The sequence below is a fragment of the Mycobacterium sp. IDUB_3 genome (assembly GCF_055419585.1).
In genome coordinates, this window is the sequence record NZ_JBVAXZ010000001.1 from 682,654 (window position 1) to 737,792 (window position 55,139).

Here is a 55,139-nt window from a genome sequence, read left to right on the forward strand (position 1 = left end):
TGGGGTTCGAAGCGCACCGGCACTTCTTACATGACGTGGGTGCATTCCAGCTGGGCCTGGGCCTCATCCTGCTTCTCGCACTGATTTGGTCCGACGCGTTGGCTACCGCGCTCGCCGGATTCATCGTGGCGAACACCGTGCACACGGTCAATCACGTTGTAGACCTCGACGTGGGTGGTTCTGCCGCGCAAGCGTGGGCCCTCGGTGCCGTGTCTGTGGCGTTGGTCCTGGCGTTCGTGTTGCGGCTGCGTCAACTCGGCCATGTGCTGGGAACCGTTGGCACGGCAGCCGATTCGGCATTAGCGCCGTTCGTGCGGCAGAAGACCGTCTCGCTCACCACCTTTCGAAAGAACGGCGACCCAGGGTCTAGTCCGGTCAGCATCGTGGTGGACGGCGACCGCGCCTACTTTCGGAGTTTTGAACGGGCGGTCAAAGTGCGCCGGATTCGGCGCAACCCGAAGGTCGAATTCGCGGCGGCAACGGCATCCGGCAAACTGACGGGCCCAGCGCAGTGTGGCACCGTACGTCTGTTGGATGGAGCCGAATACTCAAAAGCAGGGCGTCTGCTGCGGCAAAAGTATCCGATCCTGCACGGCTTGTTGGTGCCGCTGGCGCACCGGCTCATGCGGTCCAAGTATGGCCGCACCGTACACGTCGAGTTGACGCCGGCATCCGAGTTCGCCCGCTAGCAGACGACGTCGGGCCTGTGCCGACTAAAGGTGACTTGCAGCGAAATCCGCGCCCTGGCCCACCATTCCGTTGGCCCCGTACATGGTGTGCGCGATGCCGGGCGGCCCAGGAGGCGCGCCATTGCAAACGGTGTCGTCCGGGGCGCACAACTGGATGGTCTTGGGGGCGTACAGGGGGCCAATCGTGATGGGCGGCGCGCCCGCACCACTCAGGAACTCTTTGGACGGAGTTCCGAACAGGACCACCGCGGCAACATGATTAGCCACCGCCGGCGGCATCGGCTGGGGTACGTAGGACACAAATTCCTGCGGGACTTCCTTTGGCACGGATGCCGAGGTGACGAATCCGGCCACGGCGGCGCCCTGCGAGTACCCGCCAAGCACTACTCGGGTGTTCGGACAATTCGACGCCGTGGACTCGATATGAGTGCCGGCGTCCCTGATCCCGTCCACGACGGTTCTGGCGAATGCGATGCCGCCGTTGAAGTCGCTGCTCGCCTCGTAATTGACCGGATAGACCCCGACCGACTTGCCACCCACCCGGGACCCGAGCGCATCGACGAACGCCTGCCCAATTCCGCCGACACCAGGCGGCTCGCCGGTACCTCGGGCAAACACGACTTCAACGTTGGGACAGGGCTCGGCGGAGGCCGCCGGGGTGGGTGCGCAGATCGTCCCCGCCCAGGCTGCTATTGCCGCAGTAGCGAGGTAACAAATGGTTCGTAGCGAGCTCATGACTGCGAATGCCCAGACACCATGGCGTCGAAACAGGTATCCGTCAGGACCATCGTGACGCGCATCCGTCCCGCCCCCCGAGTTGCACTGACCACGGCCGAAGGGGGTCCACAGCAGTCGAGGAGAGCGAGGGCGATTAATTCCGACATCGCTTCCAGTCTGTATCCCCGATACGGCATCAACCGCACTCGAGGAGAGCACCGATGACTGCTACCTATACCTTCGACGTGTTTTCCAGCCTCGACGGCTTCGGCGGCGTCAGCGGCGGTGATTGGGGCGGTTACTGGGGCAAGCAAGGCCCAGAACTGCTCGACCGCCGCCTCGCGTTGTATGGCGAGAAGCAGCGAATCATCATGGGCGCCAACACATATCGGCTATTCGCACAGATGCTGGCCGAGAGCATCGAGGATTCCGACGTGCGCGACCCGTGGGTCACCCGGATGAGACACCTCCCGACGACGGTGGTGTCAACCACCCTGGAGGAACCTCTCGACTGGCCTGACGCGACCGTCGTGCGCGGCGACGCCGTCGACGTCGTTGCCAGGCTCAGGGAGGAGTCCGAGGTCCCGTTGCGCTCGCACGGCAGCCTGTCGATGAACCGAGCGCTGATGGCCGCCAGCCTGGTCGACCGGGTCCAGGTGACGCTCTTCCCTGTGATCACAGGCCAGACTGGCGATGCCAGAATCTTCCAGGGTGCGGCCGACTTCGACCTCGAGCTGATCGACAGCCGAACGCTGGACGGCAATATCCAAGAGCTCGTCTACCGGCCCACCCTGCATGTCTGACCCCCAACCGCGCCGCCTCGGGCGCCTTTGGTGGACGACCGTTGAACCTTTAAACGCCGAGGATCGTGTTGACGGTTGTGGTCGCTTGTCTTCGCGGTTCTGACTTTCGCGCGCCTTGGCCCGACGACGACCTCGCATTCCTGCGCTGACATGTGAACACGTCTCTGCCCGCGGTGGCGTTGCCTGCCCGGGCAGACGGATGAGGGGACTTCGGCAAATGCTCAGTGTTGCCATCCGAGACGAGCTGGCCGCCGAGCTCGCCGAGGCCGAACGCAGGCGCGAGCCTATCGCTCCGTTGATCGCCGCCTATCCGGACATCGACGTCGTCGACGCCTACGAGATCCAGCTGATCAACATCCGGAATCGGGTGGCCGAAGGTGCGCGGGTGGTGGGCCATAAGGTGGGACTGTCGTCGTTGGCGATGCAGCAGATGATGGCGGTCGACGAGCCGGACTACGGCCACTTGCTCGACGAGATGCAGGTGTTCGAGGGTGTCCCGGTCGATGCGGGGCGCTACCTGTACCCGCGGGTCGAGGTTGAGGTGGGGTTCATCCTGTCCGAGGACCTGCCTGGCGCCGGTTGCACTGAGGACGACGTCCTGGCGGCCACCGAGGCGTTGGCCCCGTCGATCGAGTTGATTGACACGCGCATCACCGACTGGAAGATCGCGCTGTGCGACACCATCGCCGATAACGCCTCGTCGGCGGGCTTCGTGCTGGGGGAGGCGCGGGTGTCGCCGCATGATCTGGACGCCAAGGCGATCGATGCGATGTTGACGCGCAACGGCAAGGTGGTCGCCGAGGGCCGCGGTGACGCGGTGCTGGGCAACCCCGTCACGGCCGTGGCCTGGTTGGCCCGCAAGGTCGAAAGTTTCGGCGTGCGACTGCGAAGAGGGGACATCGTCCTGCCCGGATCGTGCACGCGCGCGATTGATGCGCGCCCCGGCGACGAGTTCGTCGCCGACTTCTCGGGCCTCGGTTCGGTCCAGCTGTCGTTCGAATAGGTCGCCACCGTGTTTGCAATGCGCGGCGGGCACTCGTTGACTCCCAAGCGAAAGCGGGAGCGAGAAGCAGTGGATCGAGGCCAACATTTCAGGACGATGTCAGTTGGGCAAAGGAACTGCAGCTTACCCGTGTGCGACGGCCGACATCCGCCTGTTTCGCTTTAGTGTCGGCTGCTATGGCCCGACAGAAAATTCGCGTGAAGCGCTGCCGCACAGCGCTTCACGTAACCGTGTCGGCACTGATGGTTGCCATCCTCGGACTCGCCATCAGCCCCACAGCCCATGCGGCCGCGGCCACAGCGACGTTGTCGGTGGCACATACGTGGCAGACGGGTTTCATCGCCAACTTCACCGTTACCAACTCGAGCATGGCGCCGCTATCCGATTGGAAGCTTGAATTTGACATGCCTGCGGGTCAATCCGTTTTGCACCCGTGGAACAGCACCGTCACCCAATCTGGCACGCACTTTGTTCTGACGCCCGCGAATTGGAATCGCGTCATAGCACCCGGTGGTTCGGCCACAGGAGGTTTCAGAGGCGTGCTGAGCGGTACCTACTCGCCACCGGCGAATTGTGTGCTCAACGGGCAATATCCCTGCACCTAGCGGCGATTGCAAACTGCGGCTCGACTGCGTACCACCGTGTGTGATGAGCGGTGGGCTCTCCAATACCCGGTGCACGCGCCACCGGCCAGCGCCTACGGCGCTGTGGCCGCAGCAGTGGGATAGTTAGTGTTCACATCGATTGGTGGAAAGGTGAAGGCTCACCGTGGCGGTTGGGATCGTGCCTACTGCGGTTAGGAGTGCAGGGTGGATGGCAGATCCGACGACGACTCGTTAAGCGGGACCGTCCGGCCCGGGGACGCTGAGCTTCGTGACGCCGCCTCCGGCGCCGATGAAACCAGCGGGGATTCGCTGCTTGCCGGTGTAGGCGGGTTGTGCAGGACCGCAGCCAGATTGACCGGCGTGGATGGAGCGGCGGTGGCGGTGATGACCGCGTCGCCGTCGCGAGAGTTGGTGTATGCCACCGACGCGCTGGCTCAACAGATCGACGAATTGCAATTCATCATCGGTGAAGGGCCTTGCTTGGACTCCTATACGCAGAACCGTCCCCAACTCTGTGGAGAGTTAGGCGCCAGCGCGGTGGCGGGTCAGTGGCCCGGGTTCGCCGCCGACGTCGTTCGGCTGGGGGTGGCAGCGGTGTTCGTGTTCCCTCTGCCTGGACCACAGCACCCCTTGGGTGTATTGGAGCTGTATCGGCGCACCGCAGGCGAGCTCGGCGCGGGTGAACAGGCGTCGGCGCTAGCGATTTCAAGTTGATGCGACGCGCGCTTTCGAACTACTCACCCGCGTATCCCAGGACACCAATACCCCCGGTGCGGACCATTGCCCAAGAAATCATCGACCGCAGGCTCGCCTGAACCCACGCGTTGACCCAAGGACCCCAACACCGCCGCGGCGAGGATCGACAACCGGGAGTACACGTAGCCTGGGTACCAGGTCGACTTGGCGCCCGGGCGTGAAGAAGATCTAGGCCCCGCCGGTTCAGCTTTGCAGCCAGTGGGGCCGACTCATGCGCTGGGGGCATGTCCGCGCCGGAGGAGAATGCTTGAACGACAGCAGTTTACCGTTTCGATGCGATTTAATCTGCATGGACGGATCTATGAAATACGTTGGGGCACAGCGGTACTGCTATCCTTCGTGAGCGTTTTACGTCCGCGGACGGCTGGGTTGTCTCGCCACGTGGGATTTCCGCAGTAATTGGGCTCCGTCGCCGAAGGTGAGCGGCGCGCCTCCTGCCCGGTCGGAGTTGGTAAATGCGCCCTGTAACAGGGATGCCTACAGGGGAGTGGTGGATTTCGTCGAGCACCGGTGATCCTTAGTCGGGTGCACTGGCCCGCCGTCTATGGCCGCGGCGTAAGTTCGTTCGGAGTCGCGGCCGGGCGAGGGGGTCAGCCAGCTGCAACTTGACCCACACCACAGGAAGACGCGAGAGGAAGCCCATGAGAACGATCGCATCCCGCCACGCCACCGTCGTCGGTCTGGCCGCCGTCGCGCTGATCACTGTGGGCTGCAGCAATGCCAAGAGCGTCGACGCCTCGGCACCGCCCCAGGCGGGGGTGAACGCCACCTCTACGTCTAAAACCCCGGCGCAGCCCACCGAGGTGAAGATTGTCGGCGAGCGCGACGTCGAGGTGACTCTGACCGGCCCGATCGCTGCCAAGTACTCATCGGCAACCGAGGATCAGAAGAAGGCTCTCGGCAAGCCGCTGACGGGTGACCGCAACGCGGGGACACGGGAGAGTGGCTTGGTATTCCAGCAGTTCCAGGGCGGCGTGATCACCGCCAAGAACAACGAGGCCGGCACGCCCGCCTACATCACACTGGGCAAGATACGCGAGGCCTGGAATGTCCCGCGCGACCCGGACGGCGCGCCTGCGATCACCGGCACTAACGGTTCGGCAGGTCCGCTGGGCTTTCCAACCAGCGACCAGAACGCCGTCGGCGATCTGCTGGTGTCGAACTTCGAGCACGGCACGATCGGGTACAACCCGAAGACCGGCCAGGTCGAGGTGACGGTGAACGGCAAGGTCGTACCACCCGGGCTGTAGCCGAACAACGTTCGTCAAAATGCAAATATCGTGGATTTGATGCGCGATGCGATCACGCAGGTAATTCAATACGCAGTACTTTGCTGGTAACGCTGCTATTCGGTTGCCGCATATTCTCACATCGCTTGACGCGCCCCGAGTACTTGGCTATCGCGGTCCAAACGGCCGACCTAGTTGTTCGTCGGTGGTGGTTGGGGTTGAAACGGTTCGTACCACCACCAGTCGGCCCGCTCTCCGGTCGGTCCGATACAGGGTGCGACTGCAGGAGGAGGGCTCTTTGGCACACGAGCCAGCGATCCTGGGTGGAGTTCGTGCCCGGCGCTGTCGGTCACGACGAGGTGGCCGGCTGGTCCGGTGATGGTTATGGCGCCTCGATGATGCTGACGATGGTGATAGGGGCACACCAGCACGAGATTGTCCAGATCGGTAGTCCCGCCGTCTTCCCAGTGCCGGATGTGATGTGCGTGCAGACCGCGGGTGGCTCCGCAACCGGGAACAGCGCACGTGGGATGCCGATGCTCGAGCGCGCGGCGGAGCCGCCGGCTGATCATGCGGGTCGACCGGCCGGAGCCGATCACGTCGCCGCCACGTTCGAACCACACTTCACAGGTGGCGTCGCACGTCAGGTACCGCCGTTCGGAGGCCGTGAGCAGCGGGCCCAAATGTAGGGAGGCGACCCGCTCCTTGATATCCAGATGCACTACCACCGTGGTTCGATGCCCATGAGGTCGACGTTCCACTTCCGCATCCCATCCGGCCTCGACCAGCCGTCGGAACGCATCGATGTGTGTCGGGATTGGGGGTTGTGGACCTGACGCCTCCCTACTGATGTCGCAGTTGCCTTTCCACTCCGTGATCAGCGCATCATGGTGAGACTGCAGCGCCGCGTCGAACTTCGCCGAGTCGTGGTGCGGGAGTGTGATTCTCCAGCAGGCGAACTCCGCGTTGGCGGTCTTGGTGATCGTTGGCTGCGGTTCGGGCCGCGGACCGGGTTCGGGCCGCGGCTCCAACTTGACCGCGGTGCGCAGTTGGCTGACCGTGGCACTGCCGGCCAGCTCCGCATAGTGCTCGTCGGATCCAGCGCCCGCTCGCTGCGCGATCACGCCAATCTGGTCCAGCGAGAATCGGCCCTCCCGCATGCCCTGGGCGCAGCGGGGAAACGAGTCGAGCCGGCGCGCCACGGTTGCGATCGTGTCGGCGTTGCTCGGTGAACAGCCGGTCTTCCAGGCCACCAGCGCCGCAACAGACCGCGCCCCCGTGGCACCGCAGAGCTCGTCGCGATCCAGTTCGGCGACGATCTCGACAATGCGTCCATCGATCGCGTTGCGCTGACCGGTCAACTCGGCCAGTTCGTCGAAGAGCACCTCAAGACGTTCCTGAGGGCACACTTCGACGCGGGCTGCAGTCGCGGTCGGGGACATGACACCAGCATTGCAGCGGGGTACGACAAATCGCGGCATGTCCCTGCGGCGAGCGGCCGGCCTTACTGGCTGGGCGAGTAGCTAGCTTTTCCAGACGACCTTGTCCGTACCTCCGGCGTCCCGGTAGACGACGCTATCGGGGTTCGTACCGTTGCGGACGTCGAAGTAAAGGCGCCCCGTAACAGGGTTGCCTAAGGGGAGTGGCCCCTCAGGAAGGCCGTCGGTCTGGTTGCCCTTCATCACCGCGAACGTCGAGCTGTTGACGGCCCGCGCGTTGAAGTCGGCGATGTTCGGAGTCGCGTTACCGCTCACACCTTTGGCCGTGACGTCGGAGTACCAAATGCCGTCGTTGTGGCCGCTGGGTTGCAGGTTGCTCACCGTGTAGTCGATGGTGCCGCCATTACTGGAAATCTCGGCCATCTGGCCGAATTGCAGCACCTGCGGATCGGCGAATGCCGGGGTCGCCGCGAAAAGTCCGACCGCCGCCAATGCAGCTGTTGCTGTCGTTATTTTCGATGAGATGTGTGAGAACGCCACGTCGGGCTCCCTTCGTGATGTGCCGGCTATCCAGGAGCGGCAGCTGAATTGAGTTCTATCCAAAGCTCGGAATTTCAAACCTGATGTTTGCTGAATAGCGCCTGCCGGATCCTGCGCACTGGTACTCAGGTGCCCTGGCTCGCCTTCTGTAACCGCGCGAAAGGAAGCCCATGAGAACGATCGCGTACCGCCGCGCAGCAGTCGTCTGCCTTGGCCGCCGTCGCGCCGGGACACGGGACAGCGGTCTGGTGTTCCAGCAGTTCCAGGGCGGCGTAATCACCGCTAAGAACGATCCAGGCCGGCACACCCGCAATATCACCACGGGCAAGATCCTGGAGGCCTGGATACCCCGCGCGACCCGGGCGGCACACCTTCGGTTAGCTCGTACCGCGGAGGCCGTAGCCCGAAACCGGCGTCCATGGGCACGAAAAATATTGCACCGCAACGTGTTTGATGTCGGTGCTAACCGACTTATTCCACGATCGCTCGCGCTGCGCACGCTGCGATGAGCATGACCGGCGCGTTGGTATGCCGGAAGTGGCAGCAACACCTATCGCACATCGCCGCTTGGACGACCCGCGTGGAGGTTCCACTGGCCGCAGTCGGGGGCCAGGACGTCGTTGACATCCACTTCGAGTCCGCCGACCTTCGGCCCGGGATTGGACGCGGTGCTCACGACGCGCTGGTAGAGAACAGCGGCGGGGTGAACCTGACTGCCGGACCAGGCTCTGGTTTGCCAGAGCCACCGGCGGCCAGGTGTGCTTGACGATCCGACGACGCCATCGGCCGCGGCCCACTGGCACACCCTGACGCCTCCGTAGACGCCAGTGCGCGCAACCCCAAGAACCGAGTTGATTCCGCGAAACCACGGCAACGCGGTGTGATTCCAGGTGTCGCGATTGATGTCCTCGTCGATGGTGAAGAAAATCGGCGCACTCTGGCCGCCGCCTGCCGCGGTGTGCAAACCCCAGGCGGTGCGCGCATCTGCGACGCCGCCCGTGTAGCCCCGCGTGAAGTCTGACGGTACCGACCCACCCGGCTTGCCGTATTGATAGTTACTGACGATCGCCAAGCCCGCGGCTATCAGTGAGTCCGCGTAGGACCGAGTGATCGGCTTGGCGCCAAACGACGAGCCGGGACGTGACAACGAGACGTAGTTGACCACCCCGCGATAGCCGGCAGCTCGGATTTGCTCGGCCGGGATCTGGCGCGCGGCGAAATCGATCAATTGGGGAGGAGCGGCGGCGGCCGCCGTCGGCATGCCGCAGGCTACTGATGCGGCGCCCAGACCGGCCAACGCGGTGGCGTAACGCAGCGCGTCGCGCCGGGAAACGACACGCGGTCGCGCCTTACTGGCGGCCCGGGGCAAATTGTGCATCGCGTGATGTTAACGATGTGACTGTTGTTACCGATAGACCTGCCCAAACCGAAACGCGGTTGCGTTCCCAAATGGATACCGAGCGGTGACCGTTCAGCAATGACCACGAATCCGCATGCGAAACAACCCGCCGCGCAAGCAGATTGATGCCTCGCTGTTAACCGGCTTATCCCACGATCGCCCGCGCTGCGCGCTCGGCGACGAGCATCGTCGGCGCGTTGGTGTTGCCGGAAGTGATGGTGGGCATAGCCGAAGCATCGGCGACTCGAAGGCCGGCGACACGATATACGCGGCAGTCGGTGTCGAGCACCGTGGCGGCCGAGCGCGGCCGACCATGTACATCAAAGGTTCCCATCGCGCAGGTGCCCACGGGGTGGAAAATGGTCGTACCGAGTTCACTAGCCGCCTTCTGCAGCTCTTCGTCGCTCAACAATTGCGGGCCGGGAAGCAACTCTTGCGGGCGGTAGCGGGCGAGAGCTGGCGCCGCCATGATCTGCCGGGTCATCCGGAGGCCAATCACGGCGGTTCGACGATCGGCGTCAGTCGACAGGTAATTGCAGGAAATCTTCGGGTGGGTCAGTGGATCTGCGTCGGCCATGCGCACATGGCCACGCGAACTGGGTCGCAGATTGCAGACCGAGGGAGTGATCGCTCCGAAGGGGTGCAGGGGTTCGCTGAACTTCGGCAAAGACAAGGGCTGGACGTGCCACTCCATATCGGGACTGCTTAGCGCGGGGTCGCTCTTCGCGAAGGCCCCCAGGGTGGAAGGCGGCATGGTCATGGGCCCCGATCGCAACAGCAGGTACTGAAGTCCCATGCCCGCGCGGGTGATCCAATTCCGGTACAGCGTGTTGACCGTAGGGGCGCCACGGATCCGGTAGACCGTTCGAAGCTGCAGGTGGTCCTGGAGGTTTTCGCCCACTCCTGGCAGATCGACGATCACCGGCACTTGATGCTGGGCGAGCAGGCCGGCCGGGCCCAGACCGGAGACTTGCATCAGGTGCGGCGAGCCGATAGCTCCGGCGCTCAGGATCACCTCGCGGCGGGCTTGGACGTCGATGATTTGGTCACCTTTGAGCAGCCGCAAGCCGGTGACGCGGTGCTGCGCCGTGGTCCAGGCACCGCGACGCTGATCGTCGTGGACCTGGCCGTCCATCAGAAGCCGCAAGGCTTGCGTATGTGTGTAGACGGTGAGATTGGGTCGGTGGGCGATGGGATGCAGGAAAGCATCAGCCATCGACCAGCGACGGCCGCGCCGTTGGTTGACATGAAAGTACGCACTGCCGGCGTTGTCGCCGCGGTTGAACTCCTCGATGGGGGCGATGCCCACCTGCGCGGCGGCGGCCTGCCAGGCGTTCAAGATCTTCCAGCTCACGCGCGGCCGCTCGACGCGGATCTCACCGCCGGCGCCGTGCCAGTCGTCGGCGCCGTCGAAGTAGTCTTCCAACTCTTTGTAGATCGCCAGTGTCTCGCCTGGCGAGTCCGGGCCGCCCCAAAGCCATCGGTCGTCGCCGGTAGCCTGCGCCCACAGGTCGTAGTCGCTGGCCTGTCCGCGCATGTGGATCATCGCGTTAATCGACGAGCAGCCGCCGATGACGCGGCCCCGCGCGTAGAGAATGCTGCGGCCGGCCAGACCTGGGTCGGCCTCGGTGGTGAAACCCCAATCGGTACGGGGGTTGGCCATTGTGTACAGATAGCCAACCGGCACCTTGATCCAGAACCAGTCATCTCTACCGCCGGCCTCAATGAGGAGCACACGGCGATCGGGGTTGGCGCTGAGCCGATTAGCGAGCAGGCAGCCTGCGCTGCCTGCTCCCACAATGATGAAGTCGAATTCGGCGACCGTGCTCATTCGGTATCGGTCCTCCAAGCGTCGGATGCGCGTCCTAGTGTGCGCGACGACGGCCTCATCTCGTCAGGGAACGATTGGCCCCGAACAAGATACAGACCGTGACCAAGCACAACGCTTTAGCCTTGGCATCTGAAACTGTTGGTCGCGATGAATTTCGCCCTCCGGTGCAGTCTGATCTTCATGGGCAAACTCATCTATGGCTTCAACGTGTCGGTGGACGGGTACATCGCCGACGCACAAGGCAGCATCGACTGGAGCGATCCGAGCGAAGAGCTGCACCAGTACTGGAACGACTTCGAGCGGGAGACCGCCCTGTCGTTCTACGGTCGTCGGCTCTACGAACTGATGTCCGCGTACTGGCCGACCGCCGACAAGGCCCCGGACGCCACCCCTCTGATCGTCGACTTCGCCCACATCTGGCGCGACATGCCCAAGGTGGTGTTCTCGCGCACCCTCGAGTCCGTCGACTGGAACTCCCGCCTGGAACGCGGCGACCCGGTCGAGGTGGTAACGAAGCTGAAAGCCGAAACCGACGGAAGGCTGGAGGTGGGCGGCGCGACGCTGGCCGCACCGATCGTGCAGGCCGGACTGGTGGACGAGTACCGGATCGTGGTCGCGCCCACCGTCGTGGGCGGCGGCACCCCGTTCTTCCCCACACTGCCGTCATGGACCTCGCTGCGCCTGTTGGAGAACCGTACCTTCCCGGGCGGCACGGTCCTGCTGAGGTACGAGGCCATACACGACTGATCGAATACCCGGCCAGACGAGCTGCGGACACTCTACGCGAGTCCAAATGCGCTGGCGTGCAATCGAAAACGGAATAGTCTACCGGTGTTCCTCCATATCTGACTCGTGCATGCCTCGCGCATCGCAGCGGGGGAGGTCTTCCGTCACGATGTCAGCGTCACTGCAAGCCGCGCAGTGCGGGAGCACAACTATGTGCTGCGACCGTTAAGGATCGTTACCGCAATCGTGATCTCGCACTCGTATCGTCGGATATACGAGAAAGCCGAAGCTTTCGACCGTCGAGTAACGCCAATCGGCGTCCGCAAGCCCGGGGGGCTGATATGACGACCGCAATCGCCGCGCACAACCCAGTCAAGGAAGACACAGCTGACGGGCATGACGATCTCCTTTTGGCGGTCGCAAAAGTGAACGCAATTGGCTGCCTAGGGGACACCGTTCGCGTCGAATCGAAGCCGCGCCCCAGACTCACGGAAGAAGAGATCGTGCGCGCGGCGATCACGGTGATTTTGGTATCCCTTGTGACGGTGATTGGCATCGCCGCGGGCGCAATCTTGACAATGGGTTAGCCCGACGCAGCTTCGCGCCACAGTGGTAGCCGCTCAGTCGGGGCTAGCGTGGATCCGGCTGAAAGCCGCGGTCGAACGAAACAGGTTTGTGCGGTGTGGCGCCCTGGACGCACACTCGCGGCCGGTTCGATAGGCCCGAAACCGCCGCGGGGGATCCTGGCCGGATGTACACTTTTCGGTTATGACCAGGGGAAAAAGAGTCTTGCTTGTAGTGCTGCTCGCCTTCGCCGTCTCAACCACGTCGGTGAGCTGCCTTCCCTACTGCCCCATGAAGGGCGGCCCGGCAGTCACCTGCTAATCGGGTGCGGCCCCGGATGGGGTGCACCTCGTAGCTGGCGTTCGGCACCGCAGCCTAGTGGGCAGCCGACGATCGTATCGGCGAATTTTGGCTGGGTTCACTCGTTTTCGGTCTTAAGCCATTGAACTCGTGACCGCGTTGTTCAGCACAACATAATCGACGTCGGCAACTGCACCGGAAGGAGGCCGTGCAGACCTGGCGTAAACCGCCAAAATCCCTTGGCAGCGAGGCGCTTTGACCATAGCGACCCTGACGTGGCGGGTGAGGGCGGCCACGGGAAACTTCCGCGATTCGTCAGATGAAAACGGCGTACTTTACATGACATAATGTCGCTTATCGGTAAACGGGAATGCCGAGCTCAAACCGTCCAGCCCGGTGACCTGCCGGTTTGCGTCTTCCCGCCCGCCGCCGCGCGGATAGCGCTATCGATGCACGCACCCCGACCTATCAAGGTCGAATCGCCAGCGAGGCCGCCATAAAGTCAGACGACCCAACACCCAAGGTTTTGCCTCCCCGCACCGCCCGGGCACCCCATCCCCTCCTCCCCGCCCATCGCCATCAATACGTCACTGTGACGAATATCTTTGCGGCGCAGGGTTATTGAGATGCGACGTTAACCGGTGCTAGTTCGGCTTGTGCCCCCGCGACCTGGGCCGGGTGCGGCGGTGCGTGTCGGTCGACCAGAGGTGGCCGCAATCCGAGCACTGCAGATGCACCAGGGTCCCCTTGTTGCTCAGGAGATACTGCCAGTGCGTATCGCAGTTGCGACTGCTTCGGCAATCACCACACCTGGCGCCGTGATCGCAGCGCGGACATGCCAACCATGCGCGGCGGCCGCGATCGGCGGTCGGATCAATCGGTAGCACGAGCCGCCGTCCGTTCGGGCAGAATGCCGGCGCGGACCAACTCGTCGTAGACCCGTTGCTGCTCCTCATCCAGATTGGAGTACAGCATGTCGTACGCCCGCTCTTCCTCGCTCAGCACAGCGATTGGATCCCAGTCGTCACCCATCGCTTCGAACATGGCGCTGCGCCTACGCGCCTCGTCGAGGGTCAGGTCATAGGCAAAGTCGAGGTCGGCCATTGCGCTCCCAGCCATTAGATATGCAAACGAAGGGGCCAGAATGGCCCGATAGACGCTGATGGGTCTATGACCTACGTCACTGTTGCCGGTTGAGGTTCGTCACACTCGGTGCTGACCACCGACGATTCGGGGACCGCGGGTCGACGCGACCGCGACCAGACGGGTCGCCACGTTGCCGCGGCCCTGAAACGGGCCCGCGAACCCCCCGCTTACCTCCCCGCCCATCGCCGACAATACGTCACTGTGACGAATATTCTTGCAGGGCAGAGCTTTTGATGACCCCCCGATCACGCGGTGTGCGGCGGAAAGTACATCTCTTGTTTCACCGTGCACACCAATTCGCCGTTGCGATTGAACATCGTCCCACTCGCCAGCGCCAGCGACCCAGCGCTACTGGGTGACGACCGATCGTAGAGAAGCCAATCCGACAACGCGGCCGGCGCGTGGAACCACACCGAATGATCCCGCTGAGCTGATGGCCCGACACCGCCGCGTGCCGCATACGCCGGCTCGGTCAACGTCACCGCCGACAGGTAGGCCACCAGGCTGGCGGTGAGCGCCGGATCATCGGGAACCTCCCCGTCGGGCCGCCACCACATCGGCGCCCGTGCGGGTGGCATGACCTCGGTGTCGATGGTCCGGCGCTCGAACCAGCGCAGGCTCGACCACCGCCCTGAGGCGCTCTTGTCGGACTCCGCCAGATGCGGCGCGACCCACGGCAGGGACTCCGGGCTGGAAGCCTCTGGCATGGGTGGTTGATAGCCAACCTGCTCGGGCGCGGAATCGGCGACCTTGAACGACGACATCGCCTCCATCAGAATCTTGCCGTCTTGGCGCGCAGTGACCCGTCGCGCCGAAAACGTCCGGCCTTCCTGGAGGTCGACTATCTCGAAGTCCACCGGCCGACGCGAATCGCCGGGCCGCAGGAAATACGTGTGGACGCTGTGCGGTGTGCGACCCGGCGCGGTGTGGCTTGCCGCCAACAACGCCTGAGCGGAGATATGGCCGCCGAGAATGTGGTTGGCGGGTGCAGGTAGTTGCTGCCCGACGAAGGCCCACTGGTCGACCCTCTCGAGTTCCAAGGTGGCGAGCACGTCGCCCAGCGAAGATGACATCACGACGTATCTTGCCGGATCGCTCGTCACGCGCCGAGTCGCCGGTACCTCTGTAGCCGCCGTAGAGCCTGCGCCGACGCCGGACCGGACGCAGGCTGCAGCGCGTTGTCTAGTCGCGCACGGACGCCGTCGGTGTCGAGATGCATCCCGATGGCCACCAGACAATTGGCCGGGGCCCCCGGTGGCGCCTTCCCGATATCGATCGCGCTGCCCACCAGGTTGACGACGTAGTCGCGAACGGTCGCGCGGTGGCGCACCGCCACAATGCCTTTCATCCTGAACACCTGCGGCGGCGGATCTTCGAGAAGATCGATCAGGGCATCGGGGTCGACGCAGCCCGTGCTGCTGACGGTGACGGCATCGGCATGGTCGTGGTCGTGCTCGGGCTCGCGCTCCAAATCCAGAAACGAGAGCTGCCCAACCTGGCCAGGCGTCGCGGACGCGTCGAAGAGTAGCTCCGGGTCTATCCGGCCAGCCGTTGTGCCGACGACATGTACGCGCGGACTGCGTTGCGCCGCACGTTGTGTGACGCGTTGCACCACCGCCGACCGCTCACCCTCGGGAATCTGGTCGAGCTTGTTGACCACGATCAGCGAGGCCGCACCGTAGCGCACCGGCGGCAATGTGCCGCAGTCGACGGTCTCGAAGTGGTTCACCGCATCGACGACATCGACAAGCCCGCCCGCCCGGACGCCGCGGATCTCACTGAAGCCAATGATCCGCGCGATCGCCACCGGGTCGGCCAGACCGCTGGCCTCGACAACGATGGCATCCAGGCCCCGAGCCGGGTCGGCGAGCTTGATCAGCGCCTCATCGAGCCCACCGTCGTCGGGCAGGCAGCAGATGCATCCTCCGGCGATCGAGGCCGGCTCGTCGACCTGGCCCGCCACCAGACCGGCGTCGACGTTGATGTCGCCGAAGTCGTTGACCACCACACCGATTCGTGTGCCAGGGTGCCGCAGCAGGTGGTTCAGCAGGGTCGTCTTGCCGGCGCCGAGATGGCCGGTGAGCGCGATGACGGGAATTTCAACCAAAACCTCGCCCTCCACATCGGCATCCGGACACCCGATGCTAACCGCGGCCCAGAATGGATCATCGGCCGGCCGACTATAACAGAGCACTCGCTCTGTTATAGTGACCGCATGCCTCGCCCCCGCGTCCACGATCCCGACGTCGTCCTCGACGCCGTCGAGGACCTGGTGGCGCGGTCGGGCCCGACCGCGGTGACCATCCGAGCGATCAGCGCCGCGGTGGGTATGTCCAACGGCGCTGTGTACCACACGTTTACCTCGCGGGGCGGTCTGATGGGCCAGGCTTGGCTGCGGGCGGGTCGGCGATTCTTGGCGGTGCAGACTTCGTTGGCCGACGAAGCACTGGCCACCGGCGGCCCCATCGAGGCCGTGGTGGCCGCCGCCGACGCGGCGGTGGTCTTTACCGAGCAGTATCCCGGTTCATCGACGTTGGTGCTGCGCGTGCGCCGCGAGGAAGTGCTCGCCGACGACGTTCCCCACGACGTCGCCGATGAGCTGCGGCGCCTCGACAAACTTCTTGTCGCGTTGATGGTGCGGCTTGCCATCACAGTCTGGGACCGCAAGGACGCCGCGGCGGTGGACGCGATAACGAGTTGTGTCGTCGACCTGCCCACCGCGCTGCTGCTGCGTCGCGACCGGCTTGGGAGCGCCACCGCACGCGCACAGCTGCACGCGGCCGTGCGCGCCGTGCTGACAATAGGGCCCCCATCGCAGCAGCGCCGCGGCTGACGAATCTTCTTAACTGCCAGACTAACTCAGGAGGAAATGCATGACAGTGACATTGGACTACGCCGACAAAATCGCCATCGTCCGCTTGGGCGACGACGAGAACCGTTTCTCCCCTGCGTTTCTGGACGACATCGATGATGCGCTCAACCAAGCCGTCTCCGACGGCGCCCAGGGACTGATCACGACCGCGGGCGGGAAGTTCTACTCCAACGGCCTGGATCTGGAATGGTTGGGCGCTCACAGCGATCGAGGGCAGTGGTACATCGGCCGGGTGCATCAACTACTGGCACGCATGCTGACCATGCCCCTACCCACCGCGGCCGCGGTGGTGGGTCACGCATTCGGCGCCGGCGCGATGCTGGCCGTGGCGCATGACTTTCGCGTGATGCGCGCCGACCGCGGGTACTTCTGTTTTCCCGAGGTAGACATCCGCATCCCGTTCAATCCTGGCATGGCCGCGCTCATCCAAGCCAAATTCACGCCCCGCGCCGCCGTCGCCTCGATGACCACCGGCCGACGTTTCGGTGCCCCCGACGCAGAACAATTCGGCATCGTCGACGCGATCTGCCCCGAGGACACGGTCGCCGACACGGCCCTCGATCTGGTCCGCCCCCTGCAGGGCAAAGACCCGGGCACCCTGGGCGCGATAAAACAGACCATGTTCGATCGCGCGGTGCGCGCACTGGTCGACGATCCGAACGAGTCGCGATAACCGCCCGTGGACACTAAGCCCGTTCCTGTATGGTCAGCGATGTCTGCCGGCGCAACGGGACAGGGGCTTTCGATGGCAAACAGGCTCCCCGACAACGCCTTCACGTCCCCAGCAGTTTTAGACCCCGGCCTTCGCAAGGTGGCGCGGTTCGTGCCGCGCGGCTACGCCCTGCACCGCGGCCTGAAGTTTCAGCGTGCGGTCATGAACCTGATGGGCAACGCGGGGCGCCTCCGCACCGTGCCGGTCGCAGCCGTCAACGAGCACGTCATCGTCCGTCTGCACCGTCCGGCCGGCCTTCCCGACCGCGCCCCCGCGCTGCTGTGGATCCATGGCGGCGGAACCATCATGGGCCACGCGGCCCAGGACGATAAGTACCTGCGCAAGCTGTCCCACCGAACCGGGTTCGCGATCGCGGCGGTAGAGCACCGCTTGGCCCCCGAACACCCCTACCCGATACCGGTCGAAGACTGTTATGCCGCCCTGCTGTGGCTGGCCCGCCAGCCCTGGGTCGACCCGGATCGGGTGGCCATCGGCGGCGCCAGCGCCGGTGGGCATTTCGCGGCCGCGGTCGCCCAGCGAGCGCACGACCGCAACGACGTCCGACTCGCCTTCCAAATGCTGGTCTATCCGATGCTCGACGATCGCACCGGCGCCAAGCGCGACGGTCCCAGGCGCATCATGTGGACCGAATCCGACAACCAACTGGCCTGGCAGTGGTACCTGAACGGGGCCGATCCCGAAGAGGCGGCACCGGCTCGCCGGACGGATTTGTCGGGCCTGCCGCCCGCCTGGATCGGAGTCGGAACACTGGATCTCTTCTATCGGGAGAGCCTGGAGTACGCGCGACGCCTGCGCGAGGCGGGCGTGCCGGTGCAGGAGGAGATCGTCCCGGGCGCGTTTCACGCGTTCGATCAGATCGCGGAGAAGGCGCCGATATCGACGCGGTTCTTTGAAAGCCAATGCGATTATCTGCGGGGAGCGCTTGCACCCAGCGGATGACCGCCGTCATCCAGCACATCATCCGCAGTGCTCAGCCGGATTACGTTGCGCAACAACGGCTTATGCTGCGGTGTCGCGCCAACACATGCGTCACTCCAGCCACCGAGTGCGGCCGGCCCGATCTTTGCTGCCGAACAGGACACACGACGTCATCGACCCCGAGCGCAACACCCTTTTCACTGCAAAGTGTGCATAACGTGCAACTATAGAGGTATGGGCAATTTCGTAGGGCTACGAGAGCGCCGTCGCCGCCAGACGAGCGCCGACATCCGCGATGCCGCGGTGCGCCTCACGCTGGAACGCGGATTCGACAAGGTCACCGTCGACGAGATCTGCGCCGAAGCCGGCATTGCCACGCGCACGTTCTTCAACTACTTCCCCAACAAGGAATCCGCGCTCGCCTACGGCCCCTCGGACATACCTCCCGAGCTGGTGGCGGACTTCGTCGCCGCAGGTCCCGCCCCGTACTCCGTGGTGCTGGCGGAGCTGATCACCCTGGCCGCACACCACCTCCGCGACGTGCCCCCGCGACGCGAACACGCCGCCCACATGCTGGAACTCGCCAAGACCTCTCCCGCCGTGTTGGCGGCGTTCCTCGCCGACTTGGAGCGGTTTCAAAACCAGTTGACCGACATCATCGTGCGTCGCCAGGCGATGAAGCCCGGCGACGAGATGGCGGCGCTGATCTCCGCGCTGGCACTGACGGCGGTACGTTCCGGCATCGAGAGGTGGGCCGGCGGCGAGGCAAGTGAAACCGCCGACACGCCGATGCCCTATGTTGAGCGTGCCGCTGCGCTGGTGAACAGCATCTTCACAAAGTGACCTGAAACACCAGTAGCAAATGTTGCATGCACTGCAAGATATGCACATCATGTACTATGCGCTGGTGGCGGTACCCGGGGAGGCTTCAGCAACAAGGTGAGCCGGGTGTCGGCGCCGGGGGCGTCAGCCGGTGTGGGTGGGCAGCATTCACCGCGTTCGACGCTGCAGCGCGCGCGGACCGTAGCAATCGACGTACTTCTTTGTTGAGCAATGCGACTTGCGGGCACTCACCTGCCCACGATCTCCCGTCGCGCAAACGCTGATCCACGTCACGACCGCGTGGCGGGGAAGGGATCACCTAGGTGCAGATATCGAGACTTGTACGCAACGCCTGGTTGCCGCTGTTGATCGTGGCGGTCGTGGTGGTCGGCGGCTTTGCGGTCGTTAGGGTCAAATCGTTTTTCGGCGCCCACGACACCGGCATCATGACCAGCCCGCGGCTTGATGACTCGAAGCCGTTCAAGCCCAAGGTGGTCAAATACGAGGTCTTCGGATCGGCCAGCCAGGCCAACGTGAACTACTTGGACCTGTCCGCCGATCCGAGGCGGGTCGACGGCGCACCGCTGCCGTGGACGCTGGTCCTGAGCACCACCGCCCCCTCGGTCTTCCCGAACCTTTCGGCACAAAGTGACGGCAGTTCCCTCGGCTGCCGCATCACCATCGATGACGAAGTCAAGGCCGAGAACATCACCCACGGCGTGCACGCCCTGACCTTCTGCTTGGTGAAATCCGCATGAGCACAACGATCGACGACACCCGCACCGACGCCATCCCCGTCGTCAAAGAACCCGTGCACGACAAGATCCCCAGGATCATCCGCACGTTGGCCGTACCGATCATCCTGGGCTGGATCGCGCTCATCGCGGTGCTCAACGTGGCCGTCCCCCAGCTGGACGAGGTCGGCAAGATGCGTTCGGTGTCAATGGCGCCCGACGATGCGCAGTCGGTCGTCGCGACCAAGCGCATGGGCGCGATCTTCAACGAGTACAAGTCGAACAGCTCGGTGATGATCGTCCTCGAGGGCCAAAATCCCTTGGGCGCCGACGCGCACGCCTACTACGACCAGATGGTCAAGAAGCTCGACGCCGACACCAAACACGTTGAACACGTTCAGGATATGTGGAGCGATCCGCTGACCGGGGCGGGCGCGCAGAGCAACGACGGCAAGGCCGCCTACGTCCAGGTTTACCTGGCCGGTAACCAGGGCGAGGCCCTGGCGAACGAGTCGGTGGAATCCGTCCAGAGCATCGTCAAGAGTGTGCCGACGCCCAAGGGCGTCAAGGCCTACGTCACCGGACCCGCGGCTTTGTCGGCGGACCAACACGAGGCAGGCGACCGGAGCCTGCAGCTCATCACATTGGCCACGTTCACCGTGATCATCGGCATGTTGCTGTTGGTCTATCGGTCCATCGTAACCGTGTTGCTGACACTGGTGATGGTGGTGCTCGAGCTGTCGGCCGCGCGCGGCATGGTGGCTTTCCTGGGCTACTTCAACCTCATTGGGCTCTCGACGTTCGCCACCAACCTGTTGGTCACGTTGGGAATCGCGGCCGCCACCGACTATGCGATCTTCTTGATAGGCCGATATCAGGAAGCCCGGGCTATCGGTGAGACCCGCGAAGAGGCGTACTACACGATGTACAAAGGCACCGCCCACGTGGTGCTCGGTTCGGGTTTGACGATCGCCGGCGCGACATTCTGCCTGCACTTCACCAACCTGCCGTATTTCCAGACGCTGGGTATTCCGCTGGCCATCGGCATGGTGGTGGTGGTCGCAGCGGCGTTGACGCTCGGTGCTGCCGTCATCGCGGTGGCCACGCGTTTCGGCAAGACCCTCGAACCTAAACGCACACAACGGATTCGCGGGTGGCGCAAGATCGGCGCGCTCGTCGTCCGCTGGCCCGGCCCGATCCTGGTGATGACGATCGGGGTCGCGCTGGTGGGCTTGCTGACCCTGCCGGGTTACCGCACCAACTACAACGACCGCAATTACCTACCCGCCGATCTGCCCGCGAACGAGGGTTACGCGGCCGCGGACCGACACTTCTCGCAGGCGCGGATGAATCCGGAAGTGTTGATGATCGAAAGCGATCACGATCTGCGGAACTCGGCGGACTTCCTGGTGATCGACAAGATCGCCAAGACCGTCTTCCGGGTACCGGGAATCGGCCGCGTGCAAGCCATCACCCGCCCGCAGGGCACGCCGATCGAGCACACCTCCATCCCGTTCCAGATCAGCATGCAGGGCGTCACCCAGCAGATGAACCAGAAGTACCAGGAAGATCAGATGACCGACATGCTGCATCAGGCCGACATGATGCAGACGACCATCGAGAGCATGGAAAAGATGTCGAGCATCACCGTCCAGATGTCGAACGACATGCACCAGATGGTCAAGAAGATGCATGACATGACCATCGACATCAACGAATTGCGTAATCACATGGCGGATTTCGAGGACTTCTTCCGCCCGATCCGCAGCTACCTCTACTGGGAAAAGCATTGCTACGACATCCCGGTGTGCTGGTCGCTTCGCTCGGTCTTCGACGGCCTCGACGGCATCGACACGATGACCGACGACATCCAGAGCCTGCTGCCGATCATGGATCATCTCGACACGCTGATGCCCCAGATGGTGGCGCTGATGCCCTCCATGATCGAAAACATGAAGGCCATGAAAACGACGATGCTGACCATGTATTCGACGCAGAAGGGTCTGCAGGATCAGCAGAACGAGGCGCAGAAGAACTCCAACGCCATGGGCAAGGCCTTCGACGCCTCCAAGAACGACGACTCGTTCTACCTGCCCCCGGAGACGTTCAACAATGCCGAGTTCAAGAAGGGCATGAAGAACTTCATCTCCCCCGACGGTCACGCCGTGCGCTTCATCATCAGCCATGACGGCGATCCGATGTCGCAGGAAGGCATTTCGCACATCCCGTTGATCAAGAAGGCCGCCTACGAAGCGCTGAAGGGCACACCGCTGGAGGGCTCGAAGATCTATCTCGCGGGGACCGCGTCGATCTACAAAGACCTCAGCGACGGAAACACCTATGACCTGTTGATCGCCGGGATCTCTTCGCTGTGCCTGATTTTCATCATCATGCTGATCATCACGCGAGGCGTGGTGGCCTCTGCGGTCATCGTGGGAACCGTCTTGCTCTCGCTGGGCGCGTCCTTCGGCCTCTCGGTACTGATCTGGCAGCACCTGATCGGCATCGAGCTGCATTGGATGGTGCTCGCGATGTCGGTCATCATCCTGCTGGCCGTGGGAGCCGACTACAACCTGCTGCTGGTGGCGCGGTTCAAGGAAGAGATCCACGCCGGCCTGAACACCGGCATCATCCGATCGATGGGCGGCACCGGTTCGGTGGTGACATCGGCGGGGCTGGTGTTCGCCTTCACGATGATGACGATGGCGGTCAGTGAGCTGACCGTCATCGGCCAGGTCGGCACCACGATCGGGCTGGGTCTGCTGTTCGACACCCTGATCGTGCGGTCCCTGATGACACCGTCCATTGCCGCGCTGCTGGGCAAGTGGTTCTGGTGGCCGCAACGCGTCCGTCAACGCCCGGTTCCGTCGCCCTGGCCCCAGCCGGCCAAGGAACGCGAATCGGTAACCGCCGCTACGTAACCCAGTCCGGCTGGTCGCCGGTCTCGACGTTGGAGAAGTCCTTGTGTCCCAGGCCGGCGGTGGTGCCGCCGTCGACGACGAACTCAGCGCCGGTGGAGTAGCTGGACTCGTCGCTGGCCAGATAGACCACGAGGTTGGAGACCTCCACTGGTTGGGCGGCCCGGCCCAGCGCCGTCTGGAAGATGTCGTCGGGAACCCAATCGGTCATCGGCGTCTTGATCAGCCCGGGATGGATTGAGTTGACCCGGATTCCGCTCGGGCCCAATTCGAGCGCGGCCGACTTGGTCAGTCCCCGAACGGCGAATTTCGTTGCGGTGTAGCCGTGACACGCGATGGTGCCGGCCATGCCCTCGATCGAGGAGATGTTGATGATCGATCCCCGGCCCGCTTCCTTCATCGGTTTGACAACGGCGCGGATACCGAGAAACACGCCCGTCAAATTGATGTCGAGAATGCGCTGCCATTCCGAAAGCGCGTAATCCTCTAAAGTGCCGATGTTGATGATGCCCGCGTTGTTGACCAGCACATCGATCCGGCCGAACTCGCCCAGGGCGGTGGCCACCGCCGCATCCCAGTCCTCGGGCTTGGTCACGTCGAGATGCAGGTAGCGGGTTGCGTCACCGACCTCCGCCGCCACCGCCTTGCCCTCATCGTCGAGGATGTCGCCGAACACCACCTTGGCTCCCTCGGCCACCAGCGACCGCACGTGCGATGCGCCCATTCCCCGGGCACCGCCGCTGATGAGGGCGACCTTGCCCGACAACCGTTCTGCCACTGCGTTCTCCTGTCGTGTGAGTTCGTCTATGCACCATACGTACCGAAGGCTATGTATGGCCATATCCAAAGGGCGCGGACAGGCGGTACCCGCCGGGGTCGATCCCGACCGATCAGGAGTCGTACGCGCGCAGCAGCGCCCGCGTGCGTGCCCGGCCCTCCGGCGACGGATCGAATGCCGCGGCGACGTACTCGTCGACACCCGCGGCACTCAGTTCGTCGAGCCGGCCGCGGACCGCGTCCTCGTCGCCGATGATGGCGGCATCCTCCGGCCCCGCGTAGCCCTCGCGGTCGAGCATCGCGCGGTACGACGGCAGCTGGCCATAGATGACGAACTGTTCGGCCGCCTGCTTGCGGGCGGCGTCGACGTCATCGGTCACGCTGACGGGCAACGACGCGGCGACGCGCACCTGACCCTCACGTCCGGCATCGGCGGCGGCCTGGCGCAGCGTCGGCGCGACGTGCCCGGCCAGCGTCGCGGGTCCGGTCATCCAGGTGCAGGTGCCCGACGTGCGCCGGCCCGCGAGCTTGAGCATTTGGGGACCCAGCGCCGCGATGTAGACGTCGGGCCGCGGCGCCCCCGAAATCATCAGGGCGCCGCGAGTTGTCACCGTCTCCCCCGCGGCGTCGGCGCGTTCACCGGCCAGCAGGGGCAGCAGCCCGTCGAGGTATTCGTTCATCCTGCGCACCGGCTTGTCCCACGGGATACCCCACATTCCCTCGGTGACCGCCTGATGGGTCATGCCGAGCCCGAGCGTGAAGCGGCCGCCCGACGCGAGGCTCACCGTGAGGGCGCGCTGCGCCATCTGCATCGGATGCTGGTTTTGGATGGGCACCACACCGCTGGCCACCTCGATCGTGTCGACCTCGTGCAACGCGATGGCCAGGATCGTGAGAAGGTCTGGCTCGTAAGGCAATTGGCTCATCCACACGCGGCTGAAGCCTTCATCGCGAAGCATAGCGAGGTTGGCGATCGTGGCGTCGATCGGCGACTCACTGCCCGCTGCGCTGAGTTGCCCGAACATAGAAACCTGCATGGCCCACACGCTCCTCTGCGTCGCCTTCCGCGGTGGAACGTTGTCGTCGTTCGCTGTCCCGCCAGGCGTTCCCCACCATGCTCTCAAGCGGCGGCCGCAATCGCGAGAGTGGCGGCGGCGGCCGCCGAACCCGGCTCAGCCGACGATGTCGAAGACGGCCGCGGCCGAGGTGACCGCCTTGTCGGCGTTGCCCTCGTCGTGCAGCAGCATCCGGACGCCGACGCGCCCGGGTCCGCCGGGATGCGCGGTGCCCTCGACCCGGAAAGGCCCCACCTTGCCGCGCGACATGAACATCACGTGCCAGTTGACGACCTGCAGCTTCTTGGTCCCGGCCACCTCGGCGGCGAGGTCGATCGCCGCGGTTTCGAGGACGACGTGCTGGGGTCCGATGTGCAACGCGGCATCCGGTGACGCGAGTTCGGTGCTCAGTTCGGGCAGTATCCAGTGGCCGTCGGCCCGCCGGCTGGCACCGAAGGCCTGCCACAACGGCGGCAAATCGGGAGAGTCCTCAACCACCAGCTCGGTGCCCGAAACATCCATGCGGTCCAGGCCTTCCGGCGGGGTGCCGATGATCGCGCCCTGCCCCTCGTTGAAGGCGATCACCCGACTGGGGTTGTCGGCGTCGACGATGGTGCAACGCCCGTAGCCCATGGTGCGGCCCTGGTGCACGATGCCCGACCCGACGATCTCGATCCTCTCGACGTCGTAGCCGGGATCGACGATCTGTACCGACGCGATGACCGGATTGGGCACGGCGACCATGTCGGTCTGGCAACCCTCCGGGGAGGAAATGGCCAACGGCGCCACCATGATTCCGCCCGCTTCGTTGCGCATGTCGCGGCGGATGGTGACGGTCTCGTCGGTCTCCCCCAGGTTCATCGACGAGTGTTTGCGACCTATGTAGCGGTAGCTCAGTAGGCCGGTCCAACGCCGGTACAGTTCGTCGCGGTAGGCGTCGGAGTCTCCCATCAACTCTCGGATGTCACGAAGTTGACCGCTCAAATCTGTTCGCCTCCTTAGCTTTTGCCGCGCCGCACCTGGTTGAAAGGCACACCGCGGTCGTCGGCACGCTCGCGCGGGAAGTTCAGCACCCGCTCGCCGATCACATTGCGCGCCATCTCGGTGGTACCGCCTCCGATGCTGGCCGTCTGGCGGCCCAGATAGCGCGTCCCGATATCGACCAACCCGCCCCCGTCGTCAACCACGGCCGCCGAGCCCGCCACGGCCAGTGCGGTGTCGGTCTCGACGTCGTGCACCTCGGCCATGTACAGCCGGATGATCGACCCGGCGGCGGGCGGCAGGGATCCGCCGGCCACGGCGTGGAAGACGTGCTCACTGAGTTGGCCATGCACGGCACGGTGCACCAGCGCCCGGCCGACCATCTCCTCAAGTCGTTGGTTGCCGGATTGGTTCGTCTTGTCGATCAGCGATACCAGGTCGACCGAAACATCATGGGCCTCAGCGATTCCCGGCCCGCTGGTGTACTCCGAGCCGTCGCCCATGGTGCGCCGCTCGTGGTAGAGCTGCCGCGACGCGACGTCCCATCCCTTGCCCGGCTCACCCACCACCGCGTCGTCGCCCACGTCGACGTCGTCAAAGAATTCCTCGCAGAACTCGATGGAACCGTTGACCTGCTGGATGCGGTTGATCGTCACACCCCGATGTTGCAATGGCACCAAAAACATCGTCAGCCCGTCGTGTTTGGGCACGTCCCAGTTGGTCCTGGCCAGACACAGGCCGTAGTCGGCGGCGAACGCCCACGTGCTCCAGGTCTTGGCGCCGTTGATGATCCATCGTCCGTCCCGGCGGTCGGCGCGCGTGATGACACCCGCCAGATCCGATCCCCCGTTGGGCTCGGACAGCAGCTGCACCAGCACCTCGTCGCCGCGCAATGCGGCGGAAATGTGCGTGCGCTTCTGCTCCTCGCTGCCCATGTCGAGAATCGTTGCGCAGCAGATGGCGAATGACGGGACGTTGAGCAGGAGCGGAGTCTCATACCCCTGGGACTCGATGTCGAACGCCTTCTTGTATTCGTAGCTCAGTCCGAGCCCGCCATACTCGCGCGGGAAACAGATCCCGGCGAATCCGCCGTCCCACAGCCGCTTTTGCAGTTCGCGAGCCCGGTGCCAGGACTGCAGCTCATCGCGTTCCAGCTGCGCCGCCTGCGCCGGATCGAGTCGTGGCATGGTCGCGGCCAACCAGGCCCTGGCCCGGGTCCGAAATTCCGCGACCGACTCGGAAGTCACCGGATGGCCTCTCGTTCGAGCGTCGACCTTGTGCTGGGCGACTGTACAGCAACCACCACGCGGGTGTACAGGTTGGCGCCTCAGGAGCCGTTCAACGTCACCGCTGCGCGAATGAGCGCCGTCAACGCCTTCTCATCGATCGTGTCGCCCTCGTGGAAGTCGATCGCGCGTCTGGTGTTTCCATCCAGGCTGGAGTTGAACAGACCCGTGGGATCCTGCAGCGACGCGCCCTTGGCGAAGGTCATCTTCACGACGTTCTTGTACGTCTCGCCGGTGCAGACCATCCCGTTGTGATACCAGGTGGGCACGCCCCGCCACTTCCACTCTTCGACCACGTCGGGGTCGGCCTTCTTGATCAGTTGCCTGATGCGCGCGAGCGTCTCACCACGCCAATCCCCCAATTCCTCGATCCGGGCGTCGATCAGTTCGGCGGGAGATTTGGCTGCGGCGTCGTCCTTGGGGTTCGCCATCGTGGCTCGCTTTCGGTGAGGTTGTCGCTCGCCGGACCGTACATCAACCGATGGGCCTGCCCTGGCCCACACGCCAAGCCCCCGTGTTCGGCAGCAAGGCCGCCCGCAAGTAATCTGCGGTCGATCACTATGACCGACACACATCCCTTCGACGAAGCCCTCCACCTCGACCCGATAGGCGCGGACGGCAGGCGCGGCCGCACGCACCCGGAGTGGGCCAACATGGTCGGACCGTTCGGTGGGATCACCGCCGCCGTCATGCTGCATGCAGTCGAGGCACACCCGGATCGCATCGGGGAACCGCTGGCCCTGACCGTCAACTACGCCGCGCCCATCGCCGACGGCGACTTCGACATCAGGTTGCGGGCCGCGCGCACCAACCGGACCAATCAGCACTGGATCGTCGAGCTCATCCAGGACGACGTGGTCAAGACGACTGCGACCGCGATCTTCGCGGTCCGGCGCGAGAGTTGGGCCGACACGGAGAGCCACCCGCCGAGTGCGCCGGCGCCAGAGCAGGTTCCCGCGGTCGATCCGGGCCTCGTTCGGTGGACCAGCCTGTACGAGACCCGGTACGTCGAGGGCGCGATGCCCGGCAAGGCCGGGGATCCGAGCCCGTCGTCGACCTCCACCCTGTGGGTTCGCGACGGCGCGGGACGCCCGGTCGACTTTCCCGCACTCGCCGCGCTGTGCGACATCTTCTACCCGCGGGTGTTCCTGCGCCGCGGCGGCTTCGTCCCGTCCGGGACCATCTCGCTGACCACGTATTTCCACGCCGATCAGCCCCAGCTCGACGCCCTTGGCAACGACTTCGTGCTGGCCACCGCGCACGCGAACCGCTTTTCCCGCGGCTATTTCGACCAGAGCGCGAAAGTGTGGACCCGGGCGGGCGGGCTGCTGGCCACCACACATCAGATCGTCTACTTCAAAGGGTGACGAGTTTACACTTCGCCAGTGAAACGTCACGTCGGGACGCTTACCGAATGAATCGAGCCGCAATGACAGAGAGCGCGGAGGGCCTGGTGGCCGAGTCGCTGCTGGCGATCGAATCCATCAAGCAGCTCAAGGCCCGCTATTGCCGCCACCTGGACACCAAGGACTGGGCGGCGTGGCGGACGATTTTCGCCGACGACTTCCTCAGCGACACGTCCGAAGCCGGCGGCAAGGTGATCGCCGGCGCCGACGATTTCGTGGCGTTCACCCGCAAGGCCCTTGGCCGCCCGACGCAGCCCACCGCCCACCAGGTGCACACGCCCGAAATCGAGCTCACCTCGGCGACGACGGCGCGCGGAACGTGGGCGCTGCAAGACGTGGTCCGATTCGGGCCCGGGGTAACCTTGGTCGGCTACGGCCACTACCACGAGACCTACGAGAAGATCGGCGGCCAGTGGCTTATCAAGAGCTCCAAGCTAACTCGACTCCGCGAGGACATCGTGACGCCGTTCTTCTCGATCTACGTCTCGCCCCGCATCCGCACGGCGATCGGCAGGATCGCCGACCGACTGATGGATCGGTGACGCGCCCATGACAGTCGACACCGTGTTGGTCACCGGCGCGTTCGGGCAAGTCGGTAAGCGCTGCACGCAGATCCTGCTGGAGCGGGGACGGACCGCCGTCGCGATGGATCTGCGCAACGACAACACCGTCGCCACCGAAAAAGACCTCGCCACCGGCGGGCAGCCGGGGACGCTGATTCCCGCGTACACCGATCTCCTGGACGCCGAGGCGGTGAGCGAGCTCGTCGCGGCTCATAACCCCGGAGCCGTCGTTCACCTGGCCGCCGTCGTCTCCCCGCTGTCGTACCGCAACCCCGGGCTAGCCCGGCGCGTCAATGTCGGTGGGACCCAGAACCTTTTGGCGGCCTGCGCATCACTCCCCCGCCCGCCGCTGTTCCTGATGGCCTCCAGCGCCGCCGTATACGGATCGCGCAACCCCTACCGTCAGCCCGAGCGCATCACCCCGGACACCCCGGTGAACCCCATCGATCAATACGGCCAGGACAAAGTGCTCGCCGAGGCGGCCATCCGTGGCAGCGGACTGCCGTACGCGCTCTTCCGGCTGGGCGGCGTCATCTCGCCGGACACCAGCTCGACCGTCAACGGCGATTCGCTGCTGCTGATGCGATCGATGCCAGGCGACAACCGCATGCACGCGGTGGACGCGCGCGATGTGGCGCTGGCGTTCGCCAACGGTGTCGACCGGGAGGCGACCATTTCCGGCAAAGTCGTGCTCATCGGCGGCAACGAGTCCTACGTGCTGACGCAGCGCGCCCTCGAGGACGGCCTGATGGAGGCCTTCGGCTTGGGTGCGCTGGGCCCGTCGGCCAGCCTGCCCGGCGACCCGGCCGACGACCGCGGCTGGAGTTTCACCGGCTGGTACGACACCACCGAAGCGCAGTCGTTGCTGGACTTCCAGGAGCACGACTGGGGCCAGACGCTGGCGTGGCTTGCCGAATCGCAGGGCCGCCTGCGCCTCCTTTTGCGGGTGCTTGCCCCGGTGCTGCGGCCGGCGCTGCGTGCGGTTCTGCTCGTTCAGCGCCGGCTCGAGGGACGTGGCCCCTACGCCGACCCGTGGTCGCTGATCGAGAAGAAGTACGGCACAGCGGCATGGGCGAGCGTCGACTAGCGCGCACTAGCACCAGCCACTAGCGGTCGATCCAGGCCAGCTGCGCCTCGGCGTGATGCCCGCCGACGGGCGGGGTGAGTCCATCCAGTCTGGCCAGTTGGTCGTCGGAAAGTTCCACCGCGTCGGCACCGACGTTTTCTTCCAGGCGCGTGACACGCTTGGTTCCCGGAATGGGCACGATGTCAGGGCCTTTCGCGATCAGCCAGGCCAAGGCGACCTGAGCCGGCGTCGCGCCGACGTCCGCGCTGATGTCGCGCACCTCGTCCGCGCACCGCAGGTTGTGCTGAAAATTGTCGTCAAAGAATCGCGGGTTGGTCTTGCGGTAGTCGGTATCGGGCAGCTCCCCGGTGGAGCGGATGGCGCCGGTGAGGAAGCCGCGGCCCAACGGCGAATAGGCGACGAACCCGATGCCCAACTCGCGCAGCGCCGGCAGGATCTCGTCTTCCTGATCGCGCGTCCACAGCGAGTATTCCGATTGGACGGCCGTAACGGGGTGCACCGCGTGGGCGCGACGAATGGTGTCCACACCGACTTCTGACAGGCCGATGTGCCGGATCTTCCCGGCGGCCACCAGCTCGGCCAGCGCGCCGACCGTCTCTTCGATCGGGGTCTGGCGGTCGAGGCGGTGCTGGTAATACAGATCGATATGGTCGGTCGCCAACCGTTGCAGCGAACCGTCCACGGCGACGCGGACGCTGGCGGGGCTGCTGTCGAGGCCATCGCGGCCGGTGTGCGAAATCAGGCCGAATTTCGTTGCCAGCACTACTTGATCGCGTCGCCCCCGCAGGGCACGGGCGAGAAGTTCCTCGTTGACATAGGGGCCGTAGACCTCGGCGGTGTCGAGCAGCGTGACACCCAGGTCGATGGCGCGATGAACGGTGCGGATCGATTCGGCGTCGTCACTGCCCGCGCCGGCATAGGCCACCGACATCCCCATCGCACCCAATCCGAGGCGACCGACCTGTAACTCGGCGAGTTGAGCCAATTTCATGGGATGTCTCCTGTTCTACGGTTGCGCGAGACCCCGCTGAGTGCTGGACGGTACCGTGACGCTTGTGCCGCGTCGAGCTTCCCCCGATCTGATGGACCGCGCAAACACCCCGCGACCGGCCCGCAATCTGGCGGTCGACTACTACCGGGTATCGGGTGTGGTGCTGATCGTGCTGGGGCACTGGCTGGCCGGATCGGTGACCTACCACGACGGACAATTCGGCCGGCAGAACCCGCTGGTCGACCTGCCCTGGACCCAGTGGCTGACGTGGCCCTTCCAGGCGGTGCCGGCATTCTTCCTGGTTGCCGGCTACGCAGCCGCGGTGTCCTGGACCCATCGGCACGACACCGACGGCGTTTCGCGCCGAACCTGGGTGCAGCACCGGTTGGCGCGAGTCCTCGGGCCCACGGCGGTGTACGCCGTGCTGGTGTCACTGGTGGTGGTGGCCCTGGGCACCCTCGGGGTGGCCGGCTCGGTGCTCGAGTACGCCGGCTGGGCGGTGGCGATGCACCTGTGGTTCCTGGCCGTGTATCTGGTAGTGGTATCGCTGACGCCGATTGCGATTGCCGCACAACGCCGTTGGGGACTGCTGGTGCCAGGGGTGCTCGCGTTGGCCGTCGCCGCGGTGGACGTCGCCCGGCTCGCCGGGCACGTTCCCTACCTCAACTGGGTGAATTATCTGCTGGGTTGGGGCACCCTGTATCAGCTCGGGATCGCTTGGCACGGTGGGTCCTTGGCCGGCCGCAAACCCTGGCTACTGGCCGGCGTTTCCGCGGTGGCGTTGGCGCTGCTGGTCTGGCTGAAGATCTATCCGGTCAGCATGATCGGCGTTCCCGGACAGACCATCGACAACACGACACCACCGACGGTGGCCCTGTTGGCGTTCGGGAGCGCCCAAACCGGGGTCGCGATGGCGCTCGCGCCCGCGCTCAACCGTGCGCTACGCGCCATCCGCGTCGAGCGCGCGTTGTCGGTCGCCAACAACAACATCATGGCCCTTTACCTGTGGCACATGATTCCCGTCGTCATCGTGGCGATCGTCGGTTATCCGGCCGGGCTGTTGCCGCAACCCCCCGAAGGCAGCGCAGGCTGGTGGCTGGCTCGGCTGGAATGGGTGGTCACCCTGAGCGTCGTGACCGCGGCCGAGATGATGCTGCTGTTCTGGGCGCGAAGACTTTTCGCCGCTCCCCTGCCGCTGCTCGGTGTCCCGCTCACGCAGCGCTGGGTGGAGCCGGTGATGTTAGCCGGTGCCGCGATGGCGGCCTACGCGCTGTCCATGGTGGCCGCCGAGGGCTTCGCCCCCGGCGGGCGCTTTCCCTGGCTGACCGCAGTGATCTTCGCGGCCGGAGCGCTACTGGCGGCGTTTCGGCCCGCTCGGCAGCCACGGGTAGAGGCCTAACTCTCGTCAAAGAGGCTGTCGGGCAACGGATGCCGGCATATCGCGCTTGCCTCGCCGGCACTGAGTCCGAAGAGCCGGAGCACGCTTTCGGTGACCGTGTCGGTGGCGCGCGCGTCGTCGCGGTCGGGCTGATCACGCAAGAGGTTGCCCAGCCCCAGCAACGCGCCCCCGGCCATGGCGAGGGCGAGTTCGGGATCATCCACCGTGAACCGGCCGGCCTCGATCCCCGCTTTGACATCGCGCAGGGCGCGTGGCGCCAATCCAGCGGGTGAGGACAATAGGGCCAACCCGTTGGCCAACAGGATCTGGCTCTCCTGCGGGCGTCGCCGGAAGAGCCGGCCGGTAAGTCGGAAACTGGTGGCGAACGTCTCCGCCGGGTCGTCGATGGATTCGGTGAGCCGGTCCAGCATCGCCCCGTACGCGTCCAGAACTTCGGCAACCGCCGCGTCGAACAGTTGCTCCTTGCTGTCGAAGTGGTTGTAGAACGAACCCATCCCGACGTCGGCGGCCTGAGTGATTTCCAGCACCGGCACGTGGACCTTGCCCTCGGCGATCAGCCGCTGCGCGGCGCTGACCAAGGCCGCGCGGGTGCGCTGCTTGCGCCGCGCCAAGCGGTTGGGCGTCTGACTATCGGGCATCGCACTCATCTCCAGCAGTATGCCTCAGTTATGAGGATTCCGTCAGAAAGCTTGACTGAACGTTGACTCGTATGTGACGATTTCGTCAGTTAGTGTGGGAGATGGCGATGAGGTTGAGCAAGAACGTGCGGCTGGGTGCGCACAGCGAGCAGGGTGCGCTCCCCGGCGAGCACCCCGGCCGGTCGCGCAACCCGGTGATCAAAGTCGTCGACATTGCCTGGCTGGTGTTCGAGCGACCCGATCTGACGCGCGCCGAGGCATTCGCGCGGGCCTTTGGTTTCCAGACGGCCCAGCGCGGCCCGGACGAAGTGCATTTGCGTGGCACGCTGGCCGGCGGACCCTGCCTCATCCTGCGTCGCGGGCCCCGACGACGCGTCGCCGGCGTGGCGTTCCGGGCCTGCGACGAGGCGGACGTGCTCAGGTTGGCCGAGGCCCACGACGCTCGCACGCGGCCGCTGCCCGACGCCGTCGGCGGCCTCGCGGTCGATCTGGTCGACCCCAGTGGGACGCCGGTCAGCGTTGCGGCGGGCATGATCGATCTACCGGACCTTGGTGGGCAGCAACCCCTTTCGCTCAATTACGGACCCCACCCGCGGCGCCTCAACGAACCCCAGCGTCCGCGGCGGGCACCCGCCCGCGTGTTGAGCCTGGGCCATCTGGTCATGCAGTCCACGAGGTACCTCGAGGCGCTGAACTGGTACCTGGACAACCTGGGGATGATCGTCAGCGACTTCCTGTACTTCCCGGGCCAGCGCGACCGGGGACCGACGATGAGTTTCATCCGGTGCGATCGAGGCTTGTCCCCGGCCGACCATCACACGCTTGCGCTCGCGCTCGGCCCGGCCAACCGCTACGTCCATTCGGCGTATCAGGTCAGCGACCTCGATGCCCTGGCCGCCGGCGGCGAATACCTGCGCGAGCGCGGCTATTTCCGTTCCTGGGGAATCGGCAGACACATTCAGGGCAGTCAGATCTTCGACTACTGGCGAGATCCCGACGGCTACCTGTTCGAGCACTTCGCCGACGGCGACCTGTTCGACAACACGCTCGAACCCGGATGGGCGCCCTTCACCGCTTCGGGGCTGGCCCAATGGGGGCCGGCGGCGAGCAAGGACTTTCTTGGAACGGACCTCAAAGCTGCTCGCCACGAATTGGTTTCGATCGCCACCGCACTGCGTGCACGCAACGAATTCGACATCGGCCGCCTGGCCGGACTACGAAAAGTGCCTGCCTCATGACCGTTTCCGTCCTGCATACCGCCGACGCTTGGTGGGTCAAGACCGCGAAGGGTGCCGCAAAGATCGACACCGCCGCCACCAGCACCGCGGGGCTGCTGGCCGACCGAGCCGCTATCGACGCGGCTGCCGCCAGTGCCGACGTCGTCGGGCTCGACGGTTTGCGATTGATCTCACCGGTGACCAGGCCGTGCCGGGTGATCGCCCAGATGACCAACTTCGAATCGCACGTCAAAGACGCGGGCATGGATCCGTCGTCGGTTCCACTGACCTTCTTTCGCAAGGCATCGGCATCGATCAATGGTCCGTTCGACGACATCGTCAAACCGACACACGTCAAGTTGCTCGACTACGAGGTGGAGACCGGGCTGGTGATCGGGCGCACGATCCCGGTCGGCACCGGCATCACCGACGCGAACCTGAGCGACTTCATCGCCGGGCTGGTCGTCACCAACGACGTCTCGGCGCGCGATGTGCAGCTTCCGCAGACCCAGTTCTACGAGGCCAAGTCGTACCCGACGTTCACTCCGGTGGGCCCGGAGCTGGTGCTGCTCAGCGCGGACGAACTGAGGCGGTTCGGCGATCTGCGGCTGCGGTTGCACGTCAACGGCGACGAGCGCCAGAATGCGCTCGTCGACCCCGACATGCTCTACCATCCGCTGCAGGCGCTCCAGTCGCTCACCCAGTTTCAGGAACTCGGGCCCGGCGATCTGGTGCTCACCGGCACACCGGCAGGAACCGCTTTGAGCGCTCCGCCGAAACCGTTGCAGATCATCGGAAATCTGTTGCCGCCCAACCTCAAGTGGAAGGTGTTCTTCTCACGCCAGGCCAACAACCCGAAGTACCTGCAAGACGGTGACATCGTGGAGGCCTCGATCAGCACCGATGACGGTGCCATCGATCTCGGAACCCAGCGCGCCACAGTACGATTCGCGTGAACACTGGTGACGTCCCGCGCGGCGCGGTTGTCATTGTCGGCGCCGGACCAACCGGCATTACCGCCGCGACCCTGCTGGCGCAATACGACTTGGATTGCCTGCTGCTCGATCGTTGGCCCGCCGTGTACCCGCAACCGCGGGCCGTGCACCTGGACGACGAGGTGTATCGCATCCTCGCCCGTCTCGGCGTCGCCGACGACTTCGCGTCAATCTCCAGGCCCACGCGGGGATTGCGGTTGCTGGGTGCGGATTTTGGCCTCCTCGCCCAGTTCGACCGCGACCAGTCCCACGCTGCGAACGGCTTCCCGCAGGCCAACATGTTCGACCAGCCGGAGCTCGAGTCGTTGCTGCGTGCCAACCTCAAGCGCTACCCCAACGCGCGGTTGTGCGGCAACTCCGAGGTCACCGAGATCGCCGACGGCGCGGATGGCATCTGTGTCACGTTCACCGACCGCTCCGACGGCCAAGTGCACCAGGTGCACGCCGACTATGTACTCGGATGTGACGGCGCCAACAGCATGGTGCGCACCCATATTGGTGCGACGATGCGGGACTTGCACTTTGAGCAACGCTGGCTGGTCGTCGATGTGGCCACCGAGGCCGATTTGGGTCAGTGGGAGGGCGTGCACCAGGTATGCGACCCGGCGCGTGCCGCGACGTACATGCGCGTTGGAGATGCCCGCTACCGATGGGAGTTTCAGCTGCTGGCCGGTGAAACGGCCGAGAACTTCGGCACATTGGACGCATTGCGGTCGTTGATCGCGCCCTGGACGACGAGGGCAGCTAGCAGCGACCTGACCGTGCTGCGCGTCGCCGAGTACACCTTTCACGCCCAGATCGCCGACCGGTGGCGCCGCGGCAACGTATTCATTCTCGGCGACGCGGCACACCTCACTCCCCCATTCATCGGCCAAGGTTTGGGGGCGGGGGTTCGGGACGCGGCCAACCTGGCGTGGAAGCTCGCCGCGGTCCATCACGGCCGTATGGGTGCGGAGGCGTTGGACAGCTACGAGCAGGAACGCGCGCCGCATACCCGGCAGATGATCCGGTTGGCGTTGGGGGTCGGCTGGGCGATGACCGGCGGCGGCCGCGCGGGCGACGTGGCGCGCCGGCTGCTGTTGCCGCGGCTGCGCTTCATTCCGGGACTGCGCCATCGAATCGTCGACTCGACTACGCCTCCGCTGCATTGCTCTGCGCTGGTTGACAATTCGCGGCGGCGGGGCCGGCTCTCGGGCAGGCTGTGCCCGAATCCCTTGCTGCGCGACGGTCGGCGCCTCGATGATGCGCTGGGCGTAGGTTTCGGGATGGTCACCATGGTTCCCCCGGCGGTCGCCGACGACGCATCCCTGCGGCGGCGCGGCGTCGTCGTCCTGATCCCCCAACCCGGCGATGACCTGGCGACGTGGTTGCGCCGGGGTCGCGCAAGCGCTGCAGTCGTGCGCCCCGACCGGACCGTCGCCCGGGCCGGACGGGATGTCGCGGCATTGTGCGCGTGGACGACCGAGGTGCTGCGCTAACGGCGGTGATCGCTCTATCCCGCCGGCGGCCGAGCGACGATGATCGGCACCCGGACCGAGTGCAGGACCGCGTTGCTGACCGAACCCAACAACATCCTGCTCAGGCTGCCCCGACCGTGGCTGCCAACGACCACAAGCTGCGCAGTCTCTGACTTATCAATGAGGTGCCGCGCCGCCCGGTCTTGAGCGATGAGCCGATGAACGGTGACGTCGGGATAGCGTTCTTGCCACCCGGCCAGGCTCTCGGCGAGACTGCGTTCCGCTTCGCCTTCGACCGCCGGCCAATCGATCTCGAAGACTTCGACCAATGCGGCGTCGCTCCATGCGTGAATGGCAACCAAATCCACACCGCGACGAGACGCCTCGTCGAACGCGATTTCGGTCGCAAGTTCGGAAGCCGGTGAGCCATCGGTGCCCAGCAGGACGGGGGCATTGCGCGGATCCGGCACTTCTTCGTCCCTCACCACCGCGACCGGACAATTCGCGTGCCGCACCACGGTCGAGCTCACCGACCCCAGCAGGCCACGTGCCAGTAGCCCGCGGCCGGAGCTACCCACGACGATCATCTCCGCCGCATCGGACATCGTCAGCAGGGCCGACGCCGGGGCCGCGTAGACCAGTTTCCTGCCGATGGGCACCGTGCGATCGGCCGGCATCGCGTCTTCAGCAACCTTCGTCGCGTGCATGATCGCCTTCTTGCCTTCGTCTTCCAGGCTCGTGACGAGGGACTCAGGATACGGAACCGGCGGGAATGTCGCGGTGGGAGTTGACACCGCGTGCACGACGGTCAGCGGGATGTTTCTCATCGCCGCCTCCCGGGCCGCCCAGCCCGCGGCGACAGTTGACGCCGGCGAACCGTCGACCGCGACGACGATACCGAGTTCTTTGACGGGTGCCGACATTGCGTTCTCCCTCCATCGTTACCAACGCTATCCGAGGAGGGCGTGTCAATCGTGAGGCTTTAGTCCTCAACCGTCGGGCCGGAGGTTTCCCGTCGCCGGCTAGATCTTGCGCCGTTGCAGTTGCGCGATGATCCAGAACGGCAACGCCACGAACACGGTGCCGCCGATAAGGTTTCCCAGGGTGGTGATGCCGATGTTGGTGAGCAATCCGTGCTGACCGAAACCCCACCCGATCGCGCCACGTGGCGCGACCGGGTGGAAGAGGTTGAGCAGCAGGGGAAGACCGAGAAATCCGACATTCGCGATCACGTGCTGGGTACCGCCGATGACGAAAGCGAACGGCCCGTAGAACGCGAACGCCATCCGGGCGACGTCACTTCGGGCCTTGAAGAACATGCACATCGAGGTCTGCAGGAACCACGTGCACACGACAGCGAGCAGCAATGCCGTCCAGAAGGGTTGGCCTGCCTTCAGCGTGCCGACGGTCGCCGCTCGCTCGGCGAACGCGCCCAGGTAGGGGCCGCCCGCCGCGGCGCACACCGTGACGAACACCAGCGCGCCCAGGATGTTGCCGACGAGCCCGACGGTCACCAGCACGATGTAGCTGCGCACGCTCAGCGTGCGCTTGAGCACGGCGAGAAAGCCTGCGGCCATGTCCGCGGTGATCAGTGACATGCCCGACACCAGGATGAGGACGAAGGACATCCCGAAGGCCAGGCCCATCAAAAGGCTTGCCACACCGGGTGTCTTGACGCCGGTGCTCACCACCAACGACAGCAGGGCCCCGAACGCCACCATCACTCCACCCACCAAGGAGCGCATCAGGAATGCCCAGGGGTGTGCGGCCTTTTCCACGGCCATCGCCGCCACCCGATCCACCATGGCGCCCACCGACAACGGTTCGAACGGGTCCTCGGTCGGGCCGCTTGCCCTGACGCCGGAACCGAACGCGGTCACGTTATCCGCAACCACGGAATCGCTGTGCAGCTGCGGGGCTTCAGCGTTGATCGTCATCCGAGTTCGCCTTTCAAAGTGTTGATCGCGTTGATGACGCCCGCAATGTGACCCTCGCTGAGCTGCTCACCGTCGAAGACGTGGTTGAGCAGGATCTTGAGGTCGAGCATCTGTTGCAGGTAGATCAGGCAGGGTGGGCATTCGTCGAGGTGTTTGGCCACGATCGGCCCCCACTGTTGCGGGTCGGAGTCGACGAGATCGTCGACCAGGCGCACGAAGTCGACGCAATCGATGGCGGGGACGGTGTTGTCATGAACGGTCATCGTTGATACCGCTTTTCCAATTCGGCTCGGAGATTTCCCCGGGCGCGGTAGAGCAGCGCCCGCTGCGCCTCGGCGGACAGTTCGAGAAGCGCGGCCGCCTCGTCTGCCGAGGTTCCGACGATGTCACGCAGGATGACCAGTTGCCGTTGCCGTTCGGGTAACGAGTCCAGCGCCGCCCGCACGTAGCCGAGGAGTTCACTTTCCACGGTGTGATCTTCGGGGAGAAATCGCCGCGACGGCGGCACGCGCCAATGTCCGGCATCGGGGTGACCGGCGGGATGCATGCGGCCCGACAGCGGGTCGTCGGACTCACCCTGCGTCGCGGCGGCCAACACCTCATGGTGGCGGATCCGCGATTCCCGTCGCCGGTGCCGCGATGCGGTGTGTTTGACGATGCTGAACAGCCAAGTGCTCACCGACGAACGTCCCTGAAACGAATCCGACGACTGCAACACCTGCACCCATGCCTCCTGCACGGCTTCCTCGGCAACCGTCGCTGAATCCACCATGGTGCGAGCGAAATTCACCATCGGCCGGTGAAAGTCGCGCACCAGACTGGCCAGCGGGACCCCGCCGACCAGCCGTTCGGATTCGGCGCCCTCCGGCGGCACCGCCACCGGAGTCACCATCGACCCGCGCTCAGGCGCATCTGGCCAGTTCCCAGCGCAGTTGCCCTTCGGACGGCGACTGGACGGGGACGAACGCGGCCTCCCGATAGCGCCGGCTTGCCGGCGTCCTGCTCGCGTACCCCTTTCCGCCGGCGGTCCGGATCTCCAAGTCGGCGCTGGCGCTGGATAATTCGGCCGCCGCGAGCCGTAGGGACAACAGCTCCTTCTTGGCGGGCGGCTGGGCTCCCCCCACCGCCGCCGCCAGATTCGCCAGCGTGGCTTCGGCGCCGATCAGCTTCTGCGTGACGCGGTCGACATCGTCACCGAACACCGCGTTGACGCCATCGAGTCCCAGCCGGGCCTGATCCAGAGTCGTCCGGGTCAGCCCCAGGCACATGGCCGACTGCAGGACAAGGAAAGTCGGGCGCACCGCCTGCAGGAAGCCCGCGAAGTCGCGTGACAGCACCTGTCCGGCGGGAACGTAGGCGCCATCCAGGTTCAGGTAGGAGGAGGCGGTGCTGCCCATGGCCAGCAGATCGAAATGCTCGCCAACGACCACCCCGGGTGTGCCAAGGGCCAGCGCGACGATCAATCTCTCGCCGGCATCGGTACGCACCGCGGTCACCATCGTCGAGTCGGGATACAGGTTGCTGGCCCACCTGATCGGACCCGACACCCGGTAGCCGCCGGCCACGGACGTGGCGGTCAACTCCACGCTGCCGCATCCGGCAGCCTCCTTGAACGCCGCGGCCATGCCGGTAACCCCCAGCACCGTTCCCGAAAGCAACGGCGCGACCGCAGCGTTACTGAATTCGGTTGCGGCCGTGAGCAGATACTCGATCGCCATGCGATGCGCCCACAACGAGAACCCGGTGCTCATGCATGCCCCGGAGATCAACCGGATCACCTCGGCCATCGCCGGAAGCCGGTTGTCGATATTGCCCGGAGCGCCGATCCCGAGCAGGCCGGCGTGGCCCAGTCCGGTGAAGCTGCGACGGGACTGATCTTCGCCCCGGTCCAACACCGCGGCGTGAGCCCGAATATCCTCCAACAGTTCGACTTTCAACGTGCCGGCCGCGGGGTCCATGGTCGCGGTCATTTCGCTCATTCGGTGATCAGAGTCGAGTCGACACTTACCGGGCTGCGAAACGTGTTCACCACCGGTGACCAGGCGATGGCGTTGTCGTGGATCTCTTTCAGCGTGGCATCGTCAGCGTCGCCTGCCAGGCTCACCCTGCAGCGGACCGCGCTGAATCCCAGGCGCTTGTCCTGCGGGGTGTCCCCGACCCCCCACACCGCGGAGATGTCGATGTCGCCTTCCATCTCGACCTCGATCTTGGTCAGCGTCACGCCACGGTGGGTCGCGTTGGCCAACAGGCCCACCGACACGCACGAGCCCAGCGCGGCCAGCGCGGTCTCCGAGGGATTGGGGGCCGAGTCATCACCTAGCAGTGCGTGTGGCTCGCCTACCAGCAAAGGCGCCAGGTCCCTGACGTAGGTCATGTTGCGGAATCCGTTCTCACACACCGTCGTGGCTTTGAGTGTCTTCCTACCTGTCTCGGGGTCGGCCTTGGCGTTACACGACAGCCGGTCGAGGCCTTCGGCGTCGATGACGAGCGCATCGGTCATGTGACTCTCTCTCCGTTTCTCGCTGATTCTGCGGCTTCACGGAGTTAGTGCGCGGCGGGCGCCGATCCGTGACGGCCGGCGCGGTTGATTTACCGGCTCGACACGAAACATCACACGTCTGAAACGTCGCGCCGCCGACCTATCACCGGCGATCGGCGAGGTTTGCTCAGCTGAACAGGCTTTGCCCGATGTAGTGGCCTTCAGCCGGCGGCGGCGGCACCGCGAAGATTGCTGACCCGATGTGGCGGATGTATTCGTTGAGTAGGTCGTGCGCGCCCAGCCGGTTCTGTAGACGAATAAAATCTTGGGGATCTTTTTGGTACGAGATGAACAGCAGACCGGCGTTGAGTTGACCGTTGGCATCGAGACCGTCGGTGTAGTTGTAGGACCGTCGGCGGATCATGATTCCGTCGTTGTTTTCCCGGGCGGCAAGGCCGACGTGTGACATCGGATCGATGAGCGGGTTGCCGTCGGCACCTTTGGCGGCGAAATTCGGTGTGTCGAATTCCTGCTTGCCGCTCAGCGGCGCCCCTTCTTCTTTGGTGCGCCCGAAGATCCTCTGCTGATTGCCGATCCGGTCCACATCCCATGTCTCCATCAACATCCGGATCTTGCGGACGACCTGGTACGTCCCGCCGTTCATCCAAGGCTGGTCGCTGTTGTCGACCCAGACGAATTTGGCGTACTCCTCGTCGGTGGCGATGTTGCGGGTACCGTCCTTGAATCCCAGGAGGTTTCGTGGCGTGTGCTGGCCGGGTCCGGCGGAGGCGCGTCCGAAACCCAATACCGCCCAGTATGGCGAGACGATGTTGCGGCCGAGCCGGGCCAGGTTGCGCACGGCGTGGTAGCAGACCTGGGGGTCGTCGGCGCAGGCCTGCACGGACAGATCGCCGCCGTGCAGGCGGGGATCCAGGTTGTCGCCGTTGAGCGGCGGCAGGTCGGTGAACGCGGCGGGTCGCCGGGAGGCCAGTCCGAACCGGTCGCCGAACAGCGACGGGCCCAACCCGATGGTGACGGTGAGACTGGCGGGGCTCAGCCCGTAGGCCTCGCCGGTGTCGACCGGCGGCTGGACCTCGACCTGGGGCTGAACGGTTCCGACCGGCTTGCCCTGCTGCAGGATCGCGGCGGCCGCCGACCAGCGCGCCAACAGGGTCTGCAGCTCGGCGCGGCCCGCGCCGCCGGCCACGGAGAACGACATGAACATGGCGTAACGCTGTGGCGGCGTGTCGATTCCACCCTGGTGGGGCTGGCCGTAGAAGGGGTAGCTGCGGCGTAGATCGACGGTGTCGTGGTCGTCACCGCGTTGTCCCGCCGCCATCGCGTGACCGGCGAAACCGCCACCGACGGCGCCGATGGCCGCGCCGCCGAGCCCGGCCAGCATGGCGCCGCCGAGGGCGCGCCGCCGCGACACCGTGGTGGCGTCCGCCGGTGTGCCGGTGTTGTTCGGGTCGCCGTCGGAGGGTCCGGTGGTGTCGTCGGTCATGATCAGCCGGCCGTGACGACTTTTTGGGCGACGGTGGACAGGCTCTGGTGCAGCGGCTGGATCACCGCGGTCAACTTCGGTGCGTCGCTGGCCTTCAGCGCCGGGGTGTAGGTCTTGTAGCCGCCGAGGGCGGCCGGGTCGCGATACCCGTCCAGCGTGGCGAGCACGGTCTGGAACTGCTGATCGATCTGGTGGACCAGATTGGCGTCGATCTTCTCCAGGCCCGGCCGGAGCGAGGCGTACGCCTGCTGTGCGCCTTCGACGTTGCCCGAAAAGTCCACCAGGTCAATGTGACTGAAGGCCTCTTCCTCTCCGGTGATCTTGGTGTTCTGGATCTCTTCGATCAGGTCGCTGGCGCCGTTGGCCAGGTCCTCGGGTTTGTACTGCAGGCTCGCGACGATGCCGTTCAATTTACCGACGTTGCCCACCAATTCGGTGCTGAGCGCCTTGGTCCCTGGCGTGATCGCACCGCCCTGCCACAGATCGCGCTCGATGGCGTGGAAGCCCTTCCAGCCGACCTTGGCGTCGACCGGGGACGACTCACGCATGTCGATCAGATAGTCGAGGTTGCCGGCATTGTCACCAACGGCGAAGCCTGGCAGCACGAAGCCCTCCACGGTGGATTCCGAACGCTCCCAGAACAATCGGGCTTTGGCGTAGGCCGCCTTTGCGGCGTCGACGTTGCCCGATTGCACGGCCGCGTCGAGTGCCTTCACGCCGTCGTTGAGCTGACCGATCTGGTTCACGATGTAAGCGGCGTAGTCCTTGGTGCCCTGGCTCAGGATGCTGGCCACGGTGCCCGTCGGCGTCGCCGGGGCTTTACCCGTCACCGTCAGGGTCTGGTATTCGGTGCTCGCACCCGGGCAGTAGAGCTGGTAGGCGCCGCCGTCCAGCGAGACCGTGAACGACACCGGGTCCAGGCCGGGAGCGAGGTTCTCCTTCTCGCCCACAATCCGCTGGTCCCTGAGCAATTCGACCTCACTGATGCCGGGTGCATTCGTGTTGGCGACCGTGAAGGTCACCGGCCCGGCGGGCGCACTGGTGGTGTCCAGAGCGCAGCCGTCCTTGCCGCCGTTGTTGGCCAGGGTCACCTTGACCGTGTTGGCGCTGCCCTGCTTCGACTGCTGTGCATGGTTCGAGTTGTCGCCCGAATGGCTGCACGCGGTCACCGGAAACCCCGCCGCTGCAACAAGAATAGTTGCGGTCAGCCAGAAGTCACGAGACCGGCACGTTGCCGAGGCGATGCGACTCACCATCAATCGATTTCCTCTCATTCTCTTGCCGGTGGTCCACACGCGCCGAGGCTATCGCTGACAGCGCGCACGCCAACGCAAAACCCGCTAATACCAGTGGAAGCCAGAAATTCCAGAGCTGCCGCTCCCCGCGATCGCGGTCGCTCGCGACGATCTCAGCCACCGTCGCGTGGTCTTCGGCAGCGGACGTGGACCAGTCCGTCGCCAGCCCGCCGAGACTGACGGTCTTGGCCCCCGTCAACCCACCACCGGTCAAAATCGCCGTGCGGTTGCTCGTCGTGTGCGCACTGATCACGGAATCACCCCGTGCGAACACGGTGTACGCGGTGGTCGTCGACCATTGGCCCTGAAACGGCCCCGGAGTGCGGCCGGCCGCGAGACCCACCGGCAGCCGGCCCCCCGCCATGCTCAGCAACTGATCCAGCGTGACTTCCGGCGAACCGTCGGCCCCGGCGGCCTCGGAAGCCTGCCACACCTGTACCGGCACGCCGTCCACCGTTTGGTCGTCTGCGGGGATCAGCACGACGTTGCGGACGGTCGAGGCGCCCTGGGGGACGACGGTCAGCTCGCGTCCATGCGGCCCGGTCACCATCGACACCGCAGCGGTGTGGCCGTCGCGGTCGGTGACGGTGCGCACCCGCAGCGTCTGCGCCGAGCTGGCGGCGGGCGTCATGACGGCCAGCCCCGCCCCCGCGATGAGCAGCACCGCCGACGTCGCCGCCAGCAGCCTGCTGCGGGCTCGCGGCGCGGCGGCGAGCCGGGCGGGCCAGAGGAAAACGACCAGTACCGGTACGGCATACAGGAGCCAGCCCAGCACCTCGATGAGGCGCGGGTCGGCGGGGATGCCGAACACCCCGGTCGTCGCCGCGCCCAGCACCGAATCGCTCGGCATCCAGCCCGACAGGTCGAGCACCTGTCGCTGGCCGAGGGTTACCCACCCGGCCTCGTGCGCGGTGCGTAGCGCACCCAGCACCAGCCCGGCGGCGATCAGCACCAGAAAGACCCCGGTGACCCGGAAGAACCGGCCGAGGTTGATCCGCAGGCCGCCGTAGTACAGGCCCACGCCGAGCCCCACCGAGGTGACGATGCCCACGGCCCCGCCCAGCACGGCGAACCACCGGTTGCCGTGCGACGTCTCGGCGGCCGCCAGCAAGAACACCGACGTCTCGAAGCCTTCTTTGAGAACGGCGAGGAACGCCATGACGGCCAGGGCGAAGGCGCCACCACGGTTGACGGCCTGGCGGGCTTCGCGCTCGAGTTCCCCCTTGAGCTGCGCGGCGTTGCCGTTCATCCAGATGATCATCGACGTCACGAACACCACCGCGATGGCGTTGATGACGGTCTCCATCATCTCTTGCTGCGCTTGCGGCAGGCTGGCGGCGAACAGGTCGAGGCCGACGCCCACGCCCACGCTGAGCAGCACGGCGATGGCGACACCGGCGAACATCGGGCGGATGGACTGGCCGTTTCGCTTGAGGAAGGCACCGACGATGCTCACGATGAGCGACGCCTCGAGGCCTTCGCGAAGACCGATGAGGAACGTGCCGATAAATACGCCGAATACGCCCTGCATACGCCCTGTTTCTGTCCCGCGGATCGGGACTGTTGGCTTAGCGTAGCCTAACTAACCGACGGGCATTTAGCCCTGGTCCGCTGGCCGCCGCGTCAGGAGACCGGCGCCGTCACGAAGTCGATGAGTTCTTCGACCCGACTGATCAGTGCGGGCTCCAGATCGTTCCAGTCGCGCACCCGCGAACGGATTTGCCGCCATGCCCTGGCGATGTCCGCCTGGTCGTTGTGGGGCAAACCGAGCGCCTGGCATACGCCGTGTTTCCACTCCACCTGCCGCGGCACCTTCGGCCAGGCGTCCAGGCCCAACCGCTGCGGTTTCACGGCCTGCCAGATGTCGACGTAGGGATGACCGACGACCAGCGTGTCGGTGCCGCCCGGGCCTCGGCGCACCGCATCGGCGATCCGCGCCTCCTTGGAACCCGCGACGAGGTGATCGACGAGCACCCCCAGCCGGCGCCGGGGCCCCGGAGCGAATTCGGCGACGATGTCCACCAGGTCGTCGACGCCGCCGAGTTGTTCGACGACCACACCTTCGATTCGCAAGTCCTCACCCCACACCTGCGCGATCAACTCGGCGTCGTGGCGACCCTCGACGTAGATGCGGCTCGCCCGGGCGACGCGGGCGCGAACACCAGATAGGGCGACCGAACCGGACGCGGTCCTGCCCCCGGCGGTCGGCGCCGGCCGGCGCGGCGCCGTAAGGATGACGGGACGTCCCTCGAGCAAATACCCAGGGCCCAAAGGGAAGCCACGCACGTGACCGCGCCGGTCTTCCAGGTCCACTCGACCGTATTCCACGCGCACGATCGCGCCGACGTAACCCGTCTCAACGTCTTCGACCACCAGGCCCAGCTCGGCCGGGTGTTCGGTCGAGCGCGGCTTGCGTCGCCCCGCGGCCAGGACATCGGTTCCATAGCGATCCACCACGCGGCAATACTAGAAAGCCTTGCGGCGAAACGCCGTTACGGCGCGCCACGATCGACGAATCGTCACCCAAGTCACTCTCGGAGCGCCTGCGCCTCCGGTCGTAAAAAATGCGTTTTAACTGTGTGGCGTTACTCAGCTGATGGGCTCGCCGATGGTAGGTTGCTAGCTAAGGCAAGCACTGCCGTATACGCGCAACCTGCGGCGGTTAGCGAGGTGGACATATGGACCTGTCGCATTGGGTGACGAGCATTGTGGCTTTTGTGCGGGCCGGCTACCCCTCCGGCATGCCGGCCACCGGGCACGTGCCGCTGGTGGCGTTGACGCGCCGACGGCTCTGCGACGACGACATCACCGCCATCGCAAGGGATCTCATCGCGCACCGGCTCTGGCCGATCGGTTCCGTTGATATCGGCGTCGAGATCACCCGGATCACCAACCAGCTGCCCTCCCCCGACGACGTCGCGCGCATCCAGCGACGCGTCCATGCGCTTCGCTGCTCCCGCGGATAGGCAGCGCCGAACGATTCACCACCGCCACGGTGATTTACGCACCGGGTTCAACAGATTCGGCGGCCATCCACGCCGAAGAAATGCAGGTGCCCGGGTTCCGGATGCAGGCGTACCCTGCTGCCTTTCTGCGGTGGGTTGCGCCCGTCGGCCCGCGCGACGATGGGCGCGTCGATTACCTTGCCGGAGCCGGTGATTCGCCCATACAAGTAGGCGTCTGCGCCCAGCTCCTCCACCACGTCGACCTCCATCTCGACACCGAGGCCACCCAGCTCGAAATGTTCGGGACGGACCCCGACCACGACCTCACCTCCGCTGCTGGCGATCTCCCGGGGCAGAGTTATGGGCCAATCACCCAGCGCCACAGCCGAATCCATGATGGGAAGGGTGAACAGGTTCATCGCCGGCGATCCGATGAAACCCGCCACGAAGACGTTGTCCGGGTTCCGGTAGAGCTCGCGGGGCGGCGCGAACTGTTGCAGCACCCCGTCGCGCAGAACGGCGACGCGGTCACCCATGGTCATGGCCTCGACCTGGTCGTGGGTGACGTAGACGGTGGTGGTGCCCAGCCGCCGTTGTAACGCGGCGATCTGGTTACGCGTCTGCACCCGGAGTTTCGCGTCGAGATTGGACAGCGGTTCGTCCATCAGGAACACGTGTGGCCGGCGCACGATCGCGCGGCCCATCGCCACTCGTTGGCGCTGCCCACCGGAGAGATCCTTCGGTTTGCGGTCGAGATAGAGTTGCAGGTCAAGGAGTTTCGCCGCGTCCAGCACCCGCTCACGAATCTGCTCCTTCGGCGTCTTGGCGATCTTCATGGCAAAGCCCATGTTCTGGGCCACCGTCATGTGCGGGTAGAGCGCGTAGTTCTGAAAGACCATCGCGACGTCGCGATCCTTCGGATCGACGTTGGTCACGTCTCGGTCGCCGATCCGGATATGCCCGGAGTCCACGGCTTCCAGCCCGGCCACCATGCGCAGCGACGTGGTCTTGCCGCAGCCGGACGGTCCGACCAAGACGACGAATTCGCCGTCGTTCACGACGAGGTCCAGGTTGTCCAGGGCCGGACGATCGGCTCCCGGGTAGCGCCGGGTCGCTTGCTCGAATGTCACCGAGGCCATGGCTAGCCGCCCATTCCGGTGACGGCGATTCCTCGGACAAACGAGCGTTGCGCGATGGCGTAGATGATGACCAGGGGCAGCATGATAAGCATCGAGGTTGCCATCAGAACCGGCCACCGGGCAACATATTCGCCCTTCATCCGGACCAGGCCCAGGGTCAGGGTGGCCAGGCTGTCGCGCTGAATCATCAGCAGCGGCCACAGGAAATCGTTCCAGACGTTGACCCAGGTGAGCACGGCGAGCACCATCACCGCCGGTCGTGCATGGGGCAGCAGGATTCGCCAGTAGACCTGCCACGGCGTACAACCGTCGAGTATCGCGGCCTCCTCCAGATCGGTGGGCAGGGTGCGGAAGAACTGCCGCATCAGGTACGTGCCGAATGCACTGCCGAAAAAACCGGGCGCGATCATCGCCCACGGGGTGTCGACCCAGCCCAGGGTCCGCATCACCAGGAACTGCGGGATCACGGTCACCGTCAGGGGCACCATCAACGTGCCGAGATAGACGACGAACAGCGCATCGCGGCCGCGGAAATCCAGTCGCGCGAAGGCATATCCGGCCAGTGAGCAAAAGAAGACATGCCCGGCGGTGACGCACCCCGCGTACAGCACGGTATTGAAGAACATGCGCCCGAACGGCATCAGCGCGAACACCTCGGTGTAGTTGGACCACCGCGGGTGGGCCGGCAGCAGCGTGGGCTCGCTGACCTCGCCTTCCGTTTTCAGCGATCCCGACACCGCCCACGCGATCGGGAACAGGGCACACCAGGCGACGGCGAGCAGCGCGCCATAGACGATGCCGCCGCGCACCACGGTGCGCCTGATGAGACCCTCACTTAAGCCCACGCGACGTCTCCAGCGATCGTCGATGGCTGACACGCAACTGCACCACGGTCAGCACCAGCAACACTGCGAACATCACCCACGCCAGCGCGGAGGCGTATCCGAATTCGAGGAACGAGAACGCATGCTGGAAGAGCATGATGCCCAGGACGTAGGTCGCCGATTCCGGCCCGCCGCTGGGGCCGTTGAGGACATAGACCATGTCAAACGCCTGGAAGGCGTGGATGACCGAGATGATGATCACGAACGATATGGACCCCCGGATCAACGGAACGGTGATGGAGACGAATTGCCTTATCTCGCTGGCGCCGTCGATCTTGGCCGCCTCGTAGACCGTTCCCGGTACACCCTGCATCGCGGCCAGCAGGACGACGGTGGCGAAGGGCACGCTGCGCCAGACGCTGACGATGCACAGCGAGGCCATGGCCCAGTGCGGGTCGACCAACCACGGGACCGGGCCGAGCCCTAGCCAGCCGAGCATGATGTTGAGCAAGCCGTTGTCGGTGTTGAAGACGAACTGCCACACGACCGCCATCACGACCGACGAGATAGCCAGCGGCAGAAAGACAATCGTCCGGAAGATGCCGATACCCCGGACTTTCTGGTTCAGCACCCCCGCGACGGCCAGGCTGATGAAGACCGTCGGCACCACCGTGCCGATGGTGAAGATCACCGTGTTGCGGATTGCGATCAGGAAGAGCGGATCGGAGGTGAACAGGTCTGAAAAGTTCTTCAGGCCCACAAACTTCGGCGGGGTGAACACATCCCATTGCTGAAAGCTCATGTACAGCGAAAAGCCCAGCGGAAAGAGCATGAACACGGCGACCGCCAGCATGTTGGGCGCGACGAACAACCGGCCCGCCCAGGCATGTCGGCGCCACGGGCTCGGGTCCTCCGGGGCGTTGCGCGCCGCCCTCCCGGCCGGGGCGATCCCGCCAGGTGCGTCCATCGAGGTCATGGGCTGCGCAACACTTCGTCGACGGAGCGGGACAATCCGCTCAAGGACGTGGCCGGCTCGCGACCCCGCAGCACGGGGCCAAAGCTGCGGTCCATCAACGCATTGACCTTCTCCCATGCCGGCGTGATGGGCAAGCCCTGCGAAAAGGCCGGCCCTTCGGTGAGCACGCTGAGATTGCCGAGCCGTCGATGGGCCTTGGCGAATCCGTCCGATCGCAGCGCCGACCGCAGCACCGGGACGAACAGACAGGATTCACCGATCAAGGCTTGCCCAATGGGCCCGGTCGCGAATTTCACGAATTCCCACGCCTGCTCCTTGCGGGGGCTGCTCGCCGAGATGGCCAGTCCGGTGGCGCCGATATCGGAACACGCGGCGTGCCCCTTTCCGAGCGCCGGGCCGACGGGCAACGGGGCGACATCGAAATCCAGGTCCTCGGCGCGGATGTAGGTCTGGTAGCGCCAGTGTCCGCCGAGCGCGATCGCCGCACGCCCCACCGCAAAAAGGTTAGGTGTCGACATCGATTGCGTCTCGGACGCGTTGGGCGCAACCCGGTACTTGTTCGACAGATCGGCGTAGAACTGCACCGCTTGCTGGAACGCGGCCTGATCGAAGTTGAAGTGGGTCGGGTTCAGCCGCGGGTTGGACCACGCAACGCCGTTGTTCATCGCGAACAGGCCGGCCGAGTAGTAGGAGCCCCAGGTGTTGACGAAACCGTACTGCGCGGCCCGCCCGGATGCGTCACGCTTGGTCAGCGCGTGCGCTGCGTCCAGGAATTCGGTGAAGTCCCAAGGCTGTTCCCACGTCTTGGGCGGTGCGGGCACCCCGGCTTCGGCGAAGAGCCGCTTGTTGTAGAACATGTAGTTGCCCGACCACTGTTCGGGCAGCGCGTACTGCTTGTCGTTGAAGGTGAAGGTTTCGTACAGCGCCGGAATGCTGTCCGCCTTGAGCTGGTCGGCAAAGCTCTTGTCGCGTGCCAACAGTGTGTTCATGTCCAGCAGCACACCGCGGTCGGCGAGTTCGGCGTAGGACAGTTCCCACGTCATCAGCACGTCCGGGCATTTGCCGCCGACACAAAATGTCGAAAGCTGTTGCATGACGCCCGGACCGGACTGCACCGGCCGAACCTTGATATCGGGATGGCGGCGCGCAAACTCGTCGACGATGCGCATCCTGGCGTCACGCTCGTCCGGGTTGGCCGCGAAGAAGAACGTGAGGGCGTCGTCGTCGGAAGCGCACCCGGCCGGCCAGGGTGCCAGCGCCGCCGCGGAAAGCGCGCCGGCGCCGCGCAGCAGGTTGCGCCGCCCGAACGGCTTATCGAGCATGGCTCTCCCGGTCTTGCCCCGTGGCCGGTTTTCCGGCCGGCTGTGTCTGACGTCCTTGGTACCCGATGAGCTTGTGATGTTCCTGGATCGGCCACCGCGGCAGCGTCAACGCGGCCCGACGGATCCGCTCGGCATCGCCGGTGATGTCGATCGTGTGGATGCGATCGTCGGCACCGATGCCGATCACCAGCAGGACCTGAGCACGCCCGCGGGCAGCGAGCACGATGCCCGGTGCCCCGTCGATGAGCATGACAGCACCGGCGCGCGCCCGCTGAGCGAACCGGCGAGTCTCCCGGGCAACCTCGCGGGCGCCGCGCAGCGTGGTTGACACGTCCGCCGGAACGAGGGCCGGATCGACAGTGCGCACCACTTCGGGAGCGAGCAGGTCGAGCAGGCCGGCGATGTCACCGCCGCGCGTGGCCGTCAGAAACGCCTCGACCACCCGCAGGTGGTCGGCGGTGCGGCGGGTCGGGTCGGCCGGGTCGGCGTGCAGGCGTCCACGCGCCCTGCTCGCCAGCTTCTTGGTGGCCTCCGGTGACCGATCCATCAGCCCGGCGATCTGCTCGAACGGCATGGCGAAGACATCGTGCAGCACGAACGCGACACGCTGCGCCGGCGAGAGCCGGTCGAGAACGACGAGCAGGGCGCTGCTCACCGACTCCGCCAGCAGTGCGTCCTCGTCGGCCGCCGCCGACGCCGTCTGGGCCAGTCGGTCCAGTTCATCGGTCCCGCCCAGCGGTTGTTCGGCGCGACGCTTGCGCACCCGAAGCTGGTCGAACGCCTCGCGCGCGGTGATCGTCGTGAACCAGCCGGAGAGGTTCTCGACAGCGTCGAAGTCCGCACGACTGGCCTTGAGCCACGCCGACTGCACGGCGTCGTCGGCGTCGGCCACCGAGCCCAGCAGCTGGAACGCGACCGACCTCAGGTGCCGTCGATCGGCGTCGAAACGCCGCGCCAGGTCCGCCAAATCCTTTGTTGCGCTCATGGGTCACCTTTCCCGCACGAAATTCGTCAAGAAGATGACCGCGTCCAACGGACTTCCTGTGGCAAAGGAGACAAGCACCATGACCTTACCGATTGTGCGCCGCGCCGCGCACTGCATGCATTCGACCCGGCGCTGCGGAAATCGCTGCGCGACAAGGGATTGATCCAGATGAACACCGCACTTGTCGTGATCGCGCTGATCACCGCCGCCATCACCGCCGCGATCGCCATCGCCGACTTCGTTCCGGCGCGATTCGTTCTGGCGAACTCTGCCCAGGTCGGGGTGCCGCGGTCGTGGTTGCCTGCGCTGGGCGCAGTGAAGCTGGCCGGAGCCGCCGGGATCGTTGTCGGCCTGCTGGGCCTTCGGGAATTGGGCATCGCAGCGGCCGCCGGCCTGGTCGCGTTTTTCGTCGGTGCGGTGGCGACGCACCTGCGGGCACGCGTCCTGTATAACATCGCGTTTCCCGGCGCATTTTTGTGCCTGTCCGCGGCTTCGCTGGCGTTGATGGTGGTCCGGTGAGGCATGGGTGGCTCAGGCGGGAAAGTACCTGATCCGGTTGATCGCGTTGCCGCGCCACGCCACATCGGCGAACACGATGGCGCGCCCGTGGCCCGAGTTGAGCGACACCGCGACGGTGGGACCCGCGCTGTTCATCTTGGTCGCACCGGCCCCGTCCAGTTGCTCCGCCAGCTCGGCCAGTTCGAGTGGGTCGCCATCGCCCAAAGTCATTGCGGCATCCGATGACAGCAGCCGTGCCGCGGAAGATGTGTCTTTCCGCGCGACCGCGTCGAGGAAGGTGGTGACCAGCCGCTGATGACGTGCTCCCGCGCGCCGGAATCCGGTCATGAAACCCGCGGTCCCGCGCCAGCCTTGGTTGCTCACCAGCCCCTTGGACAGGTTCAGTGCGGGGCGCACCGCACCGGAGCCGGTGCGCAGGAACTGCAACATCATGGCGGGAAGCTCCCAGTAGGCCCGCAGTTCGCCAATCTTCCACTCACCGTTGGTTTCTCGGAGGTCGTAACGCAGGAAGGCCGGAATGTACATCGTGACGGCCGAGCCCATCGCCACCTCGAGCTCGAGGTCACGCAGCACCGCCGTGCCGACGACGATGTCGAGATCGCGATGGAATTTGATCTGACGCGGACCGATGAATGTGTCGTAGAAGCGGCCGATCTGCTCATGCCCCACGTGCGGTCGCGAGCCCACCGGGTCCTCGATCCGGCCGTCACCGGTGAACAGCCCCACCCACCCGGCGCGATCATGGGCGGCGGCCGCCTGTGGCGAGCGCTCCACGGTGGCGAGCAGATGTTCCCGATCCAGCGGCACCACCATTACGGTCCCCCAACCAACTCGATGCCGGCGGAGCGCATTTCCGCCATCGCTTCGGCAGCCGAATCCACGGCCGCGGCCGCGGTCAGGTCCACCAGCACCCTGGTGGACAGGCCCGCCGTCACCGCGTCCTCGGCGGTCCGCCGGACGCAGAAGTCGGTGGCGATGCCGACCACGTCGACCTCGTCGACGCCCCGCCGCCGCAACCATTCGAGTAACGTCGTCCCGTCCTCGTCGACGCCCTCGAAACCGCTGTAAGCGGCGGCGTGAGCGCCCTTGCGAAAGACCGCATCGATGGGCTGGATGTCCAGATCGGGCCGAAGATTCGCGCCCGCGCTTCCGGCGACGCAGTGCACGGGCCAGGAGGATGAAAAGTCCGGCCGGTCGGAGAAATGATCACCCGGATCGATGTGGAAGTCCTGGGTGGCCACGATGTAGTGGTAGCCCGGGTCGCCGGACAGATACTCGTTGATCGCGGGTGCCACCGCGGCGCCGCGCGCCGTCGGCACGGAGCCGCCCTCGCAGAAATCGTTTTGCACGTCGACGATGATCAACGCTCGCACGGGCTCCACCCTATCGGTGTGCACCCCTATGTCCATGCCGGTCTAGCTGGGGATATTGACGCCACGGTTTGCTCGACAGGCTGCCGGGTAATACACCGGCCATGGTGCTCAGGAGAATCGCGCGACCCCTGTTGTCAGTGGCTTTCATCGGGCAAGGAGTCAATTCACTGCTCAACCCCAAATCCGCGGCGGAGGCCGCTGCGCCGGCGGTGGACGGCCTTCAGGCCTTGCCGGATTCGGTGAGCGGCAGCATTCCCAGCGACCCCGAGACGGTCGCGCAGATCACCGCGGCCGTTCAAATCGGCGGCGGTCTGCTGCTTGCCACCGGCAAGCTCCCCCGCATCGCGTCGGCGGCGCTCGCGGTGACGGTGTTGCCGGCCAACCTTGGGACGCACTCGTTCTGGAACGAGAGTGACCCGGTGGCCAAAGCCCAGAAACGCCAACAATTTCTCACCGACCTCAGCCTGTTGGGCGGCCTGTTGATCGCTTCCGCTGACACCGCCGGTAAGCCCTCACTCGGGTGGCGTGGCCGGCGCGCGGCGGAGCGGCTCTCCGAGCGGGTGTCGTCGGCGTGGCCCGGTTTCGACGACTCGGCCTTCGATGCGGATTTGTCCGAGCTGGGTGAGCGGATCGCACACGGTTTGCAGATCGGCGCCGAGCGGGGCCGCGAACTGGCCAGCACCGCGGCCGAGCGCGGCGCACCCTACGCCGAGGCCGCACTCGAACGGGGCCGCGAACTCGCCAGCACCGCGGCCGAGCGCGGCGCACCCTACGCCGAGGCCGCACTCGAGCGCGGCCGCGAACTCGCCAGCACCGCGGCCGACCGCAGCAAGCCGTTGGCGAAGAAGGCGCGCAAGCGTGGGGAGGAGTGGGCCGACGAAGCCGCCGACCGCGCCGCGTACCTGGCCGAGAAGGCCCGCAAGCGCAGCGAAGAACTCGCCGACGAGGCCGCCGACCGGGCCGCGCCGCTAGCCAAGAAGGCCCGCAAACGCAGCGAGAAACTGGCCAAGAAGGCGCGCAAGCGCAGCGAGAAACTGGCCAGTACGGCGCGGTCGCGCGGCGAGGAATTCGCCGAAACCGCCCGTCAGCGTGGCGGCGACCTGGCCGATACCGCGCGCGAGCGGGTCGGCGGTCAGGTCGAGACCGGCCGCCGCAAGCTGCCCTGGTGATCGAGGGAGTTGCGGCCCGCTAGCGCAGGAAGCTAGTCGGGCCAGCGAGCTTGCAGGTTATCCGGTGCCCACGTCG

At 65.4% G+C, this 55,139-nt stretch carries 57 protein-coding genes and 1 pseudogene (2 of these 58 only partly in view); 25 read left to right on the plus strand and 33 right to left on the minus strand.

Annotation, left to right across the window (positions count from 1 at the left end; translation table 11 throughout):
* On the plus strand, nt 1-689 hold the 3' portion of the coding sequence (locus ACZYVJ_RS02950) for a PPOX class F420-dependent oxidoreductase (protein ID WP_463829647.1). The gene continues 124 nt to the left of window position 1, outside the view; the window shows 689 of its 813 coding nt (coding positions 125-813); its start codon lies off the left edge, out of view; its stop codon occupies nt 687-689.
* A 24-nt stretch (nt 690-713) separates the two neighbouring features.
* On the opposite strand, the gene ACZYVJ_RS02955 is transcribed toward ACZYVJ_RS02950, so the two are convergent.
* Nucleotides 714-1,424: a cutinase family protein gene (locus tag ACZYVJ_RS02955; RefSeq protein ID WP_463829648.1), complete on the minus strand. Its 711-nt coding sequence runs from the start codon at nt 1,422-1,424 to the stop codon at nt 714-716.
* A 203-nt stretch (nt 1,425-1,627) separates the two neighbouring features.
* On the opposite strand from ACZYVJ_RS02955, the gene ACZYVJ_RS02960 reads away from it, so the two are divergent.
* The 5 genes from ACZYVJ_RS02960 to ACZYVJ_RS02980 all read left to right on the plus strand — a co-directional run bounded on the left by ACZYVJ_RS02960 (nt 1,628) and on the right by ACZYVJ_RS02980 (nt 5,823).
* The gene (locus ACZYVJ_RS02960) at nt 1,628-2,209 is read left to right on the plus strand and encodes a dihydrofolate reductase family protein (RefSeq protein WP_463829649.1); all 582 of its coding nucleotides are present in this window, start codon (nt 1,628-1,630) and stop codon (nt 2,207-2,209) included.
* Nucleotides 2,210-2,426: 217 nt separating this feature from the next.
* Nucleotides 2,427-3,212 carry a 2-keto-4-pentenoate hydratase gene (locus tag ACZYVJ_RS02965; RefSeq protein ID WP_463829651.1) on the plus strand — a complete coding sequence of 262 codons (786 nt, stop codon included), beginning with the start codon at nt 2,427-2,429 and terminating at the stop codon, nt 3,210-3,212.
* A gap of 176 nt (nt 3,213-3,388) precedes the next feature.
* A complete protein-coding gene (locus tag ACZYVJ_RS02970; RefSeq protein WP_463829652.1) occupies nt 3,389-3,817 on the plus strand; it encodes a cellulose-binding domain-containing protein in 429 nt (142 codons plus the stop codon).
* A gap of 360 nt (nt 3,818-4,177) precedes the next feature.
* The gene (locus ACZYVJ_RS02975; RefSeq protein ID WP_463829653.1) at nt 4,178-4,531 is read left to right on the plus strand and encodes a GAF domain-containing protein; all 354 of its coding nucleotides are present in this window, start codon (nt 4,178-4,180) and stop codon (nt 4,529-4,531) included.
* A 683-nt stretch (nt 4,532-5,214) separates the two neighbouring features.
* Complete coding sequence (locus ACZYVJ_RS02980) at nt 5,215-5,823, plus strand: LGFP repeat-containing protein (RefSeq protein ID WP_463829654.1); 609 nt, start codon at nt 5,215-5,217, stop codon at nt 5,821-5,823.
* Nucleotides 5,824-5,993: 170 nt separating this feature from the next.
* Here the strand turns inward: ACZYVJ_RS02980 and ACZYVJ_RS02985 are convergent, their stop codons facing one another.
* Both ACZYVJ_RS02985 and ACZYVJ_RS02990 read right to left on the minus strand, forming a co-directional pair.
* A complete protein-coding gene (locus tag ACZYVJ_RS02985) occupies nt 5,994-7,244 on the minus strand; it encodes an HNH endonuclease signature motif containing protein (protein WP_463829655.1) in 1,251 nt (416 codons plus the stop codon).
* Nucleotides 7,245-7,325: 81 nt separating this feature from the next.
* Nucleotides 7,326-7,781: an MPT63 family protein gene (locus tag ACZYVJ_RS02990; RefSeq protein WP_463829656.1), complete on the minus strand. Its 456-nt coding sequence runs from the start codon at nt 7,779-7,781 to the stop codon at nt 7,326-7,328.
* 170 nt (nt 7,782-7,951) lie between these two features.
* On the opposite strand from ACZYVJ_RS02990, the gene ACZYVJ_RS02995 reads away from it, so the two are divergent.
* Complete coding sequence (locus tag ACZYVJ_RS02995; protein WP_463829657.1) at nt 7,952-8,290, plus strand: hypothetical protein; 339 nt, start codon at nt 7,952-7,954, stop codon at nt 8,288-8,290.
* Between the two features lie 41 nt (nt 8,291-8,331).
* Here the strand turns inward: ACZYVJ_RS02995 and ACZYVJ_RS03000 are convergent, their stop codons facing one another.
* The gene (locus tag ACZYVJ_RS03000) at nt 8,332-9,159 is read right to left on the minus strand and encodes a DUF1906 domain-containing protein (protein ID WP_463829658.1); all 828 of its coding nucleotides are present in this window, start codon (nt 9,157-9,159) and stop codon (nt 8,332-8,334) included.
* Nucleotides 9,160-9,325: 166 nt separating this feature from the next.
* On the minus strand, nt 9,326-11,011 hold the full coding sequence (locus ACZYVJ_RS03005) for a GMC family oxidoreductase (protein ID WP_463829659.1): 1,686 nt from the start codon (nt 11,009-11,011) through the stop codon (nt 9,326-9,328).
* 180 nt (nt 11,012-11,191) lie between these two features.
* Between ACZYVJ_RS03005 and ACZYVJ_RS03010 the strand changes: the two genes are divergently transcribed.
* Together ACZYVJ_RS03010 and ACZYVJ_RS03015 are read left to right on the plus strand one after the other, a co-directional pair.
* Nucleotides 11,192-11,758, plus strand: coding sequence for a dihydrofolate reductase family protein (locus ACZYVJ_RS03010; protein WP_463829660.1), 567 nt, complete (start codon nt 11,192-11,194; stop codon nt 11,756-11,758).
* Nucleotides 11,759-12,078: 320 nt separating this feature from the next.
* On the plus strand, nt 12,079-12,324 hold the full coding sequence (locus tag ACZYVJ_RS03015; protein ID WP_463829661.1) for a hypothetical protein: 246 nt from the start codon (nt 12,079-12,081) through the stop codon (nt 12,322-12,324).
* A gap of 1,150 nt (nt 12,325-13,474) precedes the next feature.
* On the opposite strand, the gene ACZYVJ_RS03020 is transcribed toward ACZYVJ_RS03015, so the two are convergent.
* From ACZYVJ_RS03020 to ACZYVJ_RS03030, 3 genes are all read right to left on the minus strand, one after another.
* Nucleotides 13,475-13,705 (minus strand): DUF6400 family protein, encoded by a 231-nt coding sequence (locus ACZYVJ_RS03020; protein WP_463829662.1) that lies wholly within the window; start codon nt 13,703-13,705, stop codon nt 13,475-13,477.
* A 287-nt stretch (nt 13,706-13,992) separates the two neighbouring features.
* Nucleotides 13,993-14,820, minus strand: coding sequence for an acyl-CoA thioesterase (locus tag ACZYVJ_RS03025; protein WP_463829663.1), 828 nt, complete (start codon nt 14,818-14,820; stop codon nt 13,993-13,995).
* 26 nt (nt 14,821-14,846) lie between these two features.
* Entirely contained in the window at nt 14,847-15,854 is a 1,008-nt protein-coding gene (locus tag ACZYVJ_RS03030) for a CobW family GTP-binding protein (protein WP_463829664.1), read from the minus strand.
* Nucleotides 15,855-15,962: 108 nt separating this feature from the next.
* Between ACZYVJ_RS03030 and ACZYVJ_RS03035 the strand changes: the two genes are divergently transcribed.
* The 6 genes from ACZYVJ_RS03035 to ACZYVJ_RS03060 all read left to right on the plus strand — a co-directional run bounded on the left by ACZYVJ_RS03035 (nt 15,963) and on the right by ACZYVJ_RS03060 (nt 22,747).
* Nucleotides 15,963-16,580: a TetR/AcrR family transcriptional regulator gene (locus tag ACZYVJ_RS03035; protein ID WP_463829665.1), complete on the plus strand. Its 618-nt coding sequence runs from the start codon at nt 15,963-15,965 to the stop codon at nt 16,578-16,580.
* A 40-nt stretch (nt 16,581-16,620) separates the two neighbouring features.
* Nucleotides 16,621-17,292, plus strand: a complete 672-nt coding sequence (locus ACZYVJ_RS03040) for an enoyl-CoA hydratase-related protein (protein WP_463829666.1) — start codon at nt 16,621-16,623, stop codon at nt 17,290-17,292.
* A gap of 72 nt (nt 17,293-17,364) precedes the next feature.
* The gene (locus tag ACZYVJ_RS03045) at nt 17,365-18,291 is read left to right on the plus strand and encodes an alpha/beta hydrolase (RefSeq protein ID WP_463829667.1); all 927 of its coding nucleotides are present in this window, start codon (nt 17,365-17,367) and stop codon (nt 18,289-18,291) included.
* A 213-nt stretch (nt 18,292-18,504) separates the two neighbouring features.
* Nucleotides 18,505-19,113: a TetR family transcriptional regulator gene (locus ACZYVJ_RS03050; RefSeq protein WP_463829668.1), complete on the plus strand. Its 609-nt coding sequence runs from the start codon at nt 18,505-18,507 to the stop codon at nt 19,111-19,113.
* A gap of 302 nt (nt 19,114-19,415) precedes the next feature.
* On the plus strand, nt 19,416-19,850 hold the full coding sequence (locus ACZYVJ_RS03055; RefSeq protein ID WP_463829669.1) for an MmpS family transport accessory protein: 435 nt from the start codon (nt 19,416-19,418) through the stop codon (nt 19,848-19,850).
* Nucleotides 19,847-22,747 carry an MMPL/RND family transporter gene (locus ACZYVJ_RS03060; RefSeq protein WP_463829670.1) on the plus strand — a complete coding sequence of 967 codons (2,901 nt, stop codon included), beginning with the start codon at nt 19,847-19,849 and terminating at the stop codon, nt 22,745-22,747. Before ACZYVJ_RS03055 ends, ACZYVJ_RS03060 begins: the two co-directional genes overlap by 4 nt.
* Here the strand turns inward: ACZYVJ_RS03060 and ACZYVJ_RS03065 are convergent.
* The 5 genes from ACZYVJ_RS03065 to ACZYVJ_RS03085 form a co-directional block, all read right to left on the minus strand.
* On the minus strand, nt 22,740-23,522 hold the full coding sequence (locus tag ACZYVJ_RS03065; protein WP_463829671.1) for an SDR family oxidoreductase: 783 nt from the start codon (nt 23,520-23,522) through the stop codon (nt 22,740-22,742). The two genes, ACZYVJ_RS03060 and ACZYVJ_RS03065, sit on opposite strands and share 8 nt — an antisense overlap.
* A gap of 112 nt (nt 23,523-23,634) precedes the next feature.
* The gene (locus ACZYVJ_RS03070) at nt 23,635-24,558 is read right to left on the minus strand and encodes a TIGR03564 family F420-dependent LLM class oxidoreductase (protein ID WP_463829672.1); all 924 of its coding nucleotides are present in this window, start codon (nt 24,556-24,558) and stop codon (nt 23,635-23,637) included.
* Nucleotides 24,559-24,693: 135 nt separating this feature from the next.
* Nucleotides 24,694-25,560, minus strand: a complete 867-nt coding sequence (locus ACZYVJ_RS03075; protein WP_463829673.1) for a hypothetical protein — start codon at nt 25,558-25,560, stop codon at nt 24,694-24,696.
* Nucleotides 25,561-25,574: 14 nt separating this feature from the next.
* Entirely contained in the window at nt 25,575-26,804 is a 1,230-nt protein-coding gene (locus ACZYVJ_RS03080) for an acyl-CoA dehydrogenase family protein (RefSeq protein ID WP_463829674.1), read from the minus strand.
* Between the two features lie 80 nt (nt 26,805-26,884).
* The gene (locus ACZYVJ_RS03085; protein ID WP_463829675.1) at nt 26,885-27,274 is read right to left on the minus strand and encodes a DUF1801 domain-containing protein; all 390 of its coding nucleotides are present in this window, start codon (nt 27,272-27,274) and stop codon (nt 26,885-26,887) included.
* A gap of 129 nt (nt 27,275-27,403) precedes the next feature.
* Between ACZYVJ_RS03085 and ACZYVJ_RS03090 the strand changes: the two genes are divergently transcribed.
* The 3 genes from ACZYVJ_RS03090 to ACZYVJ_RS03100 all read left to right on the plus strand — a co-directional run bounded on the left by ACZYVJ_RS03090 (nt 27,404) and on the right by ACZYVJ_RS03100 (nt 29,899).
* Complete coding sequence (locus tag ACZYVJ_RS03090) at nt 27,404-28,210, plus strand: acyl-CoA thioesterase (protein WP_463829676.1); 807 nt, start codon at nt 27,404-27,406, stop codon at nt 28,208-28,210.
* 62 nt (nt 28,211-28,272) lie between these two features.
* Nucleotides 28,273-28,791: a nuclear transport factor 2 family protein gene (locus ACZYVJ_RS03095; protein WP_463829677.1), complete on the plus strand. Its 519-nt coding sequence runs from the start codon at nt 28,273-28,275 to the stop codon at nt 28,789-28,791.
* Nucleotides 28,792-28,798: 7 nt separating this feature from the next.
* Nucleotides 28,799-29,899, plus strand: coding sequence for an NAD-dependent epimerase/dehydratase family protein (locus tag ACZYVJ_RS03100; RefSeq protein WP_463829678.1), 1,101 nt, complete (start codon nt 28,799-28,801; stop codon nt 29,897-29,899).
* 19 nt (nt 29,900-29,918) lie between these two features.
* Here the strand turns inward: ACZYVJ_RS03100 and ACZYVJ_RS03105 are convergent, their stop codons facing one another.
* Nucleotides 29,919-30,890 carry an aldo/keto reductase gene (locus ACZYVJ_RS03105; protein ID WP_463829679.1) on the minus strand — a complete coding sequence of 324 codons (972 nt, stop codon included), beginning with the start codon at nt 30,888-30,890 and terminating at the stop codon, nt 29,919-29,921.
* A 91-nt stretch (nt 30,891-30,981) separates the two neighbouring features.
* Between ACZYVJ_RS03105 and ACZYVJ_RS03110 the strand changes: the two genes are divergently transcribed.
* Nucleotides 30,982-32,289, plus strand: a complete 1,308-nt coding sequence (locus tag ACZYVJ_RS03110; protein ID WP_463832809.1) for an acyltransferase family protein — start codon at nt 30,982-30,984, stop codon at nt 32,287-32,289.
* On the opposite strand, the gene ACZYVJ_RS03115 is transcribed toward ACZYVJ_RS03110, so the two are convergent.
* The gene (locus ACZYVJ_RS03115; protein ID WP_463829680.1) at nt 32,286-32,936 is read right to left on the minus strand and encodes a TetR/AcrR family transcriptional regulator; all 651 of its coding nucleotides are present in this window, start codon (nt 32,934-32,936) and stop codon (nt 32,286-32,288) included. The two genes, ACZYVJ_RS03110 and ACZYVJ_RS03115, sit on opposite strands and share 4 nt — an antisense overlap.
* Nucleotides 32,937-33,034: 98 nt before the next feature.
* Between ACZYVJ_RS03115 and ACZYVJ_RS03120 the strand changes: the two genes are divergently transcribed.
* Genes ACZYVJ_RS03120 through mhpA form a run of 3 tightly spaced genes read left to right on the plus strand, consistent with a single transcriptional unit; the run spans nt 33,035 to nt 36,617 of the window.
* Nucleotides 33,035-34,165, plus strand: a complete 1,131-nt coding sequence (locus tag ACZYVJ_RS03120) for a VOC family protein (RefSeq protein ID WP_463829681.1) — start codon at nt 33,035-33,037, stop codon at nt 34,163-34,165.
* On the plus strand, nt 34,162-35,100 hold the full coding sequence (locus ACZYVJ_RS03125) for a fumarylacetoacetate hydrolase family protein (RefSeq protein ID WP_463829682.1): 939 nt from the start codon (nt 34,162-34,164) through the stop codon (nt 35,098-35,100). The genes ACZYVJ_RS03120 and ACZYVJ_RS03125 overlap by 4 nt, the downstream gene beginning before the upstream one ends.
* On the plus strand, nt 35,097-36,617 hold the full coding sequence (gene mhpA, locus ACZYVJ_RS03130) for a bifunctional 3-(3-hydroxy-phenyl)propionate/3-hydroxycinnamic acid hydroxylase MhpA (RefSeq protein ID WP_463829683.1): 1,521 nt from the start codon (nt 35,097-35,099) through the stop codon (nt 36,615-36,617). The genes ACZYVJ_RS03125 and mhpA overlap by 4 nt, the downstream gene beginning before the upstream one ends.
* A 14-nt stretch (nt 36,618-36,631) precedes the next feature.
* Here mhpA and ACZYVJ_RS03135 read toward each other — a convergent pair whose 3' ends face one another.
* From ACZYVJ_RS03135 to ACZYVJ_RS03180, 10 genes are all read right to left on the minus strand, one after another.
* A complete protein-coding gene (locus tag ACZYVJ_RS03135) occupies nt 36,632-37,519 on the minus strand; it encodes a universal stress protein (RefSeq protein WP_463829684.1) in 888 nt (295 codons plus the stop codon).
* A 99-nt stretch (nt 37,520-37,618) separates the two neighbouring features.
* Nucleotides 37,619-38,533, minus strand: coding sequence for a formate/nitrite transporter family protein (locus ACZYVJ_RS03140; RefSeq protein ID WP_463829685.1), 915 nt, complete (start codon nt 38,531-38,533; stop codon nt 37,619-37,621).
* Entirely contained in the window at nt 38,530-38,796 is a 267-nt protein-coding gene (locus ACZYVJ_RS03145) for a hypothetical protein (protein ID WP_463829686.1), read from the minus strand. The genes ACZYVJ_RS03140 and ACZYVJ_RS03145 overlap by 4 nt, the downstream gene beginning before the upstream one ends.
* Nucleotides 38,793-39,425, minus strand: a complete 633-nt coding sequence (locus ACZYVJ_RS03150) for an RNA polymerase sigma factor (RefSeq protein WP_463829687.1) — start codon at nt 39,423-39,425, stop codon at nt 38,793-38,795. The genes ACZYVJ_RS03145 and ACZYVJ_RS03150 overlap by 4 nt, the downstream gene beginning before the upstream one ends.
* 10 nt (nt 39,426-39,435) lie before the next feature.
* A complete protein-coding gene (locus ACZYVJ_RS03155) occupies nt 39,436-40,503 on the minus strand; it encodes an acyl-CoA dehydrogenase family protein (protein ID WP_463832810.1) in 1,068 nt (355 codons plus the stop codon).
* Between the two features lie 5 nt (nt 40,504-40,508).
* Nucleotides 40,509-41,033 carry an OsmC family protein gene (locus ACZYVJ_RS03160; protein WP_463829688.1) on the minus strand — a complete coding sequence of 175 codons (525 nt, stop codon included), beginning with the start codon at nt 41,031-41,033 and terminating at the stop codon, nt 40,509-40,511.
* A gap of 166 nt (nt 41,034-41,199) precedes the next feature.
* The gene (efeB, locus tag ACZYVJ_RS03165; protein ID WP_463829689.1) at nt 41,200-42,516 is read right to left on the minus strand and encodes an iron uptake transporter deferrochelatase/peroxidase subunit; all 1,317 of its coding nucleotides are present in this window, start codon (nt 42,514-42,516) and stop codon (nt 41,200-41,202) included.
* A 2-nt stretch (nt 42,517-42,518) separates the two neighbouring features.
* Nucleotides 42,519-43,772 carry an iron uptake system protein EfeO gene (gene efeO / locus ACZYVJ_RS03170; protein WP_463829690.1) on the minus strand — a complete coding sequence of 418 codons (1,254 nt, stop codon included), beginning with the start codon at nt 43,770-43,772 and terminating at the stop codon, nt 42,519-42,521.
* A complete protein-coding gene (gene efeU / locus ACZYVJ_RS03175) occupies nt 43,732-45,342 on the minus strand; it encodes an iron uptake transporter permease EfeU (RefSeq protein ID WP_463829692.1) in 1,611 nt (536 codons plus the stop codon). The genes efeO and efeU overlap by 41 nt, the downstream gene beginning before the upstream one ends.
* A gap of 92 nt (nt 45,343-45,434) precedes the next feature.
* Complete coding sequence (locus tag ACZYVJ_RS03180; protein WP_463829693.1) at nt 45,435-46,268, minus strand: DUF3097 domain-containing protein; 834 nt, start codon at nt 46,266-46,268, stop codon at nt 45,435-45,437.
* 221 nt (nt 46,269-46,489) lie between these two features.
* On the opposite strand from ACZYVJ_RS03180, the gene ACZYVJ_RS03185 reads away from it, so the two are divergent.
* Complete coding sequence (locus tag ACZYVJ_RS03185) at nt 46,490-46,777, plus strand: DUF3349 domain-containing protein (RefSeq protein ID WP_463829694.1); 288 nt, start codon at nt 46,490-46,492, stop codon at nt 46,775-46,777.
* Nucleotides 46,778-46,824: 47 nt separating this feature from the next.
* On the opposite strand, the gene ACZYVJ_RS03190 is transcribed toward ACZYVJ_RS03185, so the two are convergent.
* The 5 genes and pseudogenes from ACZYVJ_RS03190 to ACZYVJ_RS03210 all read right to left on the minus strand — a co-directional run bounded on the left by ACZYVJ_RS03190 (nt 46,825) and on the right by ACZYVJ_RS03210 (nt 52,002).
* Nucleotides 46,825-47,895, minus strand: a complete 1,071-nt coding sequence (locus ACZYVJ_RS03190; protein WP_463829695.1) for an ABC transporter ATP-binding protein — start codon at nt 47,893-47,895, stop codon at nt 46,825-46,827.
* Between the two features lie 2 nt (nt 47,896-47,897).
* A complete protein-coding gene (locus ACZYVJ_RS03195) occupies nt 47,898-48,719 on the minus strand; it encodes a carbohydrate ABC transporter permease (protein ID WP_463832812.1) in 822 nt (273 codons plus the stop codon).
* Between the two features lie 7 nt (nt 48,720-48,726).
* Nucleotides 48,727-49,676 (minus strand): annotated as a pseudogene (locus tag ACZYVJ_RS03200) (carbohydrate ABC transporter permease).
* A gap of 15 nt (nt 49,677-49,691) precedes the next feature.
* Nucleotides 49,692-51,017, minus strand: a complete 1,326-nt coding sequence (locus tag ACZYVJ_RS03205) for an ABC transporter substrate-binding protein (protein ID WP_463829696.1) — start codon at nt 51,015-51,017, stop codon at nt 49,692-49,694.
* Nucleotides 51,007-52,002 (minus strand): sigma-70 family RNA polymerase sigma factor, encoded by a 996-nt coding sequence (locus ACZYVJ_RS03210; RefSeq protein ID WP_463829697.1) that lies wholly within the window; start codon nt 52,000-52,002, stop codon nt 51,007-51,009. Before ACZYVJ_RS03210 ends, ACZYVJ_RS03205 begins: the two co-directional genes overlap by 11 nt.
* A 168-nt stretch (nt 52,003-52,170) precedes the next feature.
* On the opposite strand from ACZYVJ_RS03210, the gene ACZYVJ_RS03215 reads away from it, so the two are divergent.
* A complete protein-coding gene (locus tag ACZYVJ_RS03215) occupies nt 52,171-52,521 on the plus strand; it encodes a DoxX family protein (protein WP_463829698.1) in 351 nt (116 codons plus the stop codon).
* Between the two features lie 12 nt (nt 52,522-52,533).
* On the opposite strand, the gene ACZYVJ_RS03220 is transcribed toward ACZYVJ_RS03215, so the two are convergent.
* Nucleotides 52,534-53,334, minus strand: coding sequence for a ketosteroid isomerase family protein (locus ACZYVJ_RS03220; RefSeq protein WP_463829699.1), 801 nt, complete (start codon nt 53,332-53,334; stop codon nt 52,534-52,536).
* Complete coding sequence (pncA, locus tag ACZYVJ_RS03225; protein ID WP_463829700.1) at nt 53,334-53,894, minus strand: pyrazinamidase PncA; 561 nt, start codon at nt 53,892-53,894, stop codon at nt 53,334-53,336. Before pncA ends, ACZYVJ_RS03220 begins: the two co-directional genes overlap by 1 nt.
* A gap of 101 nt (nt 53,895-53,995) precedes the next feature.
* On the opposite strand from pncA, the gene ACZYVJ_RS03230 reads away from it, so the two are divergent.
* The gene (locus tag ACZYVJ_RS03230) at nt 53,996-55,063 is read left to right on the plus strand and encodes a DoxX family protein (RefSeq protein ID WP_463829701.1); all 1,068 of its coding nucleotides are present in this window, start codon (nt 53,996-53,998) and stop codon (nt 55,061-55,063) included.
* Between the two features lie 32 nt (nt 55,064-55,095).
* On the opposite strand, the gene ACZYVJ_RS03235 is transcribed toward ACZYVJ_RS03230, so the two are convergent.
* Nucleotides 55,096-55,139 carry the final stretch of an AAA family ATPase gene (locus ACZYVJ_RS03235; protein WP_463829703.1) on the minus strand. The gene runs 535 nt beyond the window's last position, so 44 of the gene's 579 nt are visible here — the last part of the coding sequence; the start codon falls outside the window, past its right edge; the stop codon is at nt 55,096-55,098.

Bases quoted from the DNA above. Each gene is read 5' to 3' on its own strand.
- ACZYVJ_RS02955 (WP_463829648.1), bottom strand. From the start codon at position 1,424: ATGAGCTCGCTACGAACCATTTGTTACCTCGCTACTGCGGCAATAGCA.
- ACZYVJ_RS02960 (WP_463829649.1), top strand. From the start codon at position 1,628: ATGACTGCTACCTATACCTTCGACGTGTTTTCCAGCCTCGACGGCTTC.
- ACZYVJ_RS02965 (WP_463829651.1), top strand. From the start codon at position 2,427: ATGCTCAGTGTTGCCATCCGAGACGAGCTGGCCGCCGAGCTCGCCGAG.
- ACZYVJ_RS02970 (WP_463829652.1), top strand. From the start codon at position 3,389: ATGGCCCGACAGAAAATTCGCGTGAAGCGCTGCCGCACAGCGCTTCAC.
- ACZYVJ_RS02980 (WP_463829654.1), top strand. From the start codon at position 5,215: ATGAGAACGATCGCATCCCGCCACGCCACCGTCGTCGGTCTGGCCGCC.
- ACZYVJ_RS02985 (WP_463829655.1), bottom strand. From the start codon at position 7,244: ATGTCCCCGACCGCGACTGCAGCCCGCGTCGAAGTGTGCCCTCAGGAA.
- ACZYVJ_RS02995 (WP_463829657.1), top strand. From the start codon at position 7,952: ATGAGAACGATCGCGTACCGCCGCGCAGCAGTCGTCTGCCTTGGCCGC.
- ACZYVJ_RS03000 (WP_463829658.1), bottom strand. From the start codon at position 9,159: ATGCACAATTTGCCCCGGGCCGCCAGTAAGGCGCGACCGCGTGTCGTT.
- ACZYVJ_RS03005 (WP_463829659.1), bottom strand. From the start codon at position 11,011: ATGAGCACGGTCGCCGAATTCGACTTCATCATTGTGGGAGCAGGCAGC.
- ACZYVJ_RS03010 (WP_463829660.1), top strand. From the start codon at position 11,192: ATGGGCAAACTCATCTATGGCTTCAACGTGTCGGTGGACGGGTACATC.
- ACZYVJ_RS03015 (WP_463829661.1), top strand. From the start codon at position 12,079: ATGACGACCGCAATCGCCGCGCACAACCCAGTCAAGGAAGACACAGCT.
- ACZYVJ_RS03020 (WP_463829662.1), bottom strand. From the start codon at position 13,705: ATGGCCGACCTCGACTTTGCCTATGACCTGACCCTCGACGAGGCGCGT.
- ACZYVJ_RS03025 (WP_463829663.1), bottom strand. From the start codon at position 14,820: ATGTCATCTTCGCTGGGCGACGTGCTCGCCACCTTGGAACTCGAGAGG.
- ACZYVJ_RS03035 (WP_463829665.1), top strand. From the start codon at position 15,963: ATGCCTCGCCCCCGCGTCCACGATCCCGACGTCGTCCTCGACGCCGTC.
- ACZYVJ_RS03040 (WP_463829666.1), top strand. From the start codon at position 16,621: ATGACAGTGACATTGGACTACGCCGACAAAATCGCCATCGTCCGCTTG.
- ACZYVJ_RS03045 (WP_463829667.1), top strand. From the start codon at position 17,365: ATGGCAAACAGGCTCCCCGACAACGCCTTCACGTCCCCAGCAGTTTTA.
- ACZYVJ_RS03050 (WP_463829668.1), top strand. From the start codon at position 18,505: ATGGGCAATTTCGTAGGGCTACGAGAGCGCCGTCGCCGCCAGACGAGC.
- ACZYVJ_RS03060 (WP_463829670.1), top strand. From the start codon at position 19,847: ATGAGCACAACGATCGACGACACCCGCACCGACGCCATCCCCGTCGTC.
- ACZYVJ_RS03070 (WP_463829672.1), bottom strand. From the start codon at position 24,558: ATGCAGGTTTCTATGTTCGGGCAACTCAGCGCAGCGGGCAGTGAGTCG.
- ACZYVJ_RS03085 (WP_463829675.1), bottom strand. From the start codon at position 27,274: ATGGCGAACCCCAAGGACGACGCCGCAGCCAAATCTCCCGCCGAACTG.
- ACZYVJ_RS03090 (WP_463829676.1), top strand. From the start codon at position 27,404: ATGACCGACACACATCCCTTCGACGAAGCCCTCCACCTCGACCCGATA.
- ACZYVJ_RS03095 (WP_463829677.1), top strand. From the start codon at position 28,273: ATGACAGAGAGCGCGGAGGGCCTGGTGGCCGAGTCGCTGCTGGCGATC.
- ACZYVJ_RS03100 (WP_463829678.1), top strand. From the start codon at position 28,799: ATGACAGTCGACACCGTGTTGGTCACCGGCGCGTTCGGGCAAGTCGGT.
- ACZYVJ_RS03105 (WP_463829679.1), bottom strand. From the start codon at position 30,890: ATGAAATTGGCTCAACTCGCCGAGTTACAGGTCGGTCGCCTCGGATTG.
- ACZYVJ_RS03110 (WP_463832809.1), top strand. From the start codon at position 30,982: ATGGACCGCGCAAACACCCCGCGACCGGCCCGCAATCTGGCGGTCGAC.
- ACZYVJ_RS03115 (WP_463829680.1), bottom strand. From the start codon at position 32,936: ATGAGTGCGATGCCCGATAGTCAGACGCCCAACCGCTTGGCGCGGCGC.
- ACZYVJ_RS03120 (WP_463829681.1), top strand. From the start codon at position 33,035: ATGAGGTTGAGCAAGAACGTGCGGCTGGGTGCGCACAGCGAGCAGGGT.
- ACZYVJ_RS03125 (WP_463829682.1), top strand. From the start codon at position 34,162: ATGACCGTTTCCGTCCTGCATACCGCCGACGCTTGGTGGGTCAAGACC.
- ACZYVJ_RS03135 (WP_463829684.1), bottom strand. From the start codon at position 37,519: ATGTCGGCACCCGTCAAAGAACTCGGTATCGTCGTCGCGGTCGACGGT.
- ACZYVJ_RS03140 (WP_463829685.1), bottom strand. From the start codon at position 38,533: ATGACGATCAACGCTGAAGCCCCGCAGCTGCACAGCGATTCCGTGGTT.
- ACZYVJ_RS03145 (WP_463829686.1), bottom strand. From the start codon at position 38,796: ATGACCGTTCATGACAACACCGTCCCCGCCATCGATTGCGTCGACTTC.
- ACZYVJ_RS03150 (WP_463829687.1), bottom strand. From the start codon at position 39,425: ATGGTGACTCCGGTGGCGGTGCCGCCGGAGGGCGCCGAATCCGAACGG.
- ACZYVJ_RS03155 (WP_463832810.1), bottom strand. From the start codon at position 40,503: ATGACCGCGACCATGGACCCCGCGGCCGGCACGTTGAAAGTCGAACTG.
- ACZYVJ_RS03160 (WP_463829688.1), bottom strand. From the start codon at position 41,033: ATGACCGATGCGCTCGTCATCGACGCCGAAGGCCTCGACCGGCTGTCG.
- efeB (WP_463829689.1), bottom strand. From the start codon at position 42,516: ATGACCGACGACACCACCGGACCCTCCGACGGCGACCCGAACAACACC.
- efeO (WP_463829690.1), bottom strand. From the start codon at position 43,772: ATGGTGAGTCGCATCGCCTCGGCAACGTGCCGGTCTCGTGACTTCTGG.
- efeU (WP_463829692.1), bottom strand. From the start codon at position 45,342: ATGCAGGGCGTATTCGGCGTATTTATCGGCACGTTCCTCATCGGTCTT.
- ACZYVJ_RS03185 (WP_463829694.1), top strand. From the start codon at position 46,490: ATGGACCTGTCGCATTGGGTGACGAGCATTGTGGCTTTTGTGCGGGCC.
- ACZYVJ_RS03190 (WP_463829695.1), bottom strand. From the start codon at position 47,895: ATGGCCTCGGTGACATTCGAGCAAGCGACCCGGCGCTACCCGGGAGCC.
- ACZYVJ_RS03205 (WP_463829696.1), bottom strand. From the start codon at position 51,017: ATGCTCGATAAGCCGTTCGGGCGGCGCAACCTGCTGCGCGGCGCCGGC.
- ACZYVJ_RS03210 (WP_463829697.1), bottom strand. From the start codon at position 52,002: ATGAGCGCAACAAAGGATTTGGCGGACCTGGCGCGGCGTTTCGACGCC.
- ACZYVJ_RS03215 (WP_463829698.1), top strand. From the start codon at position 52,171: ATGAACACCGCACTTGTCGTGATCGCGCTGATCACCGCCGCCATCACC.
- ACZYVJ_RS03220 (WP_463829699.1), bottom strand. From the start codon at position 53,334: ATGGTGGTGCCGCTGGATCGGGAACATCTGCTCGCCACCGTGGAGCGC.
- ACZYVJ_RS03230 (WP_463829701.1), top strand. From the start codon at position 53,996: ATGGTGCTCAGGAGAATCGCGCGACCCCTGTTGTCAGTGGCTTTCATC.